At 66.5% G+C, this 55,789-nt stretch carries 56 protein-coding genes and 2 pseudogenes (2 of these 58 only partly in view); 31 read left to right on the top strand and 27 right to left on the bottom strand.

Annotated elements, in window-relative coordinates; translation table 11 throughout:
- The 4 genes from ACLMAL_RS06950 to ACLMAL_RS06935 all read right to left on the bottom strand — a co-directional run.
- Positions 1-868, bottom strand: the 5' portion of a protein-coding gene (locus tag ACLMAL_RS06950; RefSeq protein ID WP_411998319.1) for an FAD-binding oxidoreductase. It extends 443 nt beyond the left edge of the window; the window shows 868 of its 1,311 coding nt (coding positions 1-868); the start codon lies at positions 866-868; the stop codon falls past the left edge of the window.
- A gap of 417 nt (positions 869-1,285) precedes the next feature.
- Entirely contained in the window at positions 1,286-2,500 is a 1,215-nt protein-coding gene (locus tag ACLMAL_RS06945) for an FAD-dependent monooxygenase (protein WP_411998317.1), read from the bottom strand.
- Between the two features lie 52 nt (positions 2,501-2,552).
- The gene (locus tag ACLMAL_RS06940) at positions 2,553-5,648 is read right to left on the bottom strand and encodes a BTAD domain-containing putative transcriptional regulator (protein ID WP_411998316.1); all 3,096 of its coding nucleotides are present in this window, start codon (positions 5,646-5,648) and stop codon (positions 2,553-2,555) included.
- 45 nt (positions 5,649-5,693) lie between these two features.
- The gene (locus ACLMAL_RS06935) at positions 5,694-6,470 is read right to left on the bottom strand and encodes an SDR family NAD(P)-dependent oxidoreductase (protein WP_411998315.1); all 777 of its coding nucleotides are present in this window, start codon (positions 6,468-6,470) and stop codon (positions 5,694-5,696) included.
- A 477-nt stretch (positions 6,471-6,947) separates the two neighbouring features.
- On the opposite strand from ACLMAL_RS06935, the gene ACLMAL_RS06930 reads away from it, so the two are divergent.
- Positions 6,948-7,898 carry a LysR family transcriptional regulator gene (locus tag ACLMAL_RS06930; RefSeq protein ID WP_411998314.1) on the top strand — a complete coding sequence of 317 codons (951 nt, stop codon included), beginning with the start codon at positions 6,948-6,950 and terminating at the stop codon, positions 7,896-7,898.
- Here ACLMAL_RS06930 and ACLMAL_RS06925 read toward each other — a convergent pair.
- Positions 7,850-8,752: a serine hydrolase gene (locus ACLMAL_RS06925; RefSeq protein ID WP_411998313.1), complete on the bottom strand. Its 903-nt coding sequence runs from the start codon at positions 8,750-8,752 to the stop codon at positions 7,850-7,852. The genes ACLMAL_RS06930 and ACLMAL_RS06925 overlap by 49 nt on opposite strands.
- Positions 8,753-8,896: 144 nt before the next feature.
- On the opposite strand from ACLMAL_RS06925, the gene ACLMAL_RS06920 reads away from it, so the two are divergent.
- The gene (locus tag ACLMAL_RS06920) at positions 8,897-9,457 is read left to right on the top strand and encodes a GyrI-like domain-containing protein (RefSeq protein ID WP_411998312.1); all 561 of its coding nucleotides are present in this window, start codon (positions 8,897-8,899) and stop codon (positions 9,455-9,457) included.
- A 20-nt stretch (positions 9,458-9,477) separates the two neighbouring features.
- Here ACLMAL_RS06920 and ACLMAL_RS06915 read toward each other — a convergent pair whose 3' ends face one another.
- The 3 genes from ACLMAL_RS06915 to mca form a co-directional block, all read right to left on the bottom strand.
- Entirely contained in the window at positions 9,478-10,713 is a 1,236-nt protein-coding gene (locus ACLMAL_RS06915; RefSeq protein ID WP_411998311.1) for a TIGR03086 family metal-binding protein, read from the bottom strand.
- 150 nt (positions 10,714-10,863) lie between these two features.
- Positions 10,864-11,145, bottom strand: coding sequence for a hypothetical protein (locus ACLMAL_RS06910; RefSeq protein ID WP_328405945.1), 282 nt, complete (start codon positions 11,143-11,145; stop codon positions 10,864-10,866).
- Complete coding sequence (gene mca / locus ACLMAL_RS06905; RefSeq protein WP_328405947.1) at positions 11,145-12,023, bottom strand: mycothiol conjugate amidase Mca; 879 nt, start codon at positions 12,021-12,023, stop codon at positions 11,145-11,147. Before mca ends, ACLMAL_RS06910 begins: the two co-directional genes overlap by 1 nt.
- Positions 12,024-12,128: 105 nt before the next feature.
- Here mca and ACLMAL_RS06900 point away from each other — a divergent pair, with 105 nt between their 5' ends.
- Together ACLMAL_RS06900 and greA are read left to right on the top strand one after the other, a co-directional pair.
- The gene (locus ACLMAL_RS06900; protein WP_411998310.1) at positions 12,129-12,581 is read left to right on the top strand and encodes a DUF4307 domain-containing protein; all 453 of its coding nucleotides are present in this window, start codon (positions 12,129-12,131) and stop codon (positions 12,579-12,581) included.
- A 306-nt stretch (positions 12,582-12,887) separates the two neighbouring features.
- A complete protein-coding gene (gene greA / locus ACLMAL_RS06895; protein ID WP_328405951.1) occupies positions 12,888-13,382 on the top strand; it encodes a transcription elongation factor GreA in 495 nt (164 codons plus the stop codon).
- A 115-nt stretch (positions 13,383-13,497) separates the two neighbouring features.
- Here greA and ACLMAL_RS06890 read toward each other — a convergent pair whose 3' ends face one another.
- Positions 13,498-14,643, bottom strand: coding sequence for a cystathionine gamma-synthase (locus ACLMAL_RS06890; protein ID WP_328405953.1), 1,146 nt, complete (start codon positions 14,641-14,643; stop codon positions 13,498-13,500).
- Between the two features lie 194 nt (positions 14,644-14,837).
- Between ACLMAL_RS06890 and ACLMAL_RS06885 the strand changes: the two genes are divergently transcribed.
- Positions 14,838-16,013 carry an acyl-CoA dehydrogenase family protein gene (locus tag ACLMAL_RS06885; protein ID WP_411998309.1) on the top strand — a complete coding sequence of 392 codons (1,176 nt, stop codon included), beginning with the start codon at positions 14,838-14,840 and terminating at the stop codon, positions 16,011-16,013.
- Positions 16,014-16,189: 176 nt separating this feature from the next.
- On the opposite strand, the gene ACLMAL_RS06880 is transcribed toward ACLMAL_RS06885, so the two are convergent.
- Entirely contained in the window at positions 16,190-17,080 is an 891-nt protein-coding gene (locus ACLMAL_RS06880; RefSeq protein ID WP_411998308.1) for a mechanosensitive ion channel family protein, read from the bottom strand.
- Positions 17,081-17,395: 315 nt separating this feature from the next.
- Between ACLMAL_RS06880 and ACLMAL_RS06875 the strand changes: the two genes are divergently transcribed.
- Genes ACLMAL_RS06875 through ACLMAL_RS06865 form a run of 3 tightly spaced genes read left to right on the top strand, consistent with a single transcriptional unit; the run spans position 17,396 to position 19,624 of the window.
- A complete protein-coding gene (locus tag ACLMAL_RS06875; RefSeq protein WP_411998307.1) occupies positions 17,396-18,010 on the top strand; it encodes a TetR/AcrR family transcriptional regulator in 615 nt (204 codons plus the stop codon).
- Positions 18,011-18,028: 18 nt separating this feature from the next.
- The gene (locus ACLMAL_RS06870; protein ID WP_411998306.1) at positions 18,029-18,799 is read left to right on the top strand and encodes a maleylpyruvate isomerase family mycothiol-dependent enzyme; all 771 of its coding nucleotides are present in this window, start codon (positions 18,029-18,031) and stop codon (positions 18,797-18,799) included.
- A 30-nt stretch (positions 18,800-18,829) separates the two neighbouring features.
- Positions 18,830-19,624, top strand: coding sequence for an MBL fold metallo-hydrolase (locus ACLMAL_RS06865; protein ID WP_411998305.1), 795 nt, complete (start codon positions 18,830-18,832; stop codon positions 19,622-19,624).
- A 111-nt stretch (positions 19,625-19,735) separates the two neighbouring features.
- Here the strand turns inward: ACLMAL_RS06865 and ACLMAL_RS06860 are convergent, their stop codons facing one another.
- Positions 19,736-21,127 (bottom strand): cystathionine beta-synthase, encoded by a 1,392-nt coding sequence (locus tag ACLMAL_RS06860; RefSeq protein ID WP_411998304.1) that lies wholly within the window; start codon positions 21,125-21,127, stop codon positions 19,736-19,738.
- Between the two features lie 176 nt (positions 21,128-21,303).
- On the opposite strand from ACLMAL_RS06860, the gene ACLMAL_RS06855 reads away from it, so the two are divergent.
- The 4 genes from ACLMAL_RS06855 to ACLMAL_RS06840 all read left to right on the top strand — a co-directional run bounded on the left by ACLMAL_RS06855 (position 21,304) and on the right by ACLMAL_RS06840 (position 24,532).
- Entirely contained in the window at positions 21,304-21,765 is a 462-nt protein-coding gene (locus ACLMAL_RS06855) for a hypothetical protein (protein ID WP_411998303.1), read from the top strand.
- Positions 21,766-21,828: 63 nt separating this feature from the next.
- Entirely contained in the window at positions 21,829-22,716 is an 888-nt protein-coding gene (locus tag ACLMAL_RS06850; protein ID WP_411998302.1) for an SGNH/GDSL hydrolase family protein, read from the top strand.
- A gap of 74 nt (positions 22,717-22,790) precedes the next feature.
- A complete protein-coding gene (locus ACLMAL_RS06845) occupies positions 22,791-24,011 on the top strand; it encodes an acetyl-CoA C-acetyltransferase (RefSeq protein WP_406232989.1) in 1,221 nt (406 codons plus the stop codon).
- Positions 24,012-24,184: 173 nt separating this feature from the next.
- On the top strand, positions 24,185-24,532 hold the full coding sequence (locus ACLMAL_RS06840) for a DoxX family protein (protein ID WP_411998301.1): 348 nt from the start codon (positions 24,185-24,187) through the stop codon (positions 24,530-24,532).
- Positions 24,533-24,606: 74 nt separating this feature from the next.
- Here ACLMAL_RS06840 and ACLMAL_RS06835 read toward each other — a convergent pair whose 3' ends face one another.
- The 3 genes from ACLMAL_RS06835 to ACLMAL_RS06825 all read right to left on the bottom strand — a co-directional run bounded on the left by ACLMAL_RS06835 (position 24,607) and on the right by ACLMAL_RS06825 (position 27,446).
- Positions 24,607-25,461 (bottom strand): Bax inhibitor-1/YccA family membrane protein, encoded by an 855-nt coding sequence (locus ACLMAL_RS06835; protein ID WP_411998300.1) that lies wholly within the window; start codon positions 25,459-25,461, stop codon positions 24,607-24,609.
- A gap of 146 nt (positions 25,462-25,607) precedes the next feature.
- Positions 25,608-26,756 (bottom strand): class I SAM-dependent methyltransferase, encoded by a 1,149-nt coding sequence (locus ACLMAL_RS06830; protein WP_411998299.1) that lies wholly within the window; start codon positions 26,754-26,756, stop codon positions 25,608-25,610.
- A gap of 84 nt (positions 26,757-26,840) precedes the next feature.
- The gene (locus ACLMAL_RS06825) at positions 26,841-27,446 is read right to left on the bottom strand and encodes a hypothetical protein (protein WP_406232995.1); all 606 of its coding nucleotides are present in this window, start codon (positions 27,444-27,446) and stop codon (positions 26,841-26,843) included.
- Positions 27,447-27,594: 148 nt separating this feature from the next.
- Here ACLMAL_RS06825 and ACLMAL_RS06820 point away from each other — a divergent pair, with 148 nt between their 5' ends.
- The 4 genes from ACLMAL_RS06820 (at position 27,595) to ACLMAL_RS06805 (ending at position 30,050) form a co-directional block, all read left to right on the top strand.
- Positions 27,595-28,173, top strand: a complete 579-nt coding sequence (locus ACLMAL_RS06820) for a hypothetical protein (RefSeq protein ID WP_411998298.1) — start codon at positions 27,595-27,597, stop codon at positions 28,171-28,173.
- A gap of 58 nt (positions 28,174-28,231) precedes the next feature.
- On the top strand, positions 28,232-28,642 hold the full coding sequence (locus ACLMAL_RS06815; RefSeq protein WP_411998297.1) for a DUF6153 family protein: 411 nt from the start codon (positions 28,232-28,234) through the stop codon (positions 28,640-28,642).
- 87 nt (positions 28,643-28,729) lie between these two features.
- Positions 28,730-29,353: a DUF305 domain-containing protein gene (locus ACLMAL_RS06810; RefSeq protein WP_411998296.1), complete on the top strand. Its 624-nt coding sequence runs from the start codon at positions 28,730-28,732 to the stop codon at positions 29,351-29,353.
- Positions 29,354-29,507: 154 nt separating this feature from the next.
- On the top strand, positions 29,508-30,050 hold the full coding sequence (locus ACLMAL_RS06805) for a hypothetical protein (RefSeq protein ID WP_411998295.1): 543 nt from the start codon (positions 29,508-29,510) through the stop codon (positions 30,048-30,050).
- Between the two features lie 6 nt (positions 30,051-30,056).
- Here ACLMAL_RS06805 and ACLMAL_RS06800 read toward each other — a convergent pair whose 3' ends face one another.
- The 3 genes from ACLMAL_RS06800 to ACLMAL_RS06790 form a co-directional block, all read right to left on the bottom strand.
- Positions 30,057-30,293, bottom strand: a complete 237-nt coding sequence (locus tag ACLMAL_RS06800) for a hypothetical protein (protein WP_411998294.1) — start codon at positions 30,291-30,293, stop codon at positions 30,057-30,059.
- Positions 30,290-30,631: a hypothetical protein gene (locus tag ACLMAL_RS06795; protein ID WP_411998293.1), complete on the bottom strand. Its 342-nt coding sequence runs from the start codon at positions 30,629-30,631 to the stop codon at positions 30,290-30,292. Before ACLMAL_RS06795 ends, ACLMAL_RS06800 begins: the two co-directional genes overlap by 4 nt.
- A gap of 131 nt (positions 30,632-30,762) precedes the next feature.
- Positions 30,763-32,382, bottom strand: coding sequence for an FAD-dependent monooxygenase (locus ACLMAL_RS06790; protein ID WP_411998292.1), 1,620 nt, complete (start codon positions 32,380-32,382; stop codon positions 30,763-30,765).
- 97 nt (positions 32,383-32,479) lie between these two features.
- On the opposite strand from ACLMAL_RS06790, the gene ACLMAL_RS06785 reads away from it, so the two are divergent.
- Positions 32,480-33,190 carry a TetR/AcrR family transcriptional regulator C-terminal domain-containing protein gene (locus ACLMAL_RS06785; protein WP_411998291.1) on the top strand — a complete coding sequence of 237 codons (711 nt, stop codon included), beginning with the start codon at positions 32,480-32,482 and terminating at the stop codon, positions 33,188-33,190.
- A 236-nt stretch (positions 33,191-33,426) separates the two neighbouring features.
- On the opposite strand, the gene ACLMAL_RS06780 is transcribed toward ACLMAL_RS06785, so the two are convergent.
- Positions 33,427-34,056, bottom strand: a complete 630-nt coding sequence (locus ACLMAL_RS06780; protein WP_328405999.1) for a TetR/AcrR family transcriptional regulator — start codon at positions 34,054-34,056, stop codon at positions 33,427-33,429.
- 174 nt (positions 34,057-34,230) lie between these two features.
- Between ACLMAL_RS06780 and ACLMAL_RS06775 the strand changes: the two genes are divergently transcribed.
- Positions 34,231-35,655: an MFS transporter gene (locus ACLMAL_RS06775; protein WP_411998290.1), complete on the top strand. Its 1,425-nt coding sequence runs from the start codon at positions 34,231-34,233 to the stop codon at positions 35,653-35,655.
- A gap of 125 nt (positions 35,656-35,780) precedes the next feature.
- On the opposite strand, the gene ACLMAL_RS06770 is transcribed toward ACLMAL_RS06775, so the two are convergent.
- Complete coding sequence (locus ACLMAL_RS06770; RefSeq protein ID WP_411998289.1) at positions 35,781-36,404, bottom strand: TetR/AcrR family transcriptional regulator; 624 nt, start codon at positions 36,402-36,404, stop codon at positions 35,781-35,783.
- Positions 36,405-36,533: 129 nt separating this feature from the next.
- On the opposite strand from ACLMAL_RS06770, the gene ACLMAL_RS06765 reads away from it, so the two are divergent.
- Together ACLMAL_RS06765 and ACLMAL_RS06760 are read left to right on the top strand one after the other, a co-directional pair.
- Positions 36,534-37,415 carry an alpha/beta fold hydrolase gene (locus tag ACLMAL_RS06765; RefSeq protein ID WP_411998287.1) on the top strand — a complete coding sequence of 294 codons (882 nt, stop codon included), beginning with the start codon at positions 36,534-36,536 and terminating at the stop codon, positions 37,413-37,415.
- A gap of 406 nt (positions 37,416-37,821) precedes the next feature.
- Positions 37,822-38,673: a metallophosphoesterase gene (locus ACLMAL_RS06760; RefSeq protein WP_411998286.1), complete on the top strand. Its 852-nt coding sequence runs from the start codon at positions 37,822-37,824 to the stop codon at positions 38,671-38,673.
- Between the two features lie 48 nt (positions 38,674-38,721).
- Here ACLMAL_RS06760 and ACLMAL_RS06755 read toward each other — a convergent pair whose 3' ends face one another.
- The 4 genes and pseudogenes from ACLMAL_RS06755 to ACLMAL_RS06740 form a co-directional block, all read right to left on the bottom strand.
- The gene (locus tag ACLMAL_RS06755) at positions 38,722-40,026 is read right to left on the bottom strand and encodes an MFS transporter (protein WP_411998285.1); all 1,305 of its coding nucleotides are present in this window, start codon (positions 40,024-40,026) and stop codon (positions 38,722-38,724) included.
- A 74-nt stretch (positions 40,027-40,100) separates the two neighbouring features.
- Positions 40,101-40,766 (bottom strand): trypsin-like serine protease, encoded by a 666-nt coding sequence (locus tag ACLMAL_RS06750; protein ID WP_411998284.1) that lies wholly within the window; start codon positions 40,764-40,766, stop codon positions 40,101-40,103.
- 140 nt (positions 40,767-40,906) lie between these two features.
- Positions 40,907-41,250 (bottom strand): annotated as a pseudogene (locus ACLMAL_RS06745) (DoxX family protein).
- 142 nt (positions 41,251-41,392) lie between these two features.
- Complete coding sequence (locus ACLMAL_RS06740) at positions 41,393-42,406, bottom strand: glycosyltransferase family 4 protein (protein ID WP_411998283.1); 1,014 nt, start codon at positions 42,404-42,406, stop codon at positions 41,393-41,395.
- Between the two features lie 447 nt (positions 42,407-42,853).
- Between ACLMAL_RS06740 and ACLMAL_RS06735 the strand changes: the two genes are divergently transcribed.
- The 4 genes from ACLMAL_RS06735 (at position 42,854) to ACLMAL_RS06720 (ending at position 47,694) form a co-directional block, all read left to right on the top strand.
- A complete protein-coding gene (locus ACLMAL_RS06735) occupies positions 42,854-43,924 on the top strand; it encodes a glycosyltransferase (RefSeq protein ID WP_411998282.1) in 1,071 nt (356 codons plus the stop codon).
- The gene (locus ACLMAL_RS06730; RefSeq protein WP_411998281.1) at positions 43,921-44,934 is read left to right on the top strand and encodes a glycosyltransferase; all 1,014 of its coding nucleotides are present in this window, start codon (positions 43,921-43,923) and stop codon (positions 44,932-44,934) included. Before ACLMAL_RS06735 ends, ACLMAL_RS06730 begins: the two co-directional genes overlap by 4 nt.
- Positions 44,934-46,244, top strand: a complete 1,311-nt coding sequence (locus tag ACLMAL_RS06725) for a glycoside hydrolase family 130 protein (RefSeq protein ID WP_411998280.1) — start codon at positions 44,934-44,936, stop codon at positions 46,242-46,244. Before ACLMAL_RS06730 ends, ACLMAL_RS06725 begins: the two co-directional genes overlap by 1 nt.
- A 205-nt stretch (positions 46,245-46,449) precedes the next feature.
- On the top strand, positions 46,450-47,694 hold the full coding sequence (locus ACLMAL_RS06720; protein ID WP_411998279.1) for a fatty acid desaturase family protein: 1,245 nt from the start codon (positions 46,450-46,452) through the stop codon (positions 47,692-47,694).
- Between the two features lie 22 nt (positions 47,695-47,716).
- Here ACLMAL_RS06720 and ACLMAL_RS06715 read toward each other — a convergent pair whose 3' ends face one another.
- A complete protein-coding gene (locus tag ACLMAL_RS06715; protein WP_411998278.1) occupies positions 47,717-48,445 on the bottom strand; it encodes a TetR/AcrR family transcriptional regulator C-terminal domain-containing protein in 729 nt (242 codons plus the stop codon).
- 133 nt (positions 48,446-48,578) lie between these two features.
- Here ACLMAL_RS06715 and ACLMAL_RS06710 point away from each other — a divergent pair, with 133 nt between their 5' ends.
- The 6 genes and pseudogenes from ACLMAL_RS06710 to ACLMAL_RS06685 form a co-directional block, all read left to right on the top strand.
- Positions 48,579-48,737 carry a hypothetical protein gene (locus tag ACLMAL_RS06710; protein WP_411998277.1) on the top strand — a complete coding sequence of 53 codons (159 nt, stop codon included), beginning with the start codon at positions 48,579-48,581 and terminating at the stop codon, positions 48,735-48,737.
- 113 nt (positions 48,738-48,850) lie between these two features.
- On the top strand, positions 48,851-49,951 hold the full coding sequence (locus tag ACLMAL_RS06705) for a tryptophan 7-halogenase (protein WP_411998276.1): 1,101 nt from the start codon (positions 48,851-48,853) through the stop codon (positions 49,949-49,951).
- On the top strand, positions 49,848-50,324 hold the full coding sequence (locus ACLMAL_RS06700; RefSeq protein WP_411998275.1) for a LodA/GoxA family CTQ-dependent oxidase: 477 nt from the start codon (positions 49,848-49,850) through the stop codon (positions 50,322-50,324). The genes ACLMAL_RS06705 and ACLMAL_RS06700 overlap by 104 nt, the downstream gene beginning before the upstream one ends.
- 105 nt (positions 50,325-50,429) lie before the next feature.
- Complete coding sequence (locus ACLMAL_RS06695; RefSeq protein ID WP_411998274.1) at positions 50,430-51,044, top strand: TetR/AcrR family transcriptional regulator; 615 nt, start codon at positions 50,430-50,432, stop codon at positions 51,042-51,044.
- A 149-nt stretch (positions 51,045-51,193) separates the two neighbouring features.
- Positions 51,194-51,586 carry a spore germination protein GerW family protein gene (locus ACLMAL_RS06690; protein WP_411998273.1) on the top strand — a complete coding sequence of 131 codons (393 nt, stop codon included), beginning with the start codon at positions 51,194-51,196 and terminating at the stop codon, positions 51,584-51,586.
- Between the two features lie 344 nt (positions 51,587-51,930).
- Positions 51,931-52,034: pseudogene (locus tag ACLMAL_RS06685) on the top strand (hypothetical protein); the annotation flags it as partial.
- 124 nt (positions 52,035-52,158) lie between these two features.
- Here ACLMAL_RS06685 and ACLMAL_RS06680 read toward each other — a convergent pair.
- A complete protein-coding gene (locus ACLMAL_RS06680) occupies positions 52,159-53,031 on the bottom strand; it encodes a universal stress protein (RefSeq protein ID WP_411998272.1) in 873 nt (290 codons plus the stop codon).
- Positions 53,028-54,494, bottom strand: coding sequence for a phosphoribosyltransferase family protein (locus tag ACLMAL_RS06675; RefSeq protein ID WP_411998271.1), 1,467 nt, complete (start codon positions 54,492-54,494; stop codon positions 53,028-53,030). Before ACLMAL_RS06675 ends, ACLMAL_RS06680 begins: the two co-directional genes overlap by 4 nt.
- A 575-nt stretch (positions 54,495-55,069) precedes the next feature.
- On the opposite strand from ACLMAL_RS06675, the gene ACLMAL_RS06670 reads away from it, so the two are divergent.
- Complete coding sequence (locus ACLMAL_RS06670; protein ID WP_411998270.1) at positions 55,070-55,738, top strand: hypothetical protein; 669 nt, start codon at positions 55,070-55,072, stop codon at positions 55,736-55,738.
- Here ACLMAL_RS06670 and ACLMAL_RS06665 read toward each other — a convergent pair.
- On the bottom strand, positions 55,719-55,789 hold the 3' portion of the coding sequence (locus tag ACLMAL_RS06665; RefSeq protein WP_411998269.1) for an amino acid adenylation domain-containing protein. The gene runs 18,121 nt beyond the window's last position; only the last 71 of its 18,192 coding nucleotides appear in the window; its start codon lies off the right edge, out of view; the stop codon is at positions 55,719-55,721. The genes ACLMAL_RS06670 and ACLMAL_RS06665 overlap by 20 nt on opposite strands.

The raw sequence follows: 55,789 nt of genomic DNA, 5'->3' as shown, positions 1-55,789 counted from the left end.
CGATCTCGGCTGGGCTCAGTTCGCCGCGGGTGTCGGCGATGACGCCGTCGATCGCGTCGAGCTGGCTGGTCAGATGGCGTCCCTCGGCGGGATCACCGAGGTAGGCGAAGTCGATGGCGACGGTCGGCGCGGCGCCTGGAATCTGGTAGCGCTGCAACCACACCGACAGCTCGGCGGGCGCGTCGGTGGTGAGTTCGGTGAACAGGTCGAAGATCTCGCGGGTGCGGTCGGCCGACCACATCACCCGCCCGCCGTAGAGCCGCGGCAGCGCGAACAACTCGAACTCGAGACCGGTGACGATCGCGAAGTCGCCACCGCCGCCGCGCAATGCCCAGAACAGGTCCGGATCGGAATCGGCGGTGACTCGCTGCGGCCGCCCGGAGGCATCGACGATCTCGACGGCGCGTACCGCGTTCGCGGCCCACCCATACTTTCGGGCGAACCAACCGAAACCGCCGCCCAGGGTATATCCGGTCACACCCACGACCGGGTTGCTCCCGGCCAGCCCCGTGAGCCCGTGCCCGGCCGCCGCGGCCTGCACCTGACCCCACGCCACGCCACTGCCGACCCGTGCCACGCGCCGCTCGGCGTCGATGTCGATGCTGTCGAAGCGCGCAGTGCGGACCAGGATCGCGCCGTCGATATCGCCGGTCGCACCATGCCCGGTCGGCTGCGTCACCACGGCACGACCCGCCCGTTGGGCGTACTCGAGCACCGCTGCCACATCGAGTGCGTCGGCCACCTCGACAACGCCGGCCACCGACTGCGCGACTGCGGTGTTCCACGGCTGCGCCGCCTGATCGAAATCGGCGTCGCCCGGCAGGAGCACACCGCCACGGACCGCGGTGCGCAAGTTCTCGATAGACATTCTCAATCCTCATTCATCATTGTCGTGCTGGGTTGTCTACTGGTCGACGAAATAGGGCCCGCCGGTGTGACACGAGATCCTCGCCAACGAAGTGACATCGCTTACTCGTTGCCGGGTGTCGATGGTGCGTCGACCGTCTTGTCTTCGGACTTGCGCCCGGCGTGGCCTCCGAGACTACGAAGTGCGGCGCATCTGCGCTATCCGACAAGTGCCCTAGGTCCTTCCTGATTTGCTGCACCATTGCTTAACCGGATCAGTTGGGCACATGCGGTACGGCCGAGCGCTCGAGGAACGGCGGATCAGCACACTGGTGAGCCACGCTGAAGCCGGCCAGAGCGCTGCCCTGGAAATCGTGACCGCAGCGGGTGGGGGAAAGACATCGCGTGAAGTACCGGGTACCGACATGACCGAGCACGATCAATAGTCCGCCAGGGTGATGGCGTTGGCGGCGCGCTCGATCGGTTTGATGATGGGGCGCAGGGCCAGGCCCTTCCAGGGCATGTGGCGGAGCATGCGGAGCATGGTGGTCTGGGTGCGGATAGCGCGGCGGTCGGTGGCGACCATCTGGGTGGCGTTGGACCAGCCGAGGGTTTGGTTGCGGGAGATGTAGTCGCTCATGGCTTCCTGGTAGCGGGGGAAGGCGGCGTCGTGGTCGCCCCTGGCCGCACGTAGTTCACCGGCCAGGACGTATGCGCCGACCAGGGCCATGCTGGTGCCTTGGCCGGACAGGGGGGACGGGCAGTAGGCGGCGTCACCGACGACGGCCACGCGGTTGTCCCACCAGTGGTCGAGGTGGATCTGGCTGACGGTGTCGAAGTAGAAGTCAGGGGATTCGGGCATGGCGCGCAACAGGTTCGGGGCTTCCCAGCCCGCGTCGGCGAAGGTTTCCATGACGAGGCGCTGTTGGGCGGCGATATCGCGGCGGTCGGGGAGCTGGTCGGGGGCCGGGAAAATGAACTGGGCCTTGGCGGTGGTGTGCTGGGTACTGTAGAGCTGGACGACCTTGCCGGGGGTTGGGTGGACCAGTTCCCAGCGGTCCAGGCCGAGGTCGTTGGGGACCGAGAACGCGCAGACCGCCATGCCGGTGTGGCGGGCGAACTGCTCCTCGGGACCGAAAGCAATGCGACGCACGGCCGAATGCATGCCGTCGGCACCGATGACCAGGTCGAAGACGCGCGGGGCGGCATTGTGGAAGCCGATGGTGACACCGTCGGCGTGCTGGGTCATATTCGTGATCGAATCGCCGAACAGGTACTCGACATCGCCCTTGGTGGCATCGAAGAGGATGCGGGCAAGGTCGCCGCGCAGCACCTCGTCATCGCCGGGCGAGCGCAGGCCGATCAGCTCGGGGCCCAGCGTGGCGAGGGCCTTGCCGGACGCGTCGACCCAAGCGCCGCCGCGCATATCGGTGGAGGCTTGGCGCAGCTGCGGCATGAGGCCCATGCGCTCGACGACATCCATTGCCACACCGCGGATATCGACCTTGTAGCCGCCCTCGCGCAGCGTCTGCGACTGCTCGACGATGGTGACGGTGAAGCCGTAGCGGGTCAGCCAGTAGGCGAGGGCCGGACCGGCGATGCTCGCGCCGGAGATGAGGACGGTCTTGTTGGTGAACTGCTGTGTCTCGGTCATGGAAAGTAGCTTCGCGGGGGTCGCTCACCGTGCCCTGACCATCGGCTCACCGTCACTCACCGACCAGTGCGGCCACCTCCTCGACGGGGTATCCGCGGCCCTTGCGGTAGGCCGCGAGGAATCCGGATTCGCCCAGTTCGGAGCGGGTTTCGACGGTGATGCGGGCGACCTCACCAGCGCCTTCGGAGCACAGACCGCGCAACGTTTCGGCGGCACCGAGCAGTTGGGCCGCACGCTCCACATCGCCGCACGTGGCGGCCACTCCGGCCAAGCCCTCGACGGCCGTGGCCGCCACCGGTCGCAGATGGTGGCGGTGTGCGAGTTCGAAGGCCCTGCGATGTGTGGCGCGTCCCGCCTCCAGGTCGCCTTCGGTGACGGCGACCCAGCCCAGACCGATGAGCGCGCGGGCCCGGGCCTCGGTCGCGCCCACCGGGCCTTCGGATGCCAGGTTCAGGGCCGCGGTGTATCGCTCGCGAGCGCTCGACAGGTTTCCGCCGGCGCGGTCCAGATCGCCGAGCCCGCGAATCGCATTGGCGTGCATATCTGTCGCGCCCACCGAGCCGGACAGTTCGGCGGCGCGTTCGTAGGCGGCGCGGGCGGCGGCGGGGTCGCTGCCGGCCAAGATGTCACCACGGCGGTTGAGCAGATCGGCGGTGTCGTCGACGGTGCCCAGCTCGGTGTAGCGCTCCACGGCCTCATCGATCAAGGCCAAGGCGGCCGGTCGATCGCCGCGCCAGTCGGCAACCGCCGCGAGTTTGTCCAGCGCCGTGGCGATCGCCCAGCGGTCGCCGGTTATGCGGAAACCGTCTAGGGCACCGTGGAATTCAGCCTCGGAGTCGAGAATGCGCCCGGACATGAGCAGGCGCAGCCCATCACCCAATCGGAGGAAAGCCTGCGACCACGAGTCAGGCCCGAAGAGCAGTCGCGAACGATCCGGATCGACGGTTGCCATACCGCCCGCGATGGCGAGCAGAAACACCAGATGCGGTCGCCGCAAAGGGGTTCGGGATTCCGATACCGCCGCAGCCGCGCGTTCGATCGCCGCTCGCGACTCGCCGCCGGCCCGCGCCGCCACTGCCGCGCACAGCGCGTACTCCTCGACGGACGTTGAATCAAGTTGGGGCAGTAGATGTTCGGCTATTTCGACCGCGTCGCCGGGCCGACCGTTCAACCACCAGTACCACGCCTGGGCAGCGATGAGCCGTTGCGCCAGCGGCGGATCGGTACGCACCGCCCAGTGCAGCGCCGCTTGCAGATTGCCGTCATCGGCGGCCAGCCGGGCCAGCCAATCCAGCTGGTCGGCCCCGCGCAGCAGCGGGTCGGCTCGCTCGGCGAGGTCGGTGAAATACCGAGCGTGCGCGTCGAGCAGCCGCTCATGCTCGCCCGAGTCGATCGCCTGCCGCCGCGCGAACTCGCGAATGGTCTCCAGCATTCGATAGCGGCCGCCGGTCACCTCCACCAGCGATTTGTCGGCCAGATCGTCGAGCAGTTCATCGGCATCGTCGATATCGCAGACATCGCGCGCGGTTCGCGCGGTGGCTCCGCCCGCGAAGACCGAGAACCGTTGGGCCAGTAGCCGTTCGGCCGGGGCCAGGAATTCCCAGCTCCACTCGACCACCGCCTGCAAGGTGCGATGGCGGGGCTCGACGGTACGGTCACCGCGGGCGAGCAGCCGGAAGCGGTCGCCGAGGCGCGCGTCGATCTCGCCGAGATCGAGAGTGCGCAGCCGGGCGGCGGCGAGTTCGAGGGCCAGCGGCAATCCGTCGAGGCGGGCGCAAACGCGCCGGACGACGCCGATCGTCGCGGCATCCACGGCAAATCCGGGTCGCGCGGCGGCGGCGCGATCGGCGAACAACCGGACGCCGGCGCACTCGAGCTGCTCGGCCAATGCGGCATCGGCCGCGGCGACGGGTAGTTGCCCGACCGGGAAAACGGTTTCGCCGGTGATCCGCAAGGGTTCTCGGCTAGTGGCCAGCACGCGCAAACCAGGGCAGTCCAGCAGCAGCCGGTGCAGCAGGCGTGCGGTGTCGAGAATCAGGTGCTCGCAATTGTCGAGAATGATCAGCTGCGGTCGTTCGGCGAGCATCGCGCGTACGCGGCTCTCGATATCGCGGGGCTCCCCCGGGGTGTGCCCGGCGCTCTCGCGCCCACCCAACGCCGCGGCCACCGCCTGGACCACCTGCGCCCCATCCACCAGCGGGGCCAGATCCACGAAGCACACCGGCCCCTCGGTGCGAGCGCCCGCTTCCAAGGCCAACCGCGTCTTGCCGGTCCCGCCCGGACCGGTCAGCGTCACCAGCCGGGACTGCGCGAGCAGCAGCGCTACCCGCGCCAATTCCGCATCGCGCCCGAAGAATCCGGTGAACGGCGTGGGCAGCCGCCGGACCGCGCGTTCGGGTGCGGCATCCGCACGCAGGATCGCCAGATGCGCCTGCGCCAATTCCGCCGAGGGGTCGGCACCCAGTTCCTCGGCGAGCAGCTCCCGCCCCTCCTCGAACAGCGCCAGTGCCTCCCCCTGCCGCCCCGCCCCGTACAGGGCCCGCATCAGCAAGGCCCGTGCCCGCTCTCGAAGCGGGTGCGCCGCAACCATTTCGGGCAGGGTGGCCAGCGCTGCCCGGTGATCGCCCAGCGCCACCGCCGCCTCCGCGCGATCCTCCAGAGCCGCGAGCCGCGCCTCGGTGAGGCGAACAGTCTGCACCGCGGCGAAGGGCGCATCCGCCACATCGGCAAGGGCCGGGCCGCGCCACAGCCGCGCGGCCTCGTCCAGCAACACGGCAGCGGTGGCGAAATCCTTGTCGTGCACGGCCTTTCGACCGTCCTGAGTGAGTTGGACGAACCGATGCGCATCGACGTCGCGCGGCGCTACCGCCAATCGATACCCGGCAGCCGAGGACTCGATGATCTCCTCGGTGCGGCCCGCTCTGCGCAGTGCACCACGCAGCCGCGACACCTGCGCCTGCAGGGCATGCCCGGCATTGGCCGGTGGCAGCTCCCCGTAGAGACCATCGATCAACCGATCTCGCGACACGACGCGGCCGGCGTCGAGCGCCAGCAGCGCCACCAGCGCTCGCACCTGCGGGCCGCCGACCGCGATCGGACTCCCGTCGGCGAGGCGGACTTCGATGGGACCGAGGATTCCGAACTGCACGGTTCACAGTATGCCCGCGCATTCTCCTAGCTACCGGTTGGACGGCTACTGGGCACCGATGGCCGGGCTGATGGCGGTGCCGCCGCTCACATCGACCACATTGGCGGTGATCCAGCGGGCATCCTCGGAGGCGAGGAAGGCCACCACATCGGCGATATCTGCGGGCTGCCCCACCCGTCCCAGCGCGGTCATGGCACTGATGCTGGCCCGCACCTGCGGATTGCCATCGAGGAAGGCGGCCATCCCCTCGGTCTCGGTCGCACCGGCGGCCACCGCGTTCACGGTGATACCGCGCGGACCGAGCTGTACCGCGAGGGTTTTGGTGAGCACATCGATCGCCCCCTTGCTCATGGCGTAAGCCACCTGTGACGGGGCCGCCACCCGCGGTGCGCACGAGGAGATATTGACAATGCGACCGCCATCGCGCAGCAGCGGCATCGCCTGCTGCGAAATGAACAGCGGCGCGGCTACATTCACTGCGAAGAGGCTGTCCACCGCCGCCGGGGTCAGTTGCTCGATCGAGCCGTTGCCACCGCCGCCGCCCGCATTGTTCACCAGAATGTCCAGCCGTCCGTCCGGCAGGCTCTTCGTCAGCTCGGCGAACAGCACGTCGATTCCGGCGGGCGTGCTCAGGTCGGCGCGGATGGCGAACGCCTGCCCACCCGCCGCGCCGATTTCCGCGACGGTCTTCGCTGCCGCTTCGTCGTCGTGTCCGTAGTGCACCGCGACCACCGCGCCGTTCGCCGCCAACCGCAGGGCGATGGCGCGGCCGATTCCGCGAGAAGCGCCGGTGACGAGGGCGGACTTACCGATCTGAGACATTGGAACTCCTGTGCTCGGGTTTGTTTCCTTGACACAGACGTTCGCCGACCGCTCTCACCAAAGCCTCACCGTGTGCTCACGGACGGTGATTTCGCCCAATCGCCCGATCGCGGAGGATGAGCGGGACCATACCTACTCAGCAGTCTGGACCGATCCAGACCGAATCTCTCAATTCGCAACGAACCCGGGAGGCCGGTCATCATCGGGATGAAGGCCGCACAATCGCTCGGCCACGATCGGAACCGACTCCTCAGAGTGCACCGGTGAATTCCAGCCATGCTGCCAGACAACAACTCCCGGCCCTATCGGTCAGATGCCCCCAGTTCGCGTATAGGAGACACGCTCTAGGCAGCCGTGGCGCGTTCACGTTGGTCGCCGCGGCCTCGACGCTGACGAACTCGTTCGCTCCGGGGAGTGTGCCGCCCCTTGCGAGCGAGCTGATCGCAATACCGATATCGAAACCGATATCGTCGCAGCGTGGATCCCCTGCGCCAACTGCGGTATTTCATCGCCGTCGCCGAAGAACTGCATTTCGGACGCGCGGCGGAGCGCCTCGGCATCGCCCAGCCACCGCTGAGTCAGCGGATCCGCAAACTCGAGGCCGACCTCGGTGCGCGACTGTTCGATCGCGACAGTCGCCGGGTAGCGCTCACCGAGGCCGGGCAGATTCTGCTCGCCGAGTCCCGCGATCTGCTCGCGCGCTGGGAGCGGACGACAGCGCTCGTCGGCAAAGCGCATCGGGGCGAGATCGACGCCTTACGCGTCGGGGTGCCGCCCGAGCTGGCCGGGCGGGTGCTTGCCGCGGTGCTGACCGCATTCGAGAGCCGTGACATCCGGGTCGACCTGCAGGAGCTGTCCACCGCCGAGCAGGTCCGATTGCTGGCCGACCGGCAACTCGACGCCGGTCTGTTGCAGCATCCGGTCGACATGATCGGCCTGGAAACGGGACCAGCGGTGGACACGCCGCTGGGCGTGGTTTTGCCGCGGGATTCACCGCTGGCCGTGCGTTCCTCGCTCACCCTCGCCGACCTGGCCGGGCATGGACTGGTGATCTTTCCGAGAGCCGCGGCGCCCGGGCTGTACGACGCGACGCTGCGCACCTGCTGGGACCACGGTTTCCGGCCGACGTCGGTGCAGCACGCCCGCAATCCCGAGTTCGTACTCGGCATGGTGCTGTCCGGCCGCGGCGTGGCCTTCGACCAGGGCATGGTCGCGCAAAAGGAACCGCGGGTGGTCTGGCGCCCCTTGCCGGAAGGAACATTGAGCTGGCGACTGTCGCTGGCATGGCCCGCTACGGCACCGCATCCGCTGGTGCGTGAGCTCGCCGAGCTGGTCGCGAATGTGGTGCAGGGTGACGGAGCTTCCCGCCCCGCACCTGTTCAGGAAATACCGCAGCGTCCATGGAATGTGGTGTACGGCAGGCCGTGAACAATGTTTTCGATCGCGTGCTTCGCCGCCGCGCCGATCGCACGGTCCACCTCGGGCAACCGTTGTTCGAGGGTGTCGGCCCTGGTGAAAACCGCCACGGCGTAGCGACTTCCGCCGGGATATTCGACGACGCCGATCTCATTGCGAACGCCGGGCAGTGTGCCGGTCTTGGCCCAGAGTCGCACCTCGGGCGGAAACGCCGCGGCGAGGCGGTGCCAGTTGACCTGTTGACGCATGAGATCGCGCACCCATCGGCAGGTCTCGGCGGTGCCTGCCCGATCCACGCCGATGAGCGTGAGCAGCTCGGTCATTTCGCGCGGCGTGCTCGCGGTGGTCCGAAGCGGATCCAGGGCGCGGGTGCCGAGGACCTCGGCGGCACTCAGCGCGGGAAACCGTGCGGCGAAGTCGATCGGGTCGCGGGCTCCGATGTCCTCGGCCATGGTCTGCACGATGTGCCGTGGCGACCCGACGATCCGAGTGCCGGTGAGTCCGAGCTCGCGCACGAGCGAGCGCACATTGTCGAGGCCGATCCGATCGAACAGCAGATCGGCCGCGGTGTTGTCGCTGAGCGCGAGGGCGAAGAACGCGGCATCGCGCAAACTCAACTCGACATCGTCCACGCATCCCGCCGTGCCGACGCCGCCGAGCCGGTCCCGTGCGGCAGCACGCACCCGATCGGCCGGGTCCAACTGCCCCGCGGCGACCTGGCGGGCGAACTCCAACACCAACGGCACCTTGACCACCGACGCCAGCACCACCGGCTCGTCGGCGCCGAGGCCCACCGCACCGCCGCAGTCGAAACACCTGGCGTGCACCCAGCCTCGTACACCGACCTTCCGGAAGAACTCGTCCACGACAGCCAGCATTCACGGTGGGCTCGGCAACGCGGCAACCCGCCCGCACCATTCGAACGACGCGCCGAACCCGCGTCTTGACTCTCCCGTCGTTGGAGGGTCCACGCTGGCCACCAACAGGCAATTCGACAGGAGGACCCGCTGGTGAAGATCGATCTGGCCAAGACCGACAAGCACTACTACGACGCGTCACGAGATCCAGCTCTGCGCACGTTCGACGCCTACAACTACGTGACGGTCACTGGTTGCGGCGCACCCGCGGGCCCGGCATACAGCGACGCCGTCGCGGCGTTGTATCGCGCCGCCTACGGCGCCAAGAAGCTCGCCAAGGCCGCGGCCCAGGATTTCGTGGTACCAAAACTGGAGGGCCAGTGGTGGGTGGAATCGGACGAGCCGCCGCTGTCGGTGCCGCGCGAGCAGTGGCACTGGAAGTTGCTGATCCGCATGCCCGAGGTCGTCACCGCGGACATGGTGACCGGTGCGAACTTCGAGGCACTGACCGAGGGCGAGGCGATCCAGGTGATGCACGTCGGCCCCTATGCGTCCGAACCCGAGACCCTGGCCCGCATGGAGGCGTTCATGACCGCGGAAGGGCTGGCGATGAACGGCCTCCATCACGAGATCTACCTCTCCGATCCACGCAAGTCGGCAGGCGCGACCACCAAAACCATCCTGCGCCACCCGGTTCGCCGCGTCGGCGACTGACCGGGGCTACCGCGGTGTGCTCACCACGTCCGGCCGACGTAGCCGAGTAGCCGTCGATGGGCGGGTGCGTCGGCGGCTACGGCGACCTCGTTGTCGAACATCCCCGGCTTGCGGAAGCCGTCGATGCCGCCCATCGCCTGCATGGTGGCGAGCAATTCGGCGCACAACTCGTCGTCCGCGAGATCCGGCCGATGCACGCCGAGCGCGAGGTCGACGCCGTGCACCACCAGTTCGGTGAGGTGGACCGTCGCCGCGGCCCGGCCCGGCAGGTCACCCAGCGAGAGGTGCACCGTCCCCGTCAGTGCGTCCGGGCGATGCCATGCGGCACGATCCACCTCCGCGGCCGCGGCGTAAGCGCCCTGTGGATCGATGCCGAGCCAGTCGTCTTCGTGCTCGGCGCCCGCATCCGTACCGCTCAGCGCGGCGGCGAACAGGTGTATGCCGCCGACGACATGATTCAGCACCTCGCGCACATCCCAATCCTGGCACGGGGTCGGCGCGACGAGCCGGTCGTCGTCCACCGTGGCGACGATCGCCCCCGTCATGTCCAGGGCGCGGTCGATCTGGTCGATCACAGAATCCATCGTCTTCCTTCGGTCGGCGGGGTTCGCTTGAATGAGTAGCACACCGGGCCGACATCCAAACCGCGACCAGCACAGACGGGCGCGTCGAAAACCCCATCGCCGCGACCGAATTCGAATCGCCGAGGCCGGGTACCCCGCGATATCTCGGTCAGCCGACGGGACCTGCCCGCCGATCATCGCCCTGAAGCGCAGCGCCTCCGGCAGTGGCTTCGGATCGCGCTGCGCTGGTGCGCGCAACGCCCATGACACGAAGGTCGGTCCCGCGAACACCAACGGAGAGATCCACTTCGGGGCCGGGTCGCCGACCGCGAAGTGCGATGCGGCCGCGCCGGCGTAGACGAAGACCAGCCCCGCGTATGCCCATTCCTCGAGCCGCGGAAAGCCGGGAACCAGCGTGGCTCCGACCGCGGCGAGCTTGGAGACGCCGAGGATGGTGGCGAAGTACATCGGATACTGCAGATCGGCGAAAGTATCCACAACGTAAGGGATTCGGGCCAGATCCCAGTAGGAGCCGACCACCGATTCGGTGAGGACAGCGCCCGTCGAGACGGTGAAAACGGCGAAACGCGCACGCGAGGCAAGCGTTTCGCCCGCTACAGAGCTCAGGAGAGCGGTGATTCGATTCGAGCCGGTGGGAGTCGAAGCGGCTTGGGAGTCAACCGTGATCGTCATGCCATTACCTTCAGGCCGCCGATCCACACCGGATGCACCGCTCGGGTGTGGTGGCTCGTGCCGCGACTACTTCAATGACGAGGTAGGACCTGCGAATGTTCACAACGGCCGCCCGCTCGGTGCGGACGGCCGTTGTGACAGGCGGAAGCCTCAGGTTTTGTCGGCCTTGCCGTCGGGCTCGGCGATCTCGGTGGCATCCTCGGACACCCGCCGGGTGATACCGGGCTCGGTGCCCTCGTCGGCCTCCTGATCCGGCTCGGGATGCTCCGGCTCGAAGGTCGGGGGCAGATTCTTCAAATGCCGGTTCATCGAACGCACCAGCAGCACCGTGCCTGCGAGCAGGATCAGGATGATGACCAGCCCGAGCGGCGACGCCTTACCGAACTCTGGCCCGGTCGGGGTGCCAGGAGACTGCGCGAGCAGGGCGAGCATCACAGATCCTCGATGCCTGCGAACAGGTCGTTCTCGGGGATCGCGGTGCGCACCTTCGTCTTGGCCAGCTCGAATTCCTCGGTGGGCCACACCCGTTGCTGCATCTCCAGCGGAATCGCGAAGAAAGCACCGTTCGGGTCGATCTGGGTGGCGTGTGCACGCAAGGCGTCGTCACGCTGTGGGAAGTATTTGGCGCATTCGATCTGCGTGGTGACCCGCGACATCACATCACCGCGCTCGACGGCGTACTTACGAATCCGATCCAGCCACTCCTGCATCGGGAACGGTTCGCCGATCCGCTCGAACTCCGCGGCGAACGCCTCCATCCGCTGCAGGCTGAACCCGTGGTCGTAGTACAGTTTCAGCGGCGTCCACGGCTCGCCGGCATCGGGGAACCGCTCCGGGTCACCCGCGGCCTCGAACGCGGCTATCGAGACGTCGTGGCACCGGATGTGATCCGGATGCGGGTAGCCGCCGGTCTCGTCGTAGGTCGTCATCACATGCGGCCGGAACTCCCGCACCACCCGAACCAGCGCCTCGGTGGCTTCTTCCAGCGGAACGAGCGCGAAGCAGCCCTCCGGCAGCGGCGGCAGCGGATCGCCCTCGGGCAGACCCGAATCGACGAATCCCAGCCAGGTCTGACGCACCCCGAGCGCGGCGGCCGCCGCGGCCATCTCCTCGCGCCTGACCTCCTCGATCCGGTCGAGCACGCCGGGGATGTCCATCGCGGGATTGAGGATACTGCCGCGTTCGCCGCCGGTCAGCGTGACGACGAGGACCTCGTTTCCTTCGTCGGCATAGCGTGCGGTCGTCGCGGCACCCTTGCTCGATTCGTCGTCAGGGTGGGCATGGACCGCCATGAGGCGAAGGCCACTCACGTCTCGTTCACCTCATCGCTCTCGCTCGCGGGTGCTTGGGCTTCGTTCCCTATAGTTCCATTCGACAGACTTTTGTTCCGACGTACCCCCCGGGAGCGACCACTCATGACCGAGCCTGCGCCGGAATCCGCCGGTGATGCGGCCATCGAACGGCGCGCCGACCGCTACGGCACCGCGCCGCGCCGCAGACCGCGCTGGATTCCACCGGTTCTGGGCGGGGTCGTCGTGCTGCTCGGGTTGGGTGTCGCCTACCTCGGATGGCAGAAATACGGCCCCGAGGACATCGAGGCCGAGCAGCTCGGCTACGTCGTTGTGGACGACTCGACGCTGACCGTCCGGATGAAGATCACCCGCAACGATCCGCAGCAGCCGGTGGTGTGTTTCGTGCGGGCCATGGACAAGGACGGCACCGAGGTCGGCCGCCGCGAAGTCCTGGTGGAGCCGTCCGACAGCGGCACGATCGAGCTGTCCACGACCGTGCGGTCATCTTCGCGTGCCTCAGCGGGCAGCATCTACGCCTGCAGTGATCAGGTCCCTGAGTACCTTCGCGCGGGCTGACTATCTTCGAACGGCTGATCTATACCCCAGCCACGGCAAAACAAACTCCGACCTGCATGTTTATGATTCATGCTAAAATGGACTGATACACGGTTCCGGGGCTCGGAGCCGTGTTTGCTGCATTGGCGGCCAGCGCTGTCGGTTCCGGATTTTCGTATTTGCCCGGAGCAGAGGCCTGTCGGGGTTCGAAGAACTTCCCCAGGATGGCACTAGCCGTCGGCTGGTGCGTGCCCGCCCCCTGTGGGCACTGCAGCGGTTATCAGGGAATCCCGGCCTGCCGGGAACAACTACTAGGGAGTGATCGAGATGACTGAGACGCAAGTGACTTGGCTGACCCCGGAGTCGCACGACAGGCTCAAGGGTGAGCTCGACGCGCTCATTGCCAATCGTCCCGTCATCGCTGCCGAGATCAATGAACGCCGCGAAGAGGGCGACCTCAAGGAGAACGGTGGATACCACGCCGCTCGTGAGGAGCAGGGCCAGCAGGAGGCGCGCATCCGCCAGCTGCAGGAACTGCTGAACAATGCCAAGGTCGGCGTCGCACCGACGAAGGCAGGCGTCGCGCTCCCGGGCTCGGTCGTCAAGGTCTACTACGACGGCGACGAGTCCGACACCGAGACCTTCCTGATCGCGACCCGCGAAGAGGGTCTGAACGACTCCAAACTGGAGACCTACTCGCCCGCCTCGCCGCTCGGCGGCGCGTTGATCGACGCCAAGGTCGGCGAGACCCGTGAGTACACGCTGCCCAACGGCAACACCATGAAGGTGACGCTGGTCAGCGCGGAGCCCTACCACAGCTGACGCACCCGGCCGAGGCATTGCGCCCGGCCTCCTCGGATAGAGGAACCACGCTCTCCCCCGAACGCAAGCGGCCGCACCCGATTCCGGATGCGGCCGCTTCGTCATGTCCGATACCTCAGCCAGCGAGTGCCTGCTCGACATCGGCGATCAGGTCGCTGATGTCTTCGATGCCGACCGAAAGCCGCACCAGATCGGCGGGCACCTCGAGATCGGAGCCCTCGGTGGATGCGTGTGTCATCGCGGCGGGGTGCTCGATCAGCGATTCCACGCCGCCGAGCGATTCGGCCAGGGTGAAAATCTTGGTCCGCGAGCAGAAGTCGCGCGCCGCATCCGGGCCGCCGTGCAGCCGCACCGAGATCATGCCGCCGAAGCGCTTCATCTGCTTGTCGGCGATGAAGTGGCCGGGATGCTCGGCCAGCCCGGGGTAGATGACCTGTGAGATCGCAGGATGCCTGGTGAGGAACTCGGCGATGGCCTCCGCGTTGTCGCAGTGCCGATCCATCCGCAACGCGAGGGTCTTGGTGCCACGCAGGGTGAGGAAGGCGTCGAACGGGCCGGGCACCGCGCCCGCACCGTTCTGCAGGAAGGCAAATGCCGCGTCGAGCTCCGGGTCGTTGGTGATCAGCGCGCCACCGACCACGTCGGAGTGCCCGCCGAGGTACTTGGTGGTCGAATGCGTGACGATGTCGGCACCGAGCAGCAGTGGCTGCTGCAAGTACGGTGTCGCGAAGGTGTTGTCCACCACCAGTTTCGCGCCCGCCGTGTGCGCGACCTCGGCCAGTGCGGGGATGTCGCCGATGCTGAGCAGCGGGTTGGTCGGGGTCTCGATCCAGACCAGTTTGGTGTTCGGACGGATCGCGGCGCGCATCTCGTCGACGTTGAACACGTGGGCGGGCGAGTGCTCGATGCCCCACTGGCTGAACACCTTGTCGATCAGCCGGAAGGTGCCGCCGTAGGCGTCGTCGGGAATCACGATGTGGTCGCCGGGCCGCAGCGTGGCGCGCAGCGCACAGTCGGTTGCGGCCATGCCGGAGGCGAATGCCCGTCCGAAGCGGCCCGATTCGAGCGCGGCGAGGTTCGCCTCGAGCACGGTCCTGGTCGGGTTGCCGGTCCTGGCGTACTCGTAGCCGTCGCGCAGCCCGCCCACCCCGTCCTGGGCAAACGTCGAACTCGCGAAGATGGGCACGTTCACCGCACCGGTCCGCGGATCGGGATCGAATCCGGCGTGCACGGCCCGTGTAGAGAATCCCAACTCACTCATGGCCCCAGCCTAGATGGCGGTGAATTATGGGCAACTGGCTGGTGCGACCTCTTACTGCGTATACCGGGCCGCCTGTTCCCCGCCGCCCCTCGGCCATCGGCAGCAGGCGGCCGCGGCCAGTGTCCCGGAACCTTGTGACGGGCGGTCGGAGTGAGGCCGGTCTCGGTGCCGCCGATCCGAATTAGGCTGAGGCCATGGTGACTGTCGAAGAACTGTTCGCGATCGATGCCCTGCTGTCCGACGAGGAGCGCGAGATCCGGAATACCGTCGCGGCCTTCGCGAACCGACGGCTGCGACCGCATATCGCGGACTGGTTCGAATCGGGCACCTTTCCGGCCCGTGAGATCGCCCCTGAGCTGGGCAAACTCGGATTGCTCGGCATGCATCTGGACGGTTACGGGTGCGCGGGGATGTCGGCGACCACCTACGGGCTCGCCTGCCAGGAGCTCGAGGCGGTGGACTCGGGGGTGCGCAGCATGGTGTCGGTGCAGGGGTCACTGGCGATGACGGCGATCCATAAGTTCGGATCCGAGGAGCAGAAGCAGCAGTGGCTGCCCGAGATGGCGGTGGGCCGCGCGCTCGGCTGTTTCGGGCTCACCGAACCCGATTTCGGCTCCAACCCCGGTGGCATGCGGACCCGCGCCAAGCGCGACGGCGCCGACTGGGTGCTCAATGGATCGAAGATGTGGATCACCAACGGATCGGTGGCCGACGTCGCGGTGGTCTGGGCCCAGACCGAGGACGAGGGCAAACAGGTGGTTCGCGGATTCCTGGTACCTGCGGGCACGCCCGGGTTCACCGCGCGGGAGATGCATCGCAAGCTGTCGCTGCGCGCCTCGATCACCGCGGAACTGGACTTCAGCGATGTCCGGCTGCCTGCCGATGCCTTGCTGCCGCAGTCACGTGGGCTGAGCTCTCCGCTGGCCTGCCTGAGCGAGGCCCGTTTCGGCATCATCTTCGGTGCGCTCGGCGCGGCCCGCGACTGCCTGGCCGCGACCATCGAATACGCGAGGACCAGGGAAGTCTTCGACAAGCCACTGGCCGCCTACCAGTTGACCCAGGCGAAGCTGGCGGACATGGCGCTGGAGTTCGGCAAGGGCCAGCTGCTCGCGCTGCATCTGGGTCGGTTGAAAGACCAGGGTGTGGTGCGCCAGGAGCAGATCAGCGCGGGCAAGCTGAACAGCACACGGGAGGCCATCGCGATTGCCCGCGAATGCCGCACCATTCTGGGCGCCAACGGCATCACACTGGACTATCCGGTGTTGCGTCATGCGAACAACCTGGAGTCGGTGCTCACCTATGAGGGCACCGCGGAGGTCCACCAACTCGTGCTCGGCAAAGCGCTGACCGACGCGAATGCGTTTCGCTGAGAATTGAAATTGCCACGGATGTGCTGACGCAAGTCGGCTTAGACATTCGACTCTGCGACCAGCCGAGCGATTTCGCGAGGACATAATCCGGTCCGTGGCGCACCGTCCCATGACGCACGTCCGCCGCGAACCGGATCGGCCCGCGGCGGACATTGCACCTACTCGGTGTCGGCTGCCTATCGCATATCGCGCGGATCGCCGTACTGCGCATAGCCGCCCTGCGGATACCCGCCGTTCGAATACCCACCCTGCAAATACCCACCCGAATACGACCCGTCCGACGCCTCCGGCCGCCACTGCTGTCCACGGGCGGCCTGCTGATCCATCCACAGCTGCTCGCGCGACGCATCCTCTCGGCCACGGTTAAACGCCTCCGCATGCCCTTTCACCGCGGACATCTCCTCTTCGAGGTTGCTGAGCCAGCTGTCCCAGCGCCGCTGCATCGGACGGACCATGCCGCCGCCGACGCCGACCACCAGAATGCCGCCGATGGTGGCGAGGACAGTAATCAGAATCGGCATCGTGACCGAGGTCGCCACCCCGATCTGATTCAGTGCCGCAATGACGCCGCCACCCCAGATGAACATCGCGGCGAACCAGCCGAGCGTCGGGCCATAGGACAGACCGCCGAGCATGTTCGTGACGATGTCACGGACGGCGTGCGCGATCGCCGCCGCGATCACCACGATGACGATCGCAACCGCGGCCTTCGGCAGCCAGGAGACGATGCCGTTCAACATATCGCTGACCGGGTTCGGCCCGAATACGCCGAATCCGAGCTGCAGCGCGATAAGCAGGATCGCATAGTAGGCCAGCTTCACCAGTAGATCCGAAGCGTCATAGCGGCTGCGCGACAGTATTTGTTTGATCCCGCCCCGCTCGACGAGCCGGTCGAAGCCGACCCGCTCGAGCACTCGGTTCACGATCGCCGCGACCGTTTTCGCAACGATCCAACCGATGAGCAGGATGACGAGGAATCCGGCCAGCTTGGGGACAAATGTGGCGACGGAACTCCACGCGTCCGAGAACCCTTGCTGGAAATCGATAGCCGAACTGTAGGTGTGCACGGCCCATCCCTTCGCTATCCCGATTGTGTCCCGACGATTTGCCAGGGCAGCTTCCAGGCCGGTTATACCTCGGCGCGAGCATCGGAATCATCGATTTGCGAACAATTTGCCACACCCTCGGCGGCCTGATGTTCAGCTCTTCGTGCCGGCCCGAACCGTGGCGGTGCTGTGGGTGGTTCCGAACCGTCGGGGTCGGGAGGCGATCGCCGCACCTGGGGTCATCTGATCGGCCGCCGAAGCACCCCGGCTTCGGCGGCCGATCCGCGCGAGTGCGCGCTATTGACATTCGATGTGAACTGCATCACACTCCTAACTGTGTTAGGTGAATCTACTCGCAATAGGCAAGCCGAACGGCGTGAGGCAACTCGACAGGAGATCCTGGAGATTGCCTGGGAGTTGGCGCGGGAACACGGCCTCCCGCAGCTGACGCTGCGCGAAGTGGCGAGCCGGGTCGGCATGCGGGCCCCCTCGCTGTACACGCACTTCGCTTCGAAGAACGCCATTTACGACGCGATGTTCGGCCAGGCCTGGCAGGAGTACGAGCGAGTGTCCCAGCGCGCGATCGCGGAGCTGCCCGCCTCGCCTCGGGCACAGATGCGGGTACTGTCCCGAGCCTTCTTCGACTTCGCGGTCGCCGATCTGGCGCGCTACCAGTTGATGAACCAGCGGACCATCCCCAGCTTCGTACCGTCGTCGGAGTCGTATGCGCCGTCCGTCCGGGTACTGCACCAGGGCCTCGAACTACTCGCGAATATCGGTGTCACCGATCGCGGCGATGTCGAGATCTGGTTCGCCCTCCTGGCCGGACTCATCGATCAGCAGCTGGCCAACGACCCGGGCGGCGACAGCAGACGCAGGCTGCTCGATCGCGCAGTGGATATGTGGGCCGATGGTGTCGACCTGGCACACGACAGCGGAACAACCGAGTGACAGCGCAAGGAAGCGACCATGACAACGATGAGCACCAGCGAACGGACCGAGCTCCGCCGACCCACGCTCGACCATCCCGAGGCAATGCGGCTGGCGGCAACGGAATACACGCGCATTGCGCAAGCGGTGGCCGGACTCGCCCCCGATGACTGGGCGAAGCCCACCGAATGCACGGAATGGACTGTGCACCAACTGATTTCGCATGTAGTCGGCATGGCCGCAATGGCGGCCTCCCCGCGAGAGAACTTCCGGCAGAACCGGATCGCGAACAAGCGACCGGGCGGCGAAGCCGAAACGATCGACGCGCTGACCGCACTGCAGGTCCGCGAGTTCGGCGAGCACACGCCTGCGGAGCTCACCGCGCTACTCGCGAAGCTCGGCCCCCGAGCCGCCCGGATGCGCCGCCGCATACCCGGATTCATCCGCCGTCGGCCGATGCCGGGTTCGCAGCTGGTCAACGGCGTCGCCGAAAGATGGAGCCTCGGCTACCCGATCGACATCATCCTGACCCGGGACCCCTGGATGCACCGGATCGACCTGTGCCGGGCCACCGGCCAGGATCTGGTGCTCACCGCCGACCACGACGGACGCATAGTCGACAACGTCGTTCGCGAATGGGCCCAGCGCCACGGTATGCCCTACCGGTTGACGCTCACCGGACCGGCGGGCGGCGCCTGGTCATCCGCCGACGCACCTGATCCGCTCGAACTCGACGCCATCGAGTTCTGCCGGGCACTCTCCGGCCGCGGCGAAGCAACCGGCTTGCTGCGCACCCAGGTCCCGTTCTGACTCGCGCCGACCAACCCTTTCGAGGACGCCATGAACATCCATCAGCTCACCGCCGATGTCACCGCGCTCAGTGACTGCGCCGAGGTGCCTGGTCTCGGGTTCATCCCGGTCAACGCTTTCGTTCTGCACGCCGCTGAGCCGGTCGTCATCGACACCGGTTTGAGCAACTCCGACAAGGACTTCCGCACCGAGCTCGGGCAGGTCATCGATCCCTCCGACGTGCGCTGGATCTGGCTCACCCACCCGGACCGCGATCACACCGGCGGGCTGTGGAGCCTGCTCGACGCCGCACCGCACGCCCGCATCGTCACGACCTTCGCCGGCGTCGGAATCATGTCCTGCGAGTGGACAATTCCGCTCGATCGGGTGTTTCTGCTCAACCCAGGGCAGCAATTGGATGTCGGGGATCGCACACTGATCGGCTTCCGGCCGCCGCTGTTCGACAACCCCGCTACGGTCGGCGTTTTCGATACCGGCTCCGGGGCACTGTTCAGCTCCGACTGTTTCGGCGCGCCATTGCCCAGCGCGGAGATCGCCATGGGCGCCGATGTGCGCGCCGCCGGACCGGAGTTGCCGCAGGCACAGCTGCTGTGGGCCACGGTGGACAGCCCATGGGTACACACCGCCGATCCCGAAAAGTACTCGGCCACTGTGGATCCGATTCGCAAGCTGGATCCGTCCGGCATCTTCAGCACACACCTGCCGCCCGCCATCGGCATGAACGATCACATGTTCGATACGATCTCGGCGGCCCCGACGGCTCCCCCCTTCGTCGGGCCGGATCAGCAGGCGCTGGAAGCGATGCTCACGACATTCGAACCCTGACCATCGGATAACCCTGCTACGCCACCGATCCGGCAGGCCGCGCCGATAGCGGGCCGCGGCGGCCCCGGGATCGCCGGGCCTTCGGATTCAGCCCGGCGATCATGAGGAAAATCAGTGGCCGATGCTGCCCGTGCTCAGGAAGCCGAGGAGGTCGTGGCGGGTAATGACGCCGACGGGCTTGCCTTCCTCCACCACCATGAGAGCGTCGGTGTCCGACAGCGCCTTGGTCGCGGCGGAGATCGGTTCGCCGGAACCGATCAGCGGGAACGACGGGCTCATGTGCTTGGCGACCGGATCCGTCAGGTGCGCGCGGCCTTCGAACACCGCGGAGAGCAGATCGCGTTCGGAGACGCTGCCCGCGACCTCGCCCGCCATCACCGGCGGCTCGGCGCCGACGACCGGCATTTGCGAGACGCCGTATTCGCGCAGAATCTCGATGGCGTCGCGCAGGGTCTCCGACGGGTGCGTGTGCACCAGATCGGGCAGCCCGCCCGACTTGCCGCGCAGCACGTCACCGACGAGCGGCTCGTCGGTGGTGCCGTCGAGACGCTCACGCAGGAAGCCGTAGGAGCTCATCCACTCGTCGTTGAAGATCTTGGACAGGTAGCCGCGGCCGCCGTCGGGCAGCAGTACCACGATGAGCGCGTCCGGATCGCGGCGCGCGACCTCGATGGCCGCCACCACCGCCATGCCGCACGAGCCGCCGACGAGCAGTCCCTCCTCGCGGGCGAGCCTGCGGGTCATGTCGAAGGAGTCGGCATCGGAGACCGCGATGATCTCGTTGGGGATGGCCGCGTCGTAGGCGGACGGCCAGAAGTCTTCGCCGACGCCCTCGACCAGGTACGGACGCCCGGTGCCGCCGGAGTACACCGAGCCCTCCGGGTCGGCGCCGATGATCTTCACCTTGCCGCCGGAGACCTCCTTGAGGTACCGACCGGTGCCGGTGATGGTGCCGCCGGTGCCGACGCCCGCCACGAAATGGGTGACCTTGCCGTCGGTGTCGCGCCAGATCTCGGGGCCGGTGGTCTCGTAGTGGCTATCGGGTCCACCGGGGTTGGAATACTGGTCGGGCTTCCATGCGCCGTCGATCTCGCGTACCAGCCGGTCGGAGACGTTGTAGTAGCTGTCCGGGTGATCCGGCGGCACGGCGGTCGGGCACACCACGACCTCGGCGCCGTAGGCCCGCAGCACATTGCGCTTGTCCTCGCTGACCTTGTCCGGGCAGACGAACACACACTTGTAGCCGCGCTGCTGGGCGACTAGGGCGAGGCCGACGCCGGTGTTGCCCGAGGTGGGTTCGACGATCGTGCCGCCGGGCTGCAACTGCCCGGATTTCTCGGCGGCCTCGATCATCTTCACCGCGATCCGGTCCTTGGAACTGCCGCCAGGATTCAGGTACTCGATCTTGGCGGCCACCACGCCGGCGTTCGGTCCCACCACAGAGTTCAACCGGACCAGCGGTGTATTGCCGATGAGGTCCACGACATGATCCGCGATGCGCATGGCACCCATCGTTGCAGAACCGTCGTCCGGGCAGCCCACCGCCATGTTCTCTACTACCCGGCACCCGGCCGAACACCCTTGGCCCGCACCGCAGAGCCGGTAGATGTGAATTCGGGCACGCCACGTCTGTCGTGACTACCGGCAATCCGTCGCACCCGCGCCTAGGATCTCTGAGCATGAGGCAGCCGAACATCGCCCGTGCCGCTGCGGTTCTGGCCGGATCGGCGGTGGCCGTGATCGTCGGATCCGGTGCACAGGCGAACGCGACGACCGTCGAGTTCCCCCAGGTGCCCACGCTGGCCACCGGCGGACTGTGCTGGACGAACGTCAGAACCTGGGTCGAGACCAACCAGGAATGGCCTGGCCGTGCCATATTCAACGTCCGTGCCCTGCCGGTCTCCGGGATCGGTCCCGGCGCGTACCCGTTTGCGCCGCTGTGCGAGGTCTACACCACCGTCGCTTGGCGCAATATGACCACCGGCGCGACGGGCGCTTACAACAACATCGTGGTCACCGGCATCTACGGCAGCATCCAATACTCGCTGTTCCAGGACACCGGCCCCGGCCGTGTCGAGGTCACCGTCACCACCAACAACGTCAGTATCCCGGCCCGCGGCTGGTTCGACATGCCCGCCTGAGGTCATCGAGTGAACCGCCCGGCGGAATTGTGTCCGCCGCGTGCGTCCGTAAAATTTCTCCCCGTGAGCACACCACGGATCAGCTGGCGGATCGCGGCAGTCACCAGTGCCGCAACCGTACTGGCCGGTTCCGGCGCGGGGACGGCATCCTGGGCGGCATATCGCCTGCTCATGGCGCAGGCGGGGGTGGCGAGGGGCGTGATCGGGCGCGACACCTCGAAACCACCGGAGGCCGACGGAATCTACACCGCAGGATGCCTCGTGCCGCAGCCATGGCGAGCCGGTGTGCACGCGGATCTGCACTTGATGATCTTCGGTGATTCCACCGCAGGCGGCGTCGGCTGTCACAGCGCCGAGGAGGTGCCCGGCGTGCGCATCGCCCGTGGCCTCGCCGAGGCCACCGGACAGCGAATTCGGCTGAGCACCAAGGCGATATCGGGGGCCACCTCCAAAGGACTTGCCGGCCAGGTCGACGCGATGTTCGTGGCGGGGCCGCCGCCGGACGCCGCGGTCATCCTGATCGGCGCCAACGACATCACCAAGAAGCATTCCATCCGGGCTTCAGCGCGCAGACTGGCCAGCGCGGTGGCGCGGCTGCGCCGAGCCGACGCCATCGTGGTGGTCGGCACCTGCCCGAATCTCGGCATCGTCACCGCGATTCCGCAGCCGCTGCGGACCGTGGTGCAGAACTGGAGCGCTCGACTGGCTCGGGCCCAGACCGTGGCGACCACCGTCGCGGGCGGGCGCCCGGTGCAGATGGGCAATCTGCTCGCGCCCGAGTTCCGCGCCGCCCCCGAGTTGATGTTCGCCGCCGACGGATTCCACCCTTCGGCGGCGGGCTACGAACTGGCTGCGGCGCTGCTGCTGCCCGCACTGATCGACGCGCTGAACGAGGCGACCCCCGCTTCCCGCCCAGCAGGACGCGACGTAGATTCGATGAGAACGCACTAGTAACAAACGGTTCGCGGAGTGTGCTCGGACAACGTCTGAACGCCAACACTTACCGTCCCAACAAAGGAGTCCTCATGCCCGAGGCCGTCATCGTTTCGACCGCCCGCTCCCCGATCGGCCGCGCCGCCAAAGGCTCGTTGGTCGATATGCGGCCCGACGATCTGACGACGCAGATCGTGCGCGCGGCGCTCGACAAGGTTCCTGCGCTGGACCCGGCCCAGATCGACGACCTGATCCTCGGCTGCGGTTCGCCCGGCGGTGAGCAGGGCTTCAACCTCGCCCGCATCGTCGCCGTGCAGCTCGGCTACGACTTCGTGCCCGGCACCACCGTGCACCGCTACTGCGCCTCGTCGCTGCAGTCCACCCGGATGGCGTTCCACGCGATCAAAGCCGGCGAGGGTGACGTATTCATCTCCGCGGGTGTGGAGACGGTGTCCCGCTACAAGAACGGCTCCGCCGACAGCTGGCCGAACACGCAGAACTCGCTCTTCGACGAGGCGAAGGCGCGCACCGCGAAGGCCGCCGAGGGCGGCGCGGGCATCTGGCACGACCCGCGCGAAGACGGCCTGATCCCGGACGCCTACATCGCGATGGGCCAGACCGCGGAGAATGTCGCGTCCCTCACCGGCATCACTCGTGAGGACCAGGACCGCTGGGGCGTTCGCTCGCAGAACCGGGCTGAGGCAGCCATCAAGGCCGGTTTCTTCGAGCGCGAGATCACCCCGATCACCCTCCCCGACGGCACAGTCGTTTCCAAGGACGACGGCCCGCGCGCCGGTGTCACCTACGAGGCGGTCAGCCAGCTCAAGCCGGTCTTCCGGCCGGACGGCAGCATTACCGCCGGTAACTGCTGCCCGCTCAACGACGGCGCCGCCGCGCTGGTCATCATGAGCGACACCAAGGCCAAGGAACTCGGCCTGACCCCGCTGGCGCGCATCGTGTCCACCGGTGTCTCCGGCCTTTCCCCCGAGATCATGGGCCTCGGCCCGATCGAGGCCATCAAGCGCGCCCTGGCGCTGGCAGGCAAGACGGTCGATGACATCGACCTGTTCGAGATCAACGAGGCGTTCGCGGTGCAGGTGCTCGGCTCTGCCCGCGAGCTGAAGATCGACGAGGACAAGCTGAACGTCTCCGGCGGCGCGATCGCGCTCGGCCACCCGTTCGGCATGACCGGCGCCCGCATCACCACCACGCTGCTCAACAACCTCCAGACCTACGACAAGCAGTTCGGCGTGGAATCCATGTGCGTCGGCGGCGGCCAGGGCATGGCAATGGTCATCGAGCGCCTCAGCTAGTTACGACAATCGAACGGCTCCCTGTCCGGCGGACAGGGAGCCGTTCGGCGTTTCACGCCCACGGCGTCCGATCAGGCCGGATGCGGGTTCAGCTCGTCGATGTCACACTTCCCGACCGGGTTCCGTCTTCTGAGCAACATCGAGTTGAACAACCCATCGAGGAGCCCACTCCCATGCACACCGCCTACCTCATCGTCACCGTCCTCGCCGCCGCCTGGGTCGGCTTCTCCGGCTTCTCGCTGCTGCGGCGCGCCAAGTTCGTGGTGGACCCGCTGGTCGAATACGGCGTCCCCGAGTCGTGGTGGACCTGGCTCGGCCTCGCCAAGACCGCAGGCGCGATCGGCCTGGTCGCCGGCCTGTGGATCCCCGTCATCGGCTATGCCGCCGCGGTCGGCATCGTGCTCTATTTCGCGGGTGCCATCATCACCAACATCCGCGCCCGTGCCTACTCCAGCATCCCCTTCCCGCTGCTGTATATGGTTCCGGTCATCGTCGCGGTGGGGCTCGGCGCCGCCGCCTGATGGCGACCGACCGTCGCCGCAACGACAAACGGCTCCCCATCCGAGATCGGATGGGGAGCCGTTGCTTGTCAGGGTCAGTCGTTGTTGAAGTAACTCAGCAAGCGCAGGATCTCGACGTAGAGCCAGACCAGGGTGACGGTCAGGCCGAGCGCGACGCCCCAGGCCGCCTTCTCCGGCGCCTGTGCGCGGATCAGCTGATCGGCGGCGTCGAAGTCGAGCAGGAAGCTGAATGCCGCGATCACGATGACGACGAGGCTGAACACGATGGCCAGCGGGCCGCCGTCACGCAGGCCGAGGCCGCCATCGATGAAGTAGCTGGCGATCGCGTTGCCGAGCGCCAGGACGAGCACGCCGATCATGGCGCCGATGACCATCCTGGTGAAGCGCGGGGTGACCCGGACCGCGCCGGTCTTGTAGACCACGAGCATGCCCGCGAACACACCGAAGGTGCCGAGCACGGCCTGCGCGATCATGGCGCTGCCGCCGACCCCGCCGAACTCGATATTCGTGAATATGAACGACAGCGCGCCGACGAATAGGCCCTCGAACACCGCATAGGACAACACAATGACCGGGTTGTCCATCTTGCGCGCGAAGGTAGCGACCAGCACCAGCACCAGGCCGACGAGGCCACCGCCGAAAACGAACAGCGGCGCGAGCGAGTTGTTCGCGTTGGTCAGGCCGTAGGAGATGATCGCCGAAAGTGCGAGCACGCCGAGCGTGACCGCGGTCTTGGTCACCACATCGTCGATGGTCATCGCGCGCGTGGCGGGGGCCTGCTGATACGGCTGCTGATAGGGCTGGCCGTACTGGTTACCGAACTGCTGACCCAGCTGGCCCGCGCCAGTCATCCCTGACCCGAAGTTGGCATAGCCACCGCCCTCTTGCCGAGGGAGATTTCTGAAAACCGGATTGCTTGTCGTGCGCACCGTGAATGCCTTTCTGGAGTCGTGGCCCACGCTCGCCGTGGCCGTTGGTCACTCGATATCCAACTACCCGTCCAACGCGTGTCGGCTGTGCCGAGTTCCCGGAGTCAGGCTCCAGCAACTCAACGAGACGGACAATTCGGACTCTACTATCGATGCGCGTCGTGCAGCCCACGCACCGACCGCGTCACCGTGAACTTTCGATTGCGACCGATCACTTCGGTCTGCCCGACCATCCGCTCGATCACCCCTCGATAATTCAGGTGCGAGTTGAAGACGGTCCAGAGCTCACCGCCGGGACGCAGCACTCGGCCGGTCTCGGTGAACATCTTGATCGCCGAGCCGGTGTGCACGGCCGCGCCGACATGGAACGGCGGATTGCACAGCACCAGATCGGCGCTGTTGTCGGCGGCCGAGGACATCGCGTCATCGCGCACCACCGTCACTCGGTCGGCGACGCCGTTGGCTTCGGCCGTCGCCCGCGCCGAGGCCACCGCCGCGGCCGACTGATCGGTGCCGAGGACGGTGATGCCCGGTCGTGCCTTCGCCAGTGTGACCGCGAGGATTCCGGTGCCGCAGCCGAGGTCGATGGCGTCGCGAGCGTCGGGCTTCATCCACTTCAGGTGCTGCAGCAGGAACCTGGTTCCGATGTCGAGGCGAGCCCCGGAGAAGGCAGCGCCGTGCGCGACGACATCGATGTCGAGATCGTCGATCCGCTCCCGCACCGGGAACGGCAGCTCGCCAACCGGTTTCGGCCCCGCGACTAGCAGGGTGCGCGACTTCTGCCTGCCGCGACTGGCGCGCACCTCCGAAAAGGACTCGGCGAGTAGGTCGTTCATCGATGTGGTGAGGTATTTGTCGCGACCACCCGCGAACACCTGGACCTTGGGGTCGGCGTAGCGCGCGATGGCGTCGGCGACCTCGGCGAGCCCGGCGAGGACCCGCGGCAGCCGCAGCAACACCACCTGCACGTTCGCGAGCAGGCTGTCGGTGAGTGGCTGCGCGCTGTAGCGATCCGCGAGTCCGAGCGCGCGGGCGTTGTTGGCCAGCGCCAGCTCGCCGGTGAGCAGGTCCTGATGCACCCGGACATCGCGCAGGTCGTGCCCGGCGATCGCACCGAGGGTGAGCGCACCGTAATTATCGCCGATAACGGCTATTCTCCCGCTACCAGCCGCGGCGATCGCGTCGTCGGCGACATCGAGGATCAGCCGATCGGCGGCATCCACGGCGTAGAGGTTTTGAGCCTCCACATCCGGATACCGCCGCAGTCGGCCAAGTACTTCCTCGACAGTTCCCACGCGTCAAGTGTGCTAGATCGTTGCCGCGCGATCTCGTCGGGGCCGGGAAAACCACCGAGCTACTGCGCCGCAACGGGATCCGGATCAGCTTGCCGTAGCCTTGCCGCCGCTCGGCGCCACCGCGAACCAGGTGCCACCAACGCCTTGGCCGAGCAGATCACCCGCGTTCTTATCCTTCCCGAAGTAGTACACCGGCCAGCCGCCGACAGTGACTTGACATGCACCGTCGGCACGTTCGATGAATCCGACGCGCTGCGGGTCGACGCCGGCCACATAGATCGACTGATTTCGGGCGACGGTCAGCGGCGGCCAGGTGACGGCGCACTGCCCGGCGCAATTGGAGGCCGACGGATTGGCGGTGTCCTTGTCGAACCGGTACAGCGATCGACCGGCTCCGTCCGAGACATACTGTCCGACACTCGGATTGCTGGTCACATTGAGCTGCACCGCATTTGCGCCCGCCGGAGCGGGCCCGTCGTAGATCTTCAGCCAGCCCTGCGTCTTCGCAACCGCGGGCACCTGTCCTGCCTGCGGCGCAGGGGCGGCGGCGGACGCCGGCGGGACCGAACTGGTAACGGCGACCGGTTTCGCCGGTTCGGCGCCTCCGCACGCAGTCAGCAATCCGGCGAGTGCCACCGCGGCAGCGGCGAACGGTAGCGCAGAACGACGGAAGCTTGTGGTCGACAGCATTTTTCGAATCCCTCCATGGATCGTGGTGCACCCGGTGCACCCGGTCACCGATAACTACGTGGCAGCCGCCCGCCTGGTTCACCGGCATCGGCAACCGCATCGTGCAAATCATCGGCAACATTCGATTCGACGGCTACCATCGGGCCCTATGCGCACAAGGATGGTGTTGGCAGCCGCCGCCGCAGCGGTACTGCTCGCCGGCTGTGATGACGACGGGACTGCCACCTCGGGCTCCCCGACCACATCGGCTGCGAGCACGCTCGCCGACGCGACACCACGGTCCACACCAGATGACGCGCAACCGAAGCGGGGCAAACCCTCCGGCGACGCAGGCCTCACGGTGACCGATATTCGGATCGGCCACCAACCCGGATTCGACCGTGTGGTCTACGACCTCGGCGGTGTCGGCGTCCCGGGCTGGATCGTGCAATATGCCGACCGAGCCGTCCAGGACGGCAGCGGCACGATCATCGACGTAGCGGGCCGCTCGATCCTCGAGGTCCAGATCACCGGCTCCGCGTATCCCTTCGACAGCGGCGCAACCCCCTACGCGGGTCCCGACCCCGCCACCGACCCCAGCGCCCCCGCGGTCGCCGGCGTCTACCGGTCCGGCGTCTTCGAAGGCACCACCCAGTCCTTTATCGGCGTGCACGCCGACCGCCCACCATTCTCCGTGACCACCCTCACCAACCCCACCCGCCTGGTCATCGACATAGCCACGCCATGACGAGTTACCCACCAGGGGTATCGCAGAGCGTGGACCCGCCATGCCTAGAATGGGCGAGGTGACGGCACAGCACGCTCCACTGCGCGCATCCGGGCTCCCCCGGCTGCTCGGCGTGCTCGCGCTGCTCGCGGGCATCATCGCGATGCATGCGGGCGTGTTCGCGGTCCCCGGCGAACACCATATGGCCGCAGCGGTTACAACGGCCATGCCTGCCGACGACCACGGCACCGCCGCGACCGGAACGGACTGCGGCAGCGATGGCTGCGGCGACTCCCACGGCGGCATGCACGCGTGCGTGTTCATCCTGACCGCCGTCGGTCTCATCTTGATACTCGTGTTGCTCTACCGGGTCACCGTCGATCGACCGCACCTCGACGCAGCAGCACTGCGCAACGGCAGGCCCCGGCGCGAACGCGCACCGCCGTGGACGGTTCCGTCACTGGCCGAATTGTCGATTCTGCGGATCTGACAGGTCCACCGCGTCCGAGCCACCGAGCACGGCCGCGGCTTTCGCCTGTCCGACACCGAGTCATTCGCATTCATCAGGAGCACAGACATGTTCATCACCCGTACCCGGATCACCGTCACCATCGCCGCAACCGCGGCAGCACTTTTCGTTGCCGGCTGCGGCAACGACGACTCCGGCTCCATGCCCGGCATGGAGCACGGCTCGTCAGCCGGCGCGGCGGCCGGCTCCGGCTTGCCTGCCGCCCGAACCGACTTCAACGCCGCCGATGTGACCTTCCTGCAAATGATGTATCCCCATCACGCGCAGGCCGTCGAGATGGCGAAGCTGGTCCCTGGCCGGAGTGAAAATCAGCAGTTGCTCGCGCTCGCCACGGACGTCGAAAAGGCACAGGCTCCGGAGATGCAGCAGATCAGTACCCTGCTGCAGAGCTTCGGCCAGCAGGCGCCGACCGCGGCAGGCGGACACACCGGCCACGACATGGCGGGCATGATGACGCCCGAGCAGATGAGCGCCCTGCACGCCGCGTCGGGCGTCGAGTTCGATCGCCAGTGGATGACCATGATGATCGATCACCACGCCGGCGCGATCGCGATGGCGAACACCGAGCTCGCCACGGGCACCAACCCGGACGCGAAGGCATTGGCCGGTGCCATCATCACCGCGCAGCAGGCCGAAATCGGCACCATGCGCGCCATGCTCGGCCAGGGCTGACGCCGCAGGCCGCAGCCGCCGCGCCGGTATCGGTTCGTCATCGATATCGGCGCGGCCCGCTGACGAGCGGCGCGCCGAAAAGTACGGTCGAATGTCCGGCCTCGTTCGGTACCTCCAGTGGCCGGGAACTCGGAGGGAAAGAGGGGATCCGACAATGCGTCGACTGGAACGTGCGGGCCTGGCCGCCACCATCGCGGCGACCGGTGTTGGTCTTGTCACGATCGGCGCCTGCTCGACGCAGGTCTCCGGCACCGCTGCGGTCAACCGGACCGACCTCGCCGCCTACACCTCCGAGGTCACCGCGGCCTCGATCGCCGCGTCCTCCTCACGCGCCGCGGCGGCGGAGCGCACGACCGAGGCCGCGTGCACCGCACTGCGCAGCGCGAATGCCAGCTCGGTGCACTCTTTCAACGAATACATCACCGTGAGCAATGATCGCGGGCTCGACGATCCCGAGGTCAATGCCAAGGCCGATGTCGCGGTCGGCACGCTGCGCGACAACGCGCGCAACCTCGACGCAAAGTTGACCAACGAGGTGGCGGCCGACGTGGCCGGTCCGCTGCGCGCCTATCGCGACGACACCAATGGGCTGGCCGACACGCTCGCCCAGCGCGCACCGACCGACACCCTGAATGCCGCCATCGACAGGTTCAACGCCACCAAGGACGCCGCAATCGCTGTCTGCAAAGACCACTGAGACAACTCATTTCGAGCCGCGTTCGGCGCGCTCGAGGAAGTCTTCCAGCAGTTCGTTGAACGGCGCGCCGGTGTCGGACACGAGGTGATCCATGCCGGGGCAGACGGCGCGCTCACCGCCGGTTCGCTCGGCGATGGCATCGCAGATGTCCTCGAACGCCTGCCGGTGCCCGCCCGAGACCACCAGAATCGGGAAGCCCGCAGCGCTGCAGCCGCGATCTTCGATGAGCGCTGGCCGGTTCAAGCCCCCGGCGGTACGACGGCCTGCCAGGAAGCCGGCGCCTCGGGCTCGGCTGTCCGGCTCGGCCGCGACCGTGCGTTCCGGCGCTCGAGCACAATCAGCGCGGTGCCGCCGAGCACAATAACGATGGCGATGACCGCGCCGACCACCGCGGGCCCGCGATAACCGGCTACCCCGATAGCCGCGGCGGCGATGGTCACCAGACCTCCGATGAAGAGCAGGACGAACCCGGCCCGATTTCGTGCGTCGGCCAGCGCTTGTCCCGGTTGGGATTCGGGTGTGCGGGCGATATCGGGTGCGTCGTCGAGTGGGGGAATTTCCCACGATCCGTCCGATGTCATGCTGGTACCTCACGTTTCGGTTCGGGCGAAGCGCCCGGCTGCGTCATATCGAGGGGTTGCCCGATTACGCGGCCCCAAACTGTTCGGCGGTTACCATTCGTCGATGGGACTGCAGTGCCCCGCCAACGGAATCAGCATCGGCCATCCCCGCCGCCGGCGAGCACGCGATCCAGCACGGCGACGAGCTCGCCGGTCGGATCTTCGACCGATGTCGGCGATCGCCAGGCGATGAACTGATCGGGTCGCACCAGAACCGCGCCACCCGCCTCGATCCCGACCTGTCGCGCCCAACTGTTCGCCGAGTCGATCGCGACGACTGCGAGCGGGACACCGAGACGATCCGCCGCCGTTTTCGCGGCTTGTGCCCACTCCACACCGCCCGCATCGGTGAGCAGCGTGGTGCGGGATTGCACGAGGTCGAGCGTGGACACTCGACTACCGTCCAGATCGATCCAGGCATGCGGCAGCCGGGAGCCAGGTGCGCCGTCCAGCACCAGCTCGATGTCCTCGGTGGAGGGCAAGTGCGGTTGCGGATCGACCACAGCCGCCGAGTCGTAGCGATAGCCCAGCTGCACGATCGGGGCGTTGATCATGCCCATCGCCGTCCGCTCCGAGGCTGCCGCCGCACTGGAATCCCAGTGCAGCCGTGGTGCTTTCAGCCGTAGCAACGCTTGCTCCAAGGTGGTCAGCGCCACCGGTCGACGTTCGGCGTGATAGCTGTCGAGCAGCGCGGGACCGGCCTGCCCGGCGCACACCGCCGCCAACTTCCAGGCCAGGTTGTGCGCATCCGCGACGCCGGTGTTGAGGCCGAACGCGCCGAGCGGCGGGACGGCGTGCGCCGCGTCACCGATCAGGAATACGCGCCCCTGTTGGAAGCTGTCGGCAACCATTCCACGTGCCCGCCATGGCAATCGACTGCGCACCTCGACATCGAGCCCATGGTCGCCGACGGCAGCGCGGATCAGGGCACGACAGCGTTCGGGCGTGAACTCGTCGGCCGACTGTCCATCCTCCGGGCGGTATTCGGTGTGGAAGATCCACTCGGTTGCGCCGTCCACGGTCATGAACATGCCCGGCGCATCCGGGGTGGTGATATCGCAGGCGGCGAAGAACCGCCCACGGGTGTAGGGCCGCAGATCCGCTCGGAAGAGGATGTTCACCTTCGGATTACCCAGTGCGCCAGGGCCGGTCGTACCGATCCCGAGCGCGCCGCGGACACCGCTGTGCACGCCGTCGGCCCCGATCAAATAGTCCGCCCGGATCGTCGCACCGTCGTCCAGGTGCGCGGTGACACCGTCCGCGTCCTGTTCGAAGGACAGCAGCCGAGTGGAGTGCCGAATCGTGGCGCCCCGCGTCGTCGCCGCAGGCAGCACTACCGAATCGAGCCGGTGCTGCGGGCAGGTGCCGCGAATCGTGGCGGGGCTGAATCGGTCGGCGACCCGGCCCGCACGTGCGGGTGCCACATCCGGCAGGGCGGTCGGATCGATCGAGGCCAGCGTGACCGCGGAGATCTTGCCGAGGTTGCCCGCCGTCATGTCCACCGCCACCGCGTCGACCGCGTCGGCGAGCCCGACCTCACGCAAGAATTCGAGGGTTCGCGGTCCGAGGCCGGTCGCGCGCGGATGGATCGAAGGTTCCGATTGACACTCGACGACCATCGCCTCGACCCCATGGTGCGCAAGCAACAGCGCTGCGAACAGGCCGACCGAGCCGCCGCCCGCGATCAGCACGGGAACCCGATTCTGTGTCATGGCCACTCCTTTATGGATACAGTGTTCTCAATTCGGATACACCGTAGCCATACTGCTACGATGTTTGCAAGGTCGGACCTTTCACAAGGAGGACGTGGTGGCGAAGCCGGAAGAGACCCCCGCTGTGGTGTGGACCAAGGAGCGGCGCACCCCACGCCGCAGTGCGCCCGGCGTAGAGCAGATCGTCCGTACCGCGGTCGACCTCGCCGACAGCGAAGGACTCGAGGCCGTCTCGATGCGCCGCATCGCCACCGAACTCGAGTCCGGCACCGCATCGCTCTACCGCTACGTCGAAGGCCGCGACGACCTACTGGACCTGATGATCGATGCGGTCAACGGTGAAGTGGAGCCCCCGGAGCTGGCAGGCGATTGGCGCACCGACCTCACCGCGGTGGCCCGCCATCTGCGCGCCACCATGATCCGCCACCCGTGGCTCGCCGCCGAACTCACCGGACGCCCCACCCTCGGCGCAAATTCCCTACGCCTGCAAGACATTGCACTAGCGGCCGCCTCCACCCTCACCGCCGACATCACCGTCGCGGCCGCTGTCGTCGACACCGTCGACGCCTACGTCTTCGGGGCCGTCGCCCGACACCTCGCCGAGGAACAGGCGCAACGCCGCACCGGCCACACCGAAGACGAATGGCGCGCCGTCGTCGCGCCCTACATCCGCGAAGTCATCGCGAGCAACGCCTACCCCCACTTCGCCCGCCGCGTCGCCGACGCCGAGGACGCCGACCCCGAGCAGCGCTTCGACTTCGGTCTCAACTGCATGCTGGACGGCATCGCCGCCCGCATCCGCGGCTGACAACTGCGCCCTGATCAGCCCTTACCGCCCGCTACTCGATCGAACGAGGGCGTCCAGAACAACCGCGACCGTGACGCACGTCGGCATCCGGCCCTGCTCGGCAGGCCGCATCGCTGCTGCCACCGGCTGCCGCCGGATGGCGTCAACGGCACACGGTTCGACCGCGTGCGGCTTCGTTCGGCCGCGTACCGATCAGCTCTCTCGATTGATGTCGGCGTCCGATGTGACACCAGGCATCAGGGGGCCGACTCGGCAAGGCAGAAGTCGGAAACCTCCGATGATGGCGTGTATGCGGCCAGCAGGGTGGTGGTGATGACGTGGGCGGCGTCGTCGTCGGTTAGGCGGCCTGCGGCGACTTCTGTTGCGGCGCCGTGGATCACGCTGTGATAGACCGCAACCATCCAGGAGGTGGGCAGGTCTGCGCGGAACGCGCCTTCGGTTCGGCCACGCTCGATGAGGCGGCTCACTCGGCGCATCGGGAGGTCGTGGGCTGCGCGGATACGTTCCGCAGGAATGTGATTGTGTGCGGCCACCAGCAGTGAGCGGAACTGGTCGATGAGCTTCCAGGATGCGGCGACGAGTCGGCCGATGGCCGCGCGCGGGTCGCCATCGAGATCGACGCTGTCGAGGGTGTAGTCGCTCTCGGCGACGGCGCGGGTGAACACCGCATCGATCAGTTCCGCACGGGATGCGAAATGCCCGTAGAGGGTGACCCTTCCGACGCCGGCTCGCTTGGCGATCTCGCCGATATTCGCCTCTGGGTCGGCGATCAGCGCCTCCTGGGCGGCATCGAGAATCGCGGCGATATTGCGCCTGGCGTCGGCGCGTTTGGCCTGGCCATGCTGTTGCGTCCGTGGTGTTGCCACCGAGTCGCCACCCCTTCTCGAACAAGCTTGTACGGGTTGTGTGGCAACTATAGAACGGCCGCGAGCGGGGACTGCCGGTGAGTCGTGTCACCAATCCACCTCTTCTCGTACAGCAGTGTTCGAGTTACAGTCGATGCATTAACTCGAACATTCACGTTCAACTTAGGAGCCGTCATGCATCCGCAGACGCCAACTCACCACCACCACGACACCGCCGAGCCCCAGGATCCGCGCCGATGGCGGGCCCTGACGGTGCTCGCGACCGCGCAATTCATGCTCATCCTCGACATCACCGTGGTGACCGTCGCACTGCCGGATATCGGACGCGATCTCGAACTCGGTCAGGCCGCGACGACTTGGGTGATCACCGCGTACACACTGCTGTTCGGCGGACTGATGGTCTTCGGCGGCCGATCGGCCGACTTGTTCGGCGCGCGCCGCGTGGCGATGACCGGCCTCGTCGCGTTCACCGGTTCGTCGCTGCTGGCCGGGCTCGCGGTGAACGCGCCGATGCTGTTGAGCGGCCGGGTCGGACAGGGTGTCGGGGCCGCGCTGCTGTCGCCGGCGGCCATGGCGATCGTGACCACCACTTTCCACGGCGCGGAGCGCAACAAGGCCCTCGGCGTGTGGGGTGCCCTCGGCGGCACCGGCGCGGCGGTTGGCGTTCTGGTCGGCGGCCTGTTGACGGCAGGACCCGGCTGGTCGTGGATCTTCTTCGTCAATGTGCCGGTCGGGCTGGTGCTGCTCACGGCGATGACCAGGGTCGCGCCGGATCGACCGGGGCAGCGTGGACGCAGTATCGATGTGCTCGGCGCGGTGCTGGTCACCGCCGCGGTGGGCGCTGCGATATACGGGCTGATCAATGCCGGTGATGATGGCTGGGCCGACTCGCTCACCGTCGTTCCGCTCCTTGCGGCCGTCGTGCTCGGCGCGACTTTCGTCATCTATGAGCGCAATGCCGTAGCGCCGCTGCTGGATCCGCACCTCCTGGTGCGCAGGCCGATTGCGGCAGGGGCGGTGCTGATGCTGGTCGCGACCGGTCTGCTGATCACCGGCTTCTTCCTCGGTTCGTTCTATCTTCAGCAGGCGCAGGGGAATTCGGCCCTGGTCACCGGGCTGCTGTTCGTGCCCATCGCGCTGGGCACCATCATCGGAGCCCACAATGCCGGGAGTCTCATCGGCAAATACGGCTATCGACCGGTCGGCGTTGTCGCGCTGACGATCACGGCCGCAGGCGCCGCCGTACCCGCATTGTGGAATGGCACCGCCGCCGTGATCATCGGCCTGACCGTAGCGGCGGCCGGCGAGGGCGCTACCTTCGTCACCGCGACAACCACCGCACTGGCCAACGTCGCCCACGACCAAGCCGGAGTGACCTCCGGCCTGGTCAACACCTTCCACGAAGTGGGTGCGGCGCTCGGCGTTGCGGTCCTGTCTACTGTTGCCGCGGTCAGCCTCCGCACATCCGGCGCGGACCTGAGCGGTTTCACCAATGCCTTCACCCTGAGCGCCATCATCGCGACGGTCGTCGCGACGGCCGCGCTGGCGTTCATCCCGGCAGGCAAGCCGCCGGTCGGCATGCGGGTCGGCGCGCACTGACACCAAGCCTCGAAGCGGATCCGGTCGATGGATGGGTGCGCTTGCCATGAGTCATGATGCTGGCGTTCTCGAACGTCCGATCATGCCAACGAACGAGCCTCTGATCGATGGCCGCGCGAGCGTGTTCACTCGGGATCGTGCTGGTCGGTGGCGTTTTTGGCTGTCGTTCCCAGCACGCGGTCCAGTAGATGGTCGATGAGATCGAGTGCGGCGTGTGGGGTGTTGTACCCCTGGAGCAGGCCTTGGGCTAGTCCGCCGATTGTCGCGGTGATGAGTGCGGCGTCGCGGTCTGGTGATGCGTCCGCGCGTTGGGCTCGTTCGATTTGGTCGGCTATGATCGTGGCCAGGGTGCGTGGTGCTGCGAAGGTTTCTTCCGCGGTGATGCTCTGGCCGGTGACAGCTGCCCATCCGAAGCTGCCGAGGACGATCGTTTCCTCCCGGCGTTGCTCGTCGAGAGGGAGCAATTCGGTGAGGACCGCGCGGATCACCGCGCGGGGTGTAGCGTCCTGGCCCAGCGCGGTCCACCGGCGCATGAATCGGGCGCCGGCATCCTCCATCACCGACCGGTGGGTCGCCAGCAGGAATTCCCTCTTGGTTCCGAAGTAGTACTGCACCAGCCGTATCGACATTCCGGCCTCGGTGGCGACCGTTTGAAAGGTGACGGCTTCCAGGCCGCCGCCGACGATGACTCGGCGCACGGCGCTGGTGATCTGCCGCCGCCGCACTTCATGGTCGACCAATCGTGGCACGCGTCCTGCCGCCTTTCTGTTGTGTCGAACAACCCGCCAGCCTAGATGGTACGTACATACCGCATACGTGATATGTTCATGCCACCAAGATGATACGGTCATACCGTAAAGGGGACGAAGGGGAGGCTCATGCCGAAGATCGGGCGGTTCGCCAGCAGCGAGGCCAAAGCGGCCTACCTGCGGGCCTACGAAGCACTGGCGGTCGACTGGCCGGTGCCGTCGACGGACATCGAGGTCGAAACAACATTCGGGACAACGCGAGTGCGTAAGTCGGGAACGGGGGCGAGCCTGCCGCTGGTGCTGTTGCCGGGCATGCCCGGCAACAGTTTGTTCTGGACCCCGTTCATCGAGGAGCTGGCGCGTGAGCGTGTCGTCTACACACCGGATGTCATCGGCTGGCCAGGCCGCTGCGAGCAGAGCGCACCGGTGCATGACCATGCCGAGATCATGAAGTGGCTGGTCGAGGTCATCGATGGGCTCGGCGAGGCTCGCATCCACGTGGCCGGGTACTCCGACGGCGCGTGGATCGCCGGACTGCTCGGAGTCCATCACTCCGAGCGCCTGGCGAGTCTGTCCATGCTGGAACCGGGCGGAGCCACCTTCGCCAAGCCTCGGTGGAGCCTACTTCTGAAAATGGTCTCCGCAGGTATGCGGCCTACCCGTGAACGCATGCAGAAACTCACCCAATGGTTGACTCCTGGTGTCGTGCTGAGCGACAAGGAATGGGCAATGGCTGTGGCGGGGTTCAAGTTCCGGCTGGCGTTGCCGTGGCCGAAGCCGTTCACCGATGAACAACTGGCTGCCATCACCGCGCCGCTGCTGGTGTTGTTCGGCGGGGCTACGGTCGTCAACGACCCCGATATCGGAGTGCGTCGCCTTCGCCAGCATGCGCCCGCCGCCGACGTCGAGGTCTACCCAGGTGTCGGACACGAACTGCTGTGGGTACTCCCGCAGAAGGTGATACCCCGGCTCCTCGAGTTCGTCGCCGAACACGATGCAGTCCGGACATGAGCAAGCAAGTTGATCAGGCGACACACAGTAGAAGCTGCGGAGCGTTCGGCACGGTGTCTCGTGAACGATGCTGTGCTCAGGTGGTCAGTGCATCACCGCTGCTGAGGTGTTCAGCGTAAACCTCTGCCGGACTGCGGTAGCCATGAGACCGAGTTCACCGGGGAAGCATAAGACTCGGACAGTGAGAAGGCTGCCCGCAGCCGCGCGAAAATGTCCAGTCTTGTTTGTTCAAACCCCAAGGCGGGGGGATGGCTTCGGGGAAGCCTACGGCGCGATCGGACAGCCCCTCAGCGACCTGCCGAACCCGCGATGAGCTGGATCTGCGGCCAGGTCATTCGACAAAGGTGTAAATGCGGATGCCGAGTGTGGACGCGCCTGCAACGATGTTGTCATGGGGAGCGTGCTGATGACCGGTGATATACACGGCAATACCGATCATGCGGTGCGGTTGGTGCGTATCGCGGTGCGGCAGAAGTGCGAGCGGATGTTCGTGCTCGGGGACTTCGGCGCCTGGGAACACACGCCGGAGGGCAGGCACTACTTCGATGTGATGAATCGGGTGGCGCGCAAGCAGCGGGTTCAGGTGTACTTCCTCGACGGCAATCACGATAAGTCGTCGCTGGTCCATGAGCTGTATGACGGCAAGGCCGATGATGACGGCTTCCTGGTGTGCCGCAGCAATATCCGGTATGCCCCGCGCGGGCATCGATGGGTGTGGGAGGGGACGCGGTTCGCGGCGTTCGGTGGGGCGTATTCGGTCGACAAGTTGTGGCGATTGGCGAAGGAGGCGCAGAGCGAACGGCATGCGGAGCGGCGCAGGCGCTTCGGGTCGTCGCGGCACCCGGCCACAGCGGGGAAGCTGTGGTTTCCGGAAGAGGAGATGACCGACGAGGAGTTCGAGTCGGCGCTCACCGCCGACACCTCGCCGGTCGATGTGCTACTCGCGCACGACAAACCGCGAGACTCGGCCCCGGACTGGAATCGCAAGAATCTGCCCGAGTGCCTGCCCAATCAGGACCGTATCCAGCGCGCGGTGAACACGCTGCGACCCGGCCTGATGCTGCACGGGCATCTGCACTACCGCTACACCGACATGATTCGGTGCGGTGCCGATCAATGGACGCAGGTCGACGGGCTCGGCGCGGACCCGGAAGCCTCCCATTGGCACGGCTACGACCGCGACAAGTCCTGGCTGGTACTGCAATTGCCATATCTCCGCGCGTCGGTGGACCGCGAGCATCCGGAGTTGGCGAGCTGATATTCATCGCGGCTCATGAGGCTCGTTTCTTGCCTGTCCCAGGCGAGTTCAGTGCACGCGAGCCCGGTTTCGCAGCACAAGCGCACCCAGCGCCGCCCCCACCATGCAGAGCCCGACCACCCACAAACCAGCACGCTGACTGCCCGTCAGATCCTTCAACGCACCGGTCACATACGGTGCGACGAAGCCACTGACATTGCCGATCGAGTTGATCAGCGCGATGCCGCCCGCCGCAGCGGCGCCGGAGAGGAAGGTGCTCGGCAGCGCCCAGAAAGTGGGCAGCGCGGCCAGCACCCCGACCGCGCACACGGTGACAGCAGCCATGGCCGCGAATGGATTTCCGAGGTAGAGGGCCACCGGGATGGCGAGTCCGCCGATCAGTGCGGGCAGGGCGACGTGCCAGGTCCGTTCACGGGTTCGGTCGCCGTGCTTGCTCCACAACACCATGACGACCGCGCCGATGACGTAGGGCACGGCATTGATGAGACCGCGCTGGACGATCGAGAAGTGCGTTCCGTACTGCTGCTGGAACCCGCCGATGATGGTCGGCAGGAAGAACCCGAGCGCATACAGGCCGTAGACGATGCCACCGTAGACGAGCGCGAGGCCGAGTACGCGCGGATGGGTCAGTGCCTTGCGCACCGTCCAGTGCTCGGCCTGCTCCAGCGCGGCCTGTTCGGCGGCGAGTTCGGCTGTCAGCCAATCACGTTCGGGCGGCGAGAGCCAGCTCGCCTTGTCCGGACGGTCGGTGAGGTAGAACCAGGTCATGACCGCGAGCGCCAGCGCGGGCATGCCCTCGACCAGGAACATGAAGCGCCAGCCGGTGAGCCCGAACACGCCATCGCCGTACTGGATGATCAGACTCGACACCGTCGAGCCGAGCGCGGTGGAGATCGGTACCGCGGTCATGAACAAGGCAACGATCTTCGCGCGGTGCTGCTGCGGAAACCAGTAGGTGAGGTAGAGCAGAATGCCGGGGAAGAAGCCGGCCTCCGCAACACCGAGTGCGAAGCGCAGCACATACAGCATGGTTTCGTTGGGCACAAAAGCCATTGCGGTGGCGACGATCCCCCAGCTCGCCATGATCCTGGCGATCCACCGCCGCGCCCCGAACCGATGCAGCGCCAGATTGCTCGGCACTTCGAGAATGAGGTAGCCGATGAAGAAGATCCCGGAGGCGAGGCCGAACGCAGTTTCGCTCAGCGCGAGATCGGCCTTCATACCGCTGGGCCCGGCGAAGCCGATATTCACCCGATCCAGGTAGTTGACGAAATACAGCAGCCCGAGAAAGGGCACCAGACGGAGGGTGACCTTGCGCACCGTCGCGCCGGACACATCAGTGGCGTGGACCATTCGGGCACTCTCGACGTGCGACGCCCGGGAGTCAAGTCATCGGGGACGAGGGACTGCCGACCGCGCCGGTGCCGCTATTCGATGTACCAGCGAAAGCTGTCGTAGCCGACGGCATGGGCGTCGATGGTATCCCGCAGGTAGTTGGCCGTTTCGACCACGACGCCGCCGGATTCCCTACCCCCGATCAGGATTCCGAGGAACGCCGCACGTCCCTCCGGGGTCTGGTTGTACACAATGCCGCCGGAATCGCCCCGGTCGGCGTTGAAGTCGGTGATGAAGTAGTGGTCGCCGATCGAGGTGATGGTTCCGCATGTCCAGGTGGTTGCCCAGCCGACGTGGCACACGCCCTCGCCGACAAAGGGTTCGGTGTAGGTGGATTGGATGCCGAAGGTGCCGAGCGAGGCCGAGATGCCGACATTGTTCGCGAGCCGGATGAGGGCGAAACCGAGGTTCGCGACCGTCGAGTCGTCACCGTAGCTCTGTTCGAACCATCCGACGAGGCCGCCGTTTGCGTCGTAGACGCGCGCCCCTTGCTGAAAGCAGTGCGCGGCCGTGACGGCGTACTGCGCACTACCCATATGTCCCGTAGCCCCGACCGAGCAGATCCGGTCGGCAGTCCGGATCGTCATGCCCGGGTAGGCGGTCACCTGAACCTGCGCGGTCGCGGGGAATCCCACGCCGAGGCATACCGCGAGGGCTGCCACGATCACCGACATCGACAGCGTGTTGCGGTAGTGCATAATTCGCCTTCTCGGTCGTGTCGGGCCGGCCACTGCGCCGGTAATCCGCCTGCGCCGCCGACACGTGCACGATATCGCCCGCCGCCGCAATGCGCGCGCTCAACCACGACCCTTTGCTCCCCGGCCGAGGCCAACAGAGTTCAGACGGCGAATCCGAGTGCCGTCGCGCCGATAACCGGAGCCATGTACAACAGCGGGAACGAGACGTGGGAGTACAAGCGCGCCCTGAGCACCGTGCCGACGGCGCCGCCGAAATACAGCACCAGGCCGATCGCGGCCATGATGCCGATGAACGGCACGAAAGCCCGGCCGCCAACCCGGTCGCACCCATCGCCTTGGCCGCGCCGAGCCAATTCCACCAGGACTCGGACATACCGGATTCCGTCAATGCTTCGACCGCCCAGCCGACCCGAAAGAAGATCGCAGCGGCCGAATAACCGACCCAGGCTGCGGCCGAGATGGTGGCGGCATACACAGTGGACATCGGCCGGCCGCGCGCACGCCGAACCTGCTGGCCCGCAACACTGTGAGGTCACTTGATAATCGGCTGCGTGGGTCCACACCCCGCCACACCGGGAATTCGATAGGACATCGGTGGGACAAGGCGCGAGCGAGAGCGGCCGTGACTACAGACCTGCGTGTGAGAACAGCCCCGGCGAGCCGATGGACTGCCCCACCGTCACAGGTGCGGCGAACTCGGCGGACCGCCTCGGCAATCGCACAATCCGCTCGAACAGCGTGAGGTAGGCGTCGATCATCCGGTCCGCGTCGAAGCGTGCCTTCACATCGTCCCGGCACACGCGGCGGTCGATCGTGCCGATCTCGGCTACCGCCTCGACCGCAGCCGAGACATCGGTAACCAGAAATCCCGTCGAGCCATCGCGCACGATCTCCGGCATCGATCCCAATGGCGTTGCGATGACCGGTGTTCCGGTCGCCAAGGATTCGATGACCGACAGTCCGAACGGCTCGGCGAAACCGATGAGGTGCAGCAGCGCACGCGCGCCGCCGAGCAACTCGTCGCGCTGCGCGGGACCGACCGGACCGACGTAGGTCACCGCCGCATCGGCGAGATGCGGCTCGACCGCGGTGCGGAAGTATTCCTCGTCTTGAATCACGCCTGCGATGATCAGCGGAAGCCCGGCCAGCCGGGCCACCTCGATCGCCAGGTGGGTGCCCTTTTCCGGGTGGATTCTGCCGAGAAAGAGCAGATATTCGCCGTGCTCCGGCCGGAACGTAAAATCCGCGAGGTCGACGCCGTGATGAATGGTCGCGTCATAGCCGAGATCCGGGTGGCGATCGGCGGCACTGATCGCCACGTAGTGCGCGATATCGTCGAATGCCCGATAAACGGGCACGATTTTCGGCGAGGAAAAGCCGTGGATCGTGGTGACCATCGGGGTCGACACCAGCCTGCTGTAGGTCAGCGGCATGAAGTCGAAGTGGTTGGCGAGCACGTCGAACTCTCCCGCATGCTCGAACACGGTCGAATTGTGCAGCGCCTCCAGCACTTTCGCATCCGCGCCGACCGTCTCCTCGTATCCCGAAGGAACGGGACCGACCAGCCGTGCCGACGTCGTCGAGTCGGCGGTGGCAAACAGCGTCACCTCGTGGCCACGCGCGAGGAATCCCTCGGCCAAGGTCGAGGCGATTTGCTCCCACGGTCCATAGTTTTTCGGAGGCGACCGATGTGCGACTGATGAAATAACGCCGATTTTCATAGATCCTCGATTACTGGCGATTTTGCCGCGAGAATCGTCGAGTGACGGAGCGGACTTGATAACACGACCGTACCACGCCCCATGTCCCGTGACCTGGGTGTTACGATCGGGGCCTAGTGGTCGATCCGCCCGTGTTGCAGTCCGGAGCAGATTCTCAAGCGCTCGAGCGCAGCACGATAGCCAATTGAGTGGCTACAGACAGCGCCACCGTAGACGCTGCCTCGAAACAGGAAGGCTGACGTTGTGTCAGTTCGGTCCTATGGAGTTCTGAGCACGTATCCGCCCACCCAGTGCGGGTTGGCGACCTTCACCGACGCCTTGGTCGCTTCGCTGACGTCGCACGAAAACAGTTATACACCAGTCGATTTGGTCCGCGAACCGGTTCGCGAGGTGAGCAAGGTCGGCGTTGTCGCCGTTGTCGACACCCCCGAGCAGGCACCGCTGCCCGAGGTGGCGCATCAGTGGGTGCGCAGCGCACGCGGCGGCGCGATCGCCGCGGCCGCGGCGCTCAACCGCTACGACGTGGCGATAGTCCAGCACGAGTTCGGCATCTTCGGCGGGCGAGACGGTGCCGATGTGCTCGAAACCGTTCGCGCCCTTCGTGTTCCAGCGATCGTGGTGCTGCACACCGTGCTGGCCACCCCGACGTCCCGGCAACGAGTGATCCTCGAAGAGCTCGCTCGCATCTGCGCTGCGGTCGTCACGATGACGAAAACCGCAGGCCAACGCCTCATCGATCACTACACGGTCGACCCGACGAAGATCCGGCTGATCCCGCACGGAGCCGCCGACAACCGCGCCGGACAGCCCGAGGACCGGCACCAGCCGATCTCACGGTCACCGGTAATCCTCACCTGGGGGCTGCTCGGTGCCGGCAAGGGCATCGAATGGGGCATCGACGCGATGGCCCAGCTCGCCGATCTGCGACCTGCGGTGCAGTATCGGGTGGTCGGACAGACGCACCCCCGGGTGCTGGAACAGCACGGCGAGTCCTATCGCACGCGACTCGTCGAACGTGCCCGTCGTCGCGGGGTCGGCAACGCCGTGCATTTCGATGCCCGCTACCTGTCGAGCGCCGAGCTGTACCGGCTGATCCGGCAGGCCGATGTCGTACTCCTGCCCTACGATTCGCGCGAGCAGGTGACCTCCGGCGTGTTGATCGAGGCCGTCGCCGCGGGCAAACCGGTGGTATCGACGGCCTTCCCGCATGCACAGGAGCTGCTGTCGAGCGGCGCGGGCCTGCTCGTCGAGAGAGAGTCGCCCACTGCCATTGCGACGGCACTGCGCCGCGTCCTCACCGAGCCCGGCCTCGCGAATCGCATGGGCGAGGAAGCCGATCGCATTGCACCCGAACTGCTCTGGTCCTCAGTGAGCCGCAAGTATCGCGCGCTCGCCACGGAAACCCTGCAGGCCGACCGAAAGCTGGCCACCGCATGAACAACAACACCATCACCATCTCCTACGCACACATGTTCCGGCTCAGCGATGACTGCGGGATCTTCGAGCATGCGAAGTTCAGCGAACCGCGCACCGAGAACGGCTATTGCGTCGATGACGTCGCGCGCGCCCTCGTTGTCGCCGTCCGCGAGCCCGAACCCGACCAGCAATTGCTCGCCCTCACGCAGGTGTATCTGGACTTCGTTGTCAGCGCACTCGCCACCGACGGCCGCTTCCACAATCGCCGCGGAACCGACCGAACCTGGCAGGACGAGCCGAGCCTCGAAGACCATTGGGGCCGCGGCCTGTGGGCGCTCGGCTCGGTGGTCGCCCGAAGACCGGACCTGGCGGAGACCGCGCTCGCGCATTTCACCGTCGGTGCGCGACGGCGTTCGCAATGGCCGCGCGCGATGGCCTTCGCCGCGCTCGGTGCGGCCGAAGTGCTGCAGGCCGATCCGACCAACTCGGTCGCCCGTGAGCTACTTGCCAGCGCGAGCGCACTGATCGGGCCACCGACTCGAAAACTGCACTGGCGCTGGCCCGAACCCCGGCTCGACTACGCCAATGCGGTACTGGCCGAGGCAATTCTGGTGGCGGGCGCGGCCCTCGGCGAGGAACGAACACACGCCGATGGGCTGGTAATGCTGCGCTGGCTGCTCGAGGTGGAAACGGCCGGCGATCACCTGTCGGTGACCCCCGTCGACGGCTGGACCACCGGCGAGCTGCGGCCCGGCTTCGATCAGCAGCCGATCGAGGTCGCGAGTCTGGCAGACGCGTGCGCCCGCGCCTACGACCAGACCGGCGACCAGCGCTGGAAGGATGCGGTCCTGCTGTGCGACAGCTGGTTCCGCGGCGCGAACGATGTCGGGACACCATTGCTCGACGAGGTCAGCGGCGGCTGCTGTGACGGACTGGAACCGACCGGCAGAAACGAAAATCAAGGCGCCGAGTCGACACTCGCGCTGATTTCCACCCAGCAACAGGCCCGCCGACTTCAGCGGGCGCGGTAATGGCCGACCCCGCGGCGCCGAGTCCGGCCCAGCTCGCGCGGCGGGGCGACCGGGTGCTGTATCCCGACCAACGCCGGGTCTTGGCCAGACTGTTCCTGCCCGGCCAGGAAATTCTCGGGCAAGGCATTTCGCGCGCCGACGCCATCATCGCGCGAGTGCTCGGTCTCTCCGATGCGGATGTGTCGGCCACCCTGGCCGACACGATGGACCGGTTCGGCGAACGGCACCGCGATATCGGCGCAACGTTCGCGACGCACTATGCGCAGGTCGCGCACCGGGTACCGCGCACATCGACGCCGATGCTCGAACGCCGTCAGCTCATCGGCGCCTGCTTCACCCAGGAGTACGCGGTCGAAGCCGCCGCGTTGTTCAATCCGTCGATCGTCGCGCATCCCGATCAATCCGGTGTTGCCCCTGGCGAACTGCGCTTCGTCATGAGCCTGCGCGCGCTCGGTGAAGGACATATTTCGAGCATCGAGTTCCGAACCGGCACACTCGGACAAGGAGATTCGGTTCGGCTGGACGAGCAGACGCCCTACATCGAGACCGGGCAGTTCGCCTCGACGGCGTCCGGCGACTACACCGTAGCCTTTCCAGCCGAACTCCCGATGTGTGAGCGAGTGCTCTTCCCGACAGTCGACGAGGAGAGCCGCGGGATCGAAGACGCGCGGTTCACCCGGTTCGTCGCGGCGGACGCGACCGTGACGTATTACGCCACCTACACCGCGTTCGACGGCGCAGTCGTCACACCGAGACTGCTGCGCACCAGCGATTTCGCCACCTTCGTCAGCACCACGCTTGCCGGGGACGGGGCCGCGGACAAAGGGATGGCGCTCTTTCCGCGACAAGTCCGCGGCCGATATCTGATGCTGTCGCGGTGGGATCGGGAAAGCATCAGCGTGGTCGGCTCGGCCGACGCCCGCGTGTGGAGTGACCCGGTCACCGCCTATCTGCCGACCCGGCCATGGGAGCTGATCCAGCTCGGCAATTGCGGTCCGCCGATCGAAACACCCGCGGGCTGGCTGGTACTGACCCACGGCGTCGGACCGATGCGCACCTACGGCATCGGCGCGATTCTGCTAGACCTCGACGATCCGACCCGTGTCATCGGCGCATTGCGCAGGCCACTGCTAGCGCCGAACGAGGCCGAACGCAACGGCTATGTGCCCAACGTCGTGTATTCCTGCGGCGCACTGGTCCACCAGGACACCCTCGTGCTGCCCTACGGGCGCAGCGACTCGGCGGTCGGATTCGCGTTCATATCGCTGCCTGCGCTGCTGCGGCAGCTCCTGGAAGCCGGCCCCGACTGAGGGCTCGCGGACCGCTTCGTCGTTTATTCACACTGTAGTTGTCACTCGTTGACCTACACCGTTGACACTTGACCTATACGGGCGTGTACTGGAGTTCTGGCAGATCAGATCTCGGCCAACGTGGGGTTCCACCTGGATGGGCTCTTTCATCACTATGGTGACTGCGCACCAGAGTTTCGATCTCACCAAACAACGAGGACCTGGTATGGCAATCACCGAAATCAAGGAATATGCGCACTTGAGCGTGGCCGACGTCGAGGCGCTCGGGCAAGAACTCGATGCGATCCGCCGGGACATCACCGAGCAGCGTGGCGAGCGGGACGCGGCGTACATCCGTCGCACGATTGTCTTCCAGCGGGTACTGGATGCCGCGTCGCGGCTGGTGATCGGCGGCAGCAGGACAAAGGCCGGCTGGCTGCTCGGCACCGCGGGCTTGGCGGTGGCCAAGAGCATCGAGAATATGGAAATCGGCCACAATGTGTGCCACGGCCAATGGGATTGGATGAACGATCCCGAAATACATTCCAGCACTTGGGAATGGGATATGGCCGGCGTTTCGGCGCAGTGGCGCTATTCGCACAACTATCGCCACCATGTGTTCACGAATGTGCTCGACATGGACGACGACATCGGCTTCGGTGTCATACGGGTGACGCGCGACCAAACCTGGCAGCCCCGTTTTCTGCTGCAGCCATTGCAGAATCTGTTCCTGGCCGCCACCTTCGAGTGGGGTATCGCCCTGCACGGCATGTATGCCGAGCGCGATCGCATGCCCACCCAGGAGCAGAGGACCGCGCAGACCAGGGCGATGATCGGCAAGCTCGTCAGGCAGGCAGGAAAGGATTATCTGCTCTTCCCGGCGCTCAGCGGGCGGCGGTGGCGGCGAACCATAGCCGCGAATGCCTCCGCCAATGTGCTGCGCAATATCTGGGCGTATCTGGTGATCTTCTGTGGACATTTCCCCGACGGTGCCGAGAAATTCACTCCCGAAGTCATGGAGCACGAGACCAAACCGGAGTGGTACCTGCGGCAGATGCTCGGCACCGCGAACTTCGATGCGGGCCCGCTGCTGGCATTCATGAGTGGAAACCTGTGTTACCAGATCGAACATCACCTGTTTCCGGACCTGCCGAGCAATCGCTATGCCGAGATCGCCGAGCGGGTGCGCGCCCTGTGTGACAAATACGATCTGCCCTACACCACCGGTTCGTTGACCCACCAGTACCTGCTGACGCTGCGCACCATCCACAAACTCGCCCTCCCGGACCGCTTCCTCACCGCCACCAGCGATGACGCACCCGAAACCGCGTCCGAACGACGATTCGACAAGGATGTCGCCGCCACGACGTCCGACACCGGCTCGTCGACGACTCGACGCGGTCTACGCACCGCACTGAACAACCGCGCCCTCCGCCGACGCTTCGAATCAATTGCCGCACTGCACCTTTGAGAGACGAACCGCGCCTCCCGCATCACCCGCGCGGCGTGCGAGCGGCCTTGCCGGGATCAGGCAGTGTCGCGGTGAGGCCGGCGAGCAGGATGTCGAGCCCGCGCTCGAGTTCCGCAGCGCCGTCGTAGGAGGCCAGGACGGGGGCCAGCTCGCGCAGCAGCGGAAACTCACCGATCGGCAGCCGGTGCAGCCCGAGGCGCAGTACTTCGTCGGTTTCCTCCGGACGTTCCACGAGCTCCTGGAGTTCGTTGAGGATGTGGCCGTAGAGGAATCCGAAGAGCGCACGGTAGATATGCAGTGCGTCGGCTCCCGAGAATCCCGCGCGGGTCAGCAGGCCGATGATGTCTTCCAAAGGCCGTACCACGGCTCGGGGGCGCATCCCCAGCGGCGTCGCCAACGGCCGCGTCACCAGCAGTGGAACCGCGCGTGGATGCGCGAGCGCCAGTAGCCGGAAGTCGCGCGCGACCACCCGTAGCTGGTTGGCCCAGTCGCTACCGGTGGCATCGACCGCCAGTTGGGCGAACACCGACTCGGCGACACCATCGAGCACCGCGGCCTTGTTCGGCACGTGCCGATAGATCACCATCGGATCCCGGCCCACCGCGTCGGCCAAGCGGCGCATCGACAACCCCTCGACCCCATCCCGATCGACGATCTCCAGCGCGGCCGCGAGTACCACCGCCCGCGTGATCTGGCCGTTGTCACGCCCCCCTGCGGCAGCACCCTTGCCGCCGGTCGATGATTCGGCCATCACAAGCACTCCCTCTATGGAACCAGCGTGGGTCATGAGTGTATACCTACAGCGTTGACACCTGTTGTTCATCAGAGTTCACTGGAGGTATTCGGCGACCCAGCTGGTTACCGCCCATAGGAAGTCCACCGCAATGACGCTCGCCGACAAAGCCCGCACCGCGTTCCGTGCCATCCAGCGATTTCTCCGCCCCAGCGAACCTCCATCGATGCATAACGAGGGCCGCCCCACCCGCGCGGCAGCCAAGGCCGAACGAGCAGCCCGCAAACTCGACCGAACCGACGAGCACTGAGCAGCACCGATACCGAGCACGGACCGATACTCGAGCATGCTGCGGATTTACTCGGGTAGGACGAGTACTCGACTACCCGTGTAGTCGAGGTGCGCCGGTCCTACCGTGAGGCAATGGCCGTCCCCCAGCTCTCGGTGGATGTCGCCATCGCGGGCGCGGGAGTCGCTGGATCGGTGGCGGCGTTGATCGCTGCCCGCGCAGGCAGGAGCGTTGCACTGATCCACGCACGGCCGCGACGCCGAAATCGGGGCGAGACAGTGCCCCCAGAGTTCCGGCCGCTGCTGGAAGAACTCGAACTCTGGCCGGAATTTCTCCGGTCCGGACCTCGCGAGTGTTGGAGCAATCAATCGTGCTGGGGTAGCGCGCAGCCGCGCGAACGGCATTACATCTGCCACCCGTACGGATGTGCTTGGCATGTCTGCCTGCCTGCTTTCGAGGCCGAGCTGCGCGCCACAGCGGCCCAACACCGGATTCGCCTGATCGACGGCCACGTCACGCGTGCTGAGAACCACACCGAACACGTTGCGCTGTATGTCGAAACATCCGACCGCGCGATGCACGTCGATGCCGCCGTGGTGATCGATGCGACCGGCCGTTCGGCGCGAGTGGCACGCGGACTCGGCGCCACCCGCCTCAACATCGATCAAACGACGAGCTTCGCCACCACATGCGAACCCACCGGAAATGCCGGGGCGACCGATACTTTGGTGGAAGCCACCGATATCGGCTGGTGGTATTCGGCACCGGCGACCGATGGACTATCGGTCATGTTGGTCACCGACACCGAGGTCGTCGATCTCGCAGCGAACAGACTGGGCAAGCAGTGGGTCGCGTTGCTGCAGCAAGCTCCGAACACCAGTGCTCGCGCCCGAGCAGCAGCCGACCCCGCCCTTGCCGTCGCCGCGGCAGGCCCGTCCAGGCTGGACCCTGTTGCCGGGCCGAATTGGCTCGCCGTCGGTGACGCCGCGGCCACCTACGACCCACTCAGCAGCAGCGGAATCCTGCACGCGGCCAGCAGCGCGGCCGCGGGGGCGCATGCCGCCGATGCCCTACTCACCCAAGACTTTTCGTCCATCACCGACTACCCACACCGCGAGATGGAGTTATTCGATGAGCACCTCCGACAGCGCAGCGACCGATACCGGACCGAGCAGCGGTGGCCCGCCTCGGCCTTCTGGACTCGCCGCGGCATCCCCGCCACCAGCCGGCAGTGACACCGACCCGTCGCACATCGCGTTCGCGCGGATCCACCCCGGCATCGGAGTGGCGCGCGTCGGCAACAGCCCGGACGAGTTCTTCCCCGGACCGGAAGCGCCGGGGATTCCGGCAAACCCCGAGGGGCAATTCAAGGACGCACAAGGTGGGATGAAACGGCAGGCTGCTCGATTTCGGCTGTACGGGTACAACACCGCAGGCAAGGTGGTGCGGGAGCTGACTGCAGCCGAGGCTTCATGCCGCCGCGGTCCCGCGACGCGGGCGACGCACGCACCGGACAACCGGCAACGTTCCCGGCTTTGCTGCCCCACCAATATGCGGCAATGCGCCGGTGGGCCCCGGCGACTTCGACGCGGACTGGGTGCCGCATAGGTGCGCATGATCCGACCGTCCAGTGCAACAAATAACATTACACTGTTGCAGCAACAATTAGGTCAAGAATGTTTCAGAAGGCGCGATCACTGCTAGCGTCGAAGCGTGACCGCCACGCCCACGACCTCGTCGAATACGCGCGAATCGGCCGAAGCCATCGAATCGCGCATCCTCGACGCCGCACTGGTTCAGTTCGAACAGGTCGGGATCAAAAAGACGACGATCGAGGACATCGCCCGCCGCGCCGGCGTCGATCGGGTCACGGTTTACCGTCGCGTCGGCTCCCGCGACGACGTCGTGCAGATGGTCACCACCCGCGAGGTGGGGCGCGTGCTCGCCGAACTCGCCGAGATGCCCGCACGCCACGACACTCTCGACGGACTCGTCGCCGACATTTTCGTCACGGTCGTCACCCGATGGCGCACCCATCCCCTCGTGCAACGGATGCTGACCCTCGAACCCGAGCGAGTCCTTCCGCAACTCACCACCGGGGGCGCCGCCACCTTCGCCATGTCGGTCGCGGCGACGTCCGCCGCGCTGCAGCAGGCCGTCGAAAGCAATCTGCTGCCGGACTCTGCCGATTTGCGGACCCGCGCGGAGATCGTCTGCCGTTTCGTCCATTCACTCGTCCTGCAGCCGGACGGATCCATCCCGCTCCAATCCACCGAGGAGCTCACCGAATTCGCTCGCAAGCATCTGGTGCCGATCATCTCCGGCTGAAATTCCGGATCCCGTCTTGACGTGGCTGCGGTTGCTTTCGTCATCTCGACGAAGGACCACCGGCCCTCCAAAGCGTGCTCGAAGCCTCCGACACTGGCGAAGGGCTGGACATGCGGTCCGGTCGAGCCGAGTCGACACGGGAGACACACATGAAGGTTGAAGACGTCCTTGCCAGGACAAAGGACTCGATGACGGTCGAGCGGGTATTCGCCGAGCCGGTCGAACGTGACGGAACCACCGTGATCACGGCCGCCGCGATCTCTGGAGGCGCAGGCGCAGGCGCAGGCACCGACGTACAAGGGAAAGAAGGATCCGGCGGCGGCTTCGGTGTGGGCGCCAAGCCAGTCGGCGCGTACGTGCTGAAGGACGGCCAGGTGCGCTGGCAGCCGGCGATCGACGTCAATCGGCTGGTCACGATCGCCGGTGTCGTCACCATCGTCGCCGCCATCGTCGGATTGCGCATCGCTTCACTGCGAGCGCGGGCAGCCCACATCCCGGGCTCACGGCGACAACGAAAGCCCTTCGCACGAGGGACTCGGTGATCGTGTGCCCGCGATCGGAGCCGAACACACTTACTGATATGGATACCGCGTGCTACACCGACCAGGCCGTCGACAACGTCGGGCAGGGGCCGCTGCGCGTCGATTGTGATGTGTAGGAGGAGATGTCGTCTCGATGCTTGTGACGTGGACGAGGCCCGTGCTTCGCGAAGAACGATCGCCGCAGACCATTGCGGTGGGCCGGCCGCACTCTACGACGTCGGCGAGGTAGGAGCGGCGTCATGGCCGTTGACACGATCGATCCTCGAAGACTGCGCTCGGGCGGCCTGGATCGGTGGATGACCTCGGCCTGTCGCCGGCTGGATCGGCGCTCCTCGCCGCACTATCCGCTTCCTGGACTCGGCTGGCTGGAAGAGCCACCAACCCGTGCGGCGAAGTGCCGCCGGCACACTACGGGTCGTGCAATCTCGGATCGAGTTGGGCCGCGCGGTGTGGTTCACCGAGCATCTGAATCCGCCCGCGCCCGCCAGCTCGAACGGCGGTGTGAAACACCGTGCCGGAGGCGAGGGTTCGCGGACCGAAGCGGCCGGCGCTTCGGCGCAACACGTCTGGAGTCAGGGGCAGCGCACCACGATCATCGGGCACTCGACCGAATGCAGCAGCGCGTTGCTGGTGGAGCCCAGCACCATCCCGGTGAATCCACCGCGGCCGTGGCTACCGACGACCAGCAACTGTGCGTTCGATGATGCGTCCAGCAGCGAACGAACGGGCCGGTCACACGTCACGATTCGCCGCACCGCGACGTCCGGGTAATGGTCGCTCCATCCGGCCATGCTCTCCGCGAGCACGACCTCTTCCGATTCCCGTGCCGCGTCCCATCCCGGCACCGGTAGGTAGTCGACCGAGCTGACGTCACTCCAGGTGTGCAGGGCGACGAGCCCGACCTTGCGTCGGGATGCCTGTTCGAACGCGAGCTCGATCGCGGGCACGCTGTTGGTCGAGCCGTCGACACCGACGAGGACGGGCCTGCCGAGTGACACCGGGTCGGTTGCGGAATTCTGGTGCACGACGGTGACCGGACAGTGGGCGTGATGAGTGAGCGCGGCGCTGACCGAACCGAGCAGACCGCGTCGGAACGCACCGAGGCCACGACTGCCGACCACCAGCATCGCTGCGGTCTTCGACCGTTCGATGAGGGTCGGGATGATCGCGCCGAAGGTCAATTCCGTGGTGAGATCGAGTTCTTCACCCGCGGCCTGCCTTGCGATGCTGGTGGCCTCGGCCAGGACCTGCTGGCCCTGGGCGCGCAGCAAGTCTGTTTCCGGCGGGCCCATCATGACGCCAGGCGCGTACGTGGTGGGTAGCGCTTCCGACGTGACCAGGTGCAGATTGCAGTGACACAGGGCAGCGTCGACCGCCGCCCAGGCCGCTGCCTGATATGAGCTCGCCGAACCGTCCACGGCCGCGATGATCGGATGGTCGTTCATTGTTTGTCCTCTCTGAATTCGCTGCGCCGCCGATTCTGTAGCAGCAGCCGCCGCGGCCTGACTCGACGCGGGGCGAACGATTCATCGAGCCGATCCCGGCTGTCTCCGCCAGGTCCGTATCCACCCTGCTCACGAGCGAGCTGCTGGGCTACCTCGGACGGAGAAAGCTGGTTCACGAACCACGTACGGGCGATCGCGGCGACCTTCTCCAGCGCCCCGGGCTCGGCGAACAAGTGGGTGGCGCCCGGCACCTCGGTCAACGCCGTCTCGCACGTCATCGCTTGCATCGCACGACGATTCAGCGCAAGTACGCCCTCATCATCGCCTCCGACAATGAGCATGGTCGGCGCCGTAACGTCGTCGAGCTGCGGTCCGGCGAGATCTGGCCGACCACCCTGCGACACCACCGCGGAAATCCGCACAGCTGGATCTGCTGCCGCCCGCAGGGCAGCCGCCCCGCCGGTACCGGCTCCGAAGTATCCGATTCGCAAGTCCACATCGCTGCGCCGCGACAGCCAAACCGTGATGTCCACCAGCCGCCGCGATAGCAGCCCGATATCGAAGACTCGGGAGCGATCGGTCTCCTCCTCCAGGGTCAAAAGATCGACGAGCAGCGTCCCGAGCCCGGCACGGTTCAGCACCTCGGCCACATAGCGATTGCGGGGGCTGTGCCGGCTGCTGCCACTGCCGTGTACGAATACCACCAGCCCGAGCGGGTGCTCCGGAACGGTGAGGTACCCATCCAATACCACTCCCCTGGTGATCACCCGCACCGGTTCGTTCCGTAGCGGTGGATCGTCCGCGGCGGCCGTCGGCGGTGCCGGCAGATGCCCCGCAGCGCGGCGCAGCAGGTCCGCGACCTCGGCATCGGAGACCTGATCGAACCTGCCGTACCACCGTCCGACCGCCCCGAACCACGACGGCGACGCCAGACACACCGTCTCGTCGACATCACCTGCCAGCAGAGGCAGGACAGCTCGGGGCACCACGGGAACGGCAAGGACGATCCGGCGCGCACCGCGCGCCTGTGCATCCTGACAGGCCGCACGAATCGTCGCACCCGTCGCGACTCCGTCGTCGACGACGATCACCGTCCGGCCGCACAACGATATGCGCGGATGGGTACTTCGCAACAGCGCGGTACGTCGAACGAGCTGTTGACGTTCATGGCGTTCCACCTCCGCCATCTCGTGGACGGTGAGTCTGGCACGCGTCACGATGCCGTTGTCGATCACCACGATGCCGTCCTCGCTCACGGCGCCGAACGCGAGCTCCGGCTGATGCGGCACCCCGAGCTTGCGAACCACGATCACATCCAGCGGAGCCCCCAGCCCGACAGCGACCTCGTAGGCGACGGGGACGCCACCGCGGGGCAACCCGACTACCACGGCGTCCTCCTCATCCAGGTACTTCAGCCGCAGCGACAGCTGACGTCCGGCATCCGCACGATCATCGAACAGCACGACGAACCTCCTCAGTGATCTCTTCAGCTTCGACATACGCCCACGTAGACGCCAGATCCGATCGTCGCCGCAGAAGGAGACATTGGTCCTCGAATGCGCCGTGCGTCCCGAGGGAGTTTCTGACCGAAGTCCCCTCCGACGACATCCCAGCGCTGTGGCGGTCCCGCCCGGGCGCTCCGCCGACCGGCTGGCGGCCGACCCCGACGAGAGCGCCGGCCCGATCCAAACAGTCCGAATCTCCTTGCGGTGTACTGACACTCGGCGTTGTGGGCCCCGGAGCGCCGCACTCGGCGGGCCGACGTCAGCGCTTGGCGAACTGGCAAGCACAGCGGATACCGGCGGCGCATTCAGGTAGCGGGGCGCGTCACGCACCGACTGGGCATAGCCACAAATTTGCCGGACACGCGGGAGTCGACAGTTCTCCCCGACCCGGCCGCGCCGACCGCTTAAGCTATCAGCGCCGCAACGTGCGACAAATACTCGAAGTCGAGAAGCCTAAGAGGTAGACGTCCAGGAGGTGCGGAATGCCAGAAGCCGGTCGTTCGCGGCGATCACGTCCGATATTGATTGCGAGCATGTTGCCGATTGCGGTCGTTCTCGGAACCGGAGTAGCCAACGCATTTCTGGATGACACCGCGCAGGCACCTGCCACGCCGCCGACGACAGCGGACTGGCTATCACTGACGCCTCCACTCGGCCAGTCGGCGGCCGACATCGTATCGCCGCCCGACACACGCCGCGGCGATCGAATCGTCAGCCCGGCGAATCCGCTCGCCGCCGGCAATTGGACTCGACTCGTGACGGTGGACGCACCGGACTCGGCGCCGGCCGTGAATCAGGAGCCGATCCAAGCGTTCTGCGAGCACGTCCCCGTAGATCCCCGTCGATGCACCATCACCGCCGTGGACGCAAGCGTCGGTGCGGCAATCGGCGCGGGCATCGGCGCGGGAGTGGTCGCGCCCGTCGCGATAGCCGCCGGAATGGTCGGCGCGGGCGCCGGGTTCGTCGCCGGTATCCCGTTCATGCCGACCGGCTTGGTTGTCGGCCCGCTCGCCGGCGCGGCCGTCGGGGTCGCCGTCGTCGCCGGACCCGCCGCCCTGCTCGGTGGAGCACTCGGGGCGTCGGTCGGGACGATAGTCGGCATCACCACGCCCCTCCCGCAAGAAGACGGCCGAACCGATGGATCCGGCGCGCCCACCAACTCGCCGAAAGAAAACGCGGTCATCAATCCAGTCGTGCATTGAGAATCCGGGCGATCTGAGCAATCGCTCCGGGTTCGGTCATTGTGAGGTGGG

Source organism: Nocardia sp. CWNU-33 (assembly GCF_046764895.1).
GTDB lineage: Bacteria > Actinomycetota > Actinomycetes > Mycobacteriales > Mycobacteriaceae > Nocardia.
This window is presented reverse-complemented; position numbering and strand designations above follow the sequence as displayed.

What these genes read in the sequence shown, in the direction of transcription:
- ACLMAL_RS06890 (WP_328405953.1), bottom strand. Translation starts at nt 14,643, where the DNA reads ATGAGTGAGTTGGGATTCTCTACACGGGCCGTGCACGCCGGATTCGAT.
- greA (WP_328405951.1), top strand. Translation starts at nt 12,888, where the DNA reads ATGACTGAGACGCAAGTGACTTGGCTGACCCCGGAGTCGCACGACAGG.
- ACLMAL_RS06670 (WP_411998270.1), top strand. Translation starts at nt 55,070, where the DNA reads ATGTTGCCGATTGCGGTCGTTCTCGGAACCGGAGTAGCCAACGCATTT.
- ACLMAL_RS06860 (WP_411998304.1), bottom strand. Translation starts at nt 21,127, where the DNA reads ATGCGCATCGCGGATCATGTCGTGGACCTCATCGGCAATACACCGCTG.
- ACLMAL_RS06935 (WP_411998315.1), bottom strand. Translation starts at nt 6,470, where the DNA reads ATGTCTCAGATCGGTAAGTCCGCCCTCGTCACCGGCGCTTCTCGCGGA.
- ACLMAL_RS06700 (WP_411998275.1), top strand. Translation starts at nt 49,848, where the DNA reads ATGAGCACCTCCGACAGCGCAGCGACCGATACCGGACCGAGCAGCGGT.
- ACLMAL_RS06795 (WP_411998293.1), bottom strand. Translation starts at nt 30,631, where the DNA reads ATGACATCGGACGGATCGTGGGAAATTCCCCCACTCGACGACGCACCC.
- ACLMAL_RS06710 (WP_411998277.1), top strand. Translation starts at nt 48,579, where the DNA reads ATGACGCTCGCCGACAAAGCCCGCACCGCGTTCCGTGCCATCCAGCGA.
- ACLMAL_RS06775 (WP_411998290.1), top strand. Translation starts at nt 34,231, where the DNA reads ATGCATCCGCAGACGCCAACTCACCACCACCACGACACCGCCGAGCCC.
- ACLMAL_RS06810 (WP_411998296.1), top strand. Translation starts at nt 28,730, where the DNA reads ATGTTCATCACCCGTACCCGGATCACCGTCACCATCGCCGCAACCGCG.
- ACLMAL_RS06900 (WP_411998310.1), top strand. Translation starts at nt 12,129, where the DNA reads ATGACCGAGCCTGCGCCGGAATCCGCCGGTGATGCGGCCATCGAACGG.
- ACLMAL_RS06765 (WP_411998287.1), top strand. Translation starts at nt 36,534, where the DNA reads ATGCCGAAGATCGGGCGGTTCGCCAGCAGCGAGGCCAAAGCGGCCTAC.
- ACLMAL_RS06820 (WP_411998298.1), top strand. Translation starts at nt 27,595, where the DNA reads ATGCGCACAAGGATGGTGTTGGCAGCCGCCGCCGCAGCGGTACTGCTC.
- ACLMAL_RS06855 (WP_411998303.1), top strand. Translation starts at nt 21,304, where the DNA reads ATGAGGCAGCCGAACATCGCCCGTGCCGCTGCGGTTCTGGCCGGATCG.
- ACLMAL_RS06865 (WP_411998305.1), top strand. Translation starts at nt 18,830, where the DNA reads ATGAACATCCATCAGCTCACCGCCGATGTCACCGCGCTCAGTGACTGC.
- ACLMAL_RS06910 (WP_328405945.1), bottom strand. Translation starts at nt 11,145, where the DNA reads ATGCTCGCCCTGCTCGCGCAGTCTCCTGGCACCCCGACCGGGCCAGAG.
- ACLMAL_RS06690 (WP_411998273.1), top strand. Translation starts at nt 51,194, where the DNA reads ATGAAGGTTGAAGACGTCCTTGCCAGGACAAAGGACTCGATGACGGTC.
- ACLMAL_RS06750 (WP_411998284.1), bottom strand. Translation starts at nt 40,766, where the DNA reads ATGCACTACCGCAACACGCTGTCGATGTCGGTGATCGTGGCAGCCCTC.
- ACLMAL_RS06730 (WP_411998281.1), top strand. Translation starts at nt 43,921, where the DNA reads ATGAACAACAACACCATCACCATCTCCTACGCACACATGTTCCGGCTC.
- ACLMAL_RS06790 (WP_411998292.1), bottom strand. Translation starts at nt 32,382, where the DNA reads ATGACACAGAATCGGGTTCCCGTGCTGATCGCGGGCGGCGGCTCGGTC.
- ACLMAL_RS06825 (WP_406232995.1), bottom strand. Translation starts at nt 27,446, where the DNA reads ATGCTGTCGACCACAAGCTTCCGTCGTTCTGCGCTACCGTTCGCCGCT.
- ACLMAL_RS06885 (WP_411998309.1), top strand. Translation starts at nt 14,838, where the DNA reads ATGGTGACTGTCGAAGAACTGTTCGCGATCGATGCCCTGCTGTCCGAC.
- ACLMAL_RS06840 (WP_411998301.1), top strand. Translation starts at nt 24,185, where the DNA reads ATGCACACCGCCTACCTCATCGTCACCGTCCTCGCCGCCGCCTGGGTC.
- ACLMAL_RS06945 (WP_411998317.1), bottom strand. Translation starts at nt 2,500, where the DNA reads ATGACCGAGACACAGCAGTTCACCAACAAGACCGTCCTCATCTCCGGC.
- ACLMAL_RS06680 (WP_411998272.1), bottom strand. Translation starts at nt 53,031, where the DNA reads ATGAACGACCATCCGATCATCGCGGCCGTGGACGGTTCGGCGAGCTCA.
- ACLMAL_RS06805 (WP_411998295.1), top strand. Translation starts at nt 29,508, where the DNA reads ATGCGTCGACTGGAACGTGCGGGCCTGGCCGCCACCATCGCGGCGACC.
- ACLMAL_RS06870 (WP_411998306.1), top strand. Translation starts at nt 18,029, where the DNA reads ATGACAACGATGAGCACCAGCGAACGGACCGAGCTCCGCCGACCCACG.
- ACLMAL_RS06845 (WP_406232989.1), top strand. Translation starts at nt 22,791, where the DNA reads ATGCCCGAGGCCGTCATCGTTTCGACCGCCCGCTCCCCGATCGGCCGC.
- ACLMAL_RS06725 (WP_411998280.1), top strand. Translation starts at nt 44,934, where the DNA reads ATGGCCGACCCCGCGGCGCCGAGTCCGGCCCAGCTCGCGCGGCGGGGC.
- ACLMAL_RS06915 (WP_411998311.1), bottom strand. Translation starts at nt 10,713, where the DNA reads ATGACGATCACGGTTGACTCCCAAGCCGCTTCGACTCCCACCGGCTCG.
- ACLMAL_RS06715 (WP_411998278.1), bottom strand. Translation starts at nt 48,445, where the DNA reads ATGGCCGAATCATCGACCGGCGGCAAGGGTGCTGCCGCAGGGGGGCGT.
- ACLMAL_RS06755 (WP_411998285.1), bottom strand. Translation starts at nt 40,026, where the DNA reads ATGGTCCACGCCACTGATGTGTCCGGCGCGACGGTGCGCAAGGTCACC.
- ACLMAL_RS06720 (WP_411998279.1), top strand. Translation starts at nt 46,450, where the DNA reads ATGGCAATCACCGAAATCAAGGAATATGCGCACTTGAGCGTGGCCGAC.
- ACLMAL_RS06705 (WP_411998276.1), top strand. Translation starts at nt 48,851, where the DNA reads ATGGCCGTCCCCCAGCTCTCGGTGGATGTCGCCATCGCGGGCGCGGGA.
- ACLMAL_RS06760 (WP_411998286.1), top strand. Translation starts at nt 37,822, where the DNA reads ATGACCGGTGATATACACGGCAATACCGATCATGCGGTGCGGTTGGTG.